Raw genomic sequence first — 56,973 nt, 5'->3', positions numbered from 1 at the left:
TATGACGAGCCGCTGCTCAAGGCCACTTCGCTGGCGGCCGTCGCGGAAGCGATCGCGGCCGCGAAGGCGGCAGGCGTCACCCTGTCGATGAACGATCCGGAGCAGGCGTGGTCGCTTGCCGCCGAGGGTTTGCCCGCGGCGTTCAAGACGTCGATGCTGCAAAGCCTCGAAAAAGGTTCCGTGACCGAAATCGACTTCATCAACGGCTCGGTCGTGCGCTGGGGCGCGCGTTTCGGTGTGCCGACGCCGGTCAACGCCACGCTGGTTGCGTGCATCAAGGGCATCGAGCGCGCGATGGCCGACCGCCGGAAAGCGGAGGCGCAAGCATGAGCCAACCGAAAGCCTATCTCGAACACGTCGCCGTCTTCGTGCGCGACATCCACTGGCACATCCGTTTTTTCGAGGAAGTGTTCGGCATGACGATGCGCGAGGTCGACGGCACGACCGAAGCGCCGCGTCAGTACTGGACCCTCGGCGGCATGCAGTTCATCCACCAGCCGGATTTTTCGGGCCCAGAAGGAAGGCTTGGCCATCTCGGCATCATGTGCGAGGACGTCGAAGCGTCGCTCGCCGCCGCCCGCCGCCACGACGTGCAGCCCATGCCGCAAGGGGCGAACTGGCTGCGTTTGCCCGATGGTCTCGCCATCGAATTCATTCAGGCGAAACCCGCGCGCTGCGTGGGGCAGGCGCTCGCCATCAATCCGCGCGCGGAGGCATGACATGACCATCGTCGAAAAATACTGGGACGACGCACGCGAAGGCGACGAATGCGTGAGCCCGCACTACACCGTCACGAAGGAACGCATTCTCGCGTACGCCGATCTCACCGGCGATCACACCCCGGTGCACGTCGATGAAGCGTATGCGAACGCGAGCCACTTTGGCTGCCTCGTCGCGCATGGATTGTTTGGTCTTTCGATTGCCGACGGCCTGAAGACCCGGAGCGATTATCGCTTTGTGCCGGGCATGTCGCTGGGCTGGAGCTGGGACTTCGTTCTGCCGATCAAGGTCGATGACGTGTTGCACGTGAAGTTTCGCATCGGCGCGATGCGCCCGAGCAAGAGCCGCCCGGACTGGGGCATCGTGACGCTTCCTTCGGAGCTGATCAATCAGCACGGCGAAGTCGTGCAGCGAGGCGAGCATCGCCTGATGGTGCCGCGCCGGCCGGGAGCCGAACGATGAAACAGGCGCGTCCACTCGAAGGAATTCGTGTCGTCGACTACAGCCACTTTCTCGCGGGGCCGTACGTAGGGCGTTGCCTCGCGGCGCTGGGTGCGGAAGTGATCAAGGTCGAGCGACCCGGCAGCGGCGACGCGGGACGCCAGCACGCAACCGTGCTTGACGATCGCTCAAGCGGCTATTTTCTGCAGCTCAATATGGGCAAGCGCGGCGTCAGCGTGAACATGAAGGACCCGCGCGGAAAGGCCTTCATGGAGCGGCTCTGCGATTCGGCCGACGTATTCGTGGAGAATTATCGGCCCGGCGCGCTCGACAAACTCGGGCTCGGCTACGAAGCGCTTTCCGCGCGCAATCCGGGGCTGGTCTACTGCTCCATTTCCGCGTATGGACACACGGGGCCGGACGCCCATCGCGCGGGTTTCGGACTGATCGCCGAGGCCAAGAGCGGCATCATGCAGATGGTCGGCACACCGGGCGACCGTCCACCGCTGCTGCGTATTTCGCTCGGGGACATGTACACGGGCATTCACGCGGTCGCGGCCATCAATGCGGCACTGCTCGGCCGCGTGAAAAGCGGGCGAGGGCAGCATATCGACATGGCACTTTACGACACGCTCGTCTCGATGCACGAATATGCGGTCCAGTGCTACACGCTTGCCGATGTGCTTCCCGAACAGACGGGGCACGACATGCCCGGCTCGACGCTGTATGGGGTGTTTCGCGCGATCGATGGCGATCTGGTGATCGCCGCGCAGGTGGACGATGCGTGGAAGCGCTTCGCGTCGCTGATCGAAGCGAGCGGCGGGCCGCGCGGCTTCGGCACCGACGAGCGATTTCACCATAGCGTGGGTCGCAATACTCATCGGCTGGACATTCTCGGCGTGGTCGAGCCGTGGGTCGCCGCGCGCACGGTGACGCAGATTCTCGAACTGCTCGACGGCATCGATGTGCCTTGCGCGAAGGTGCAACGTATCGACGAAGTGATTGCCGATCCGCAAATCCAGGCCCGCGGCATGATCGTCGAACAGGAGCATCCGCGTTACGGCACGCTGCGCCTGCCGAATCTGCCGTTCCGGTTTTCCGAGTGCGATACCACGATCCGCGAGGTTGCCCCCGATCTGGGGCAGCACAATAGCGAAGTCGCGCAATCGCTGGGTTTCACGCCCGCCGAGATCGATGCGATGCAAACCGACGGCGTGCTGTTCGACAAGTGAGGCGACGATGAGCGATACCTATGCGGTGATCGGCAATCCGATCGGCCATACGAAATCCCCGCTGATTCATGGTCTTTTCGCCGAAGCGACGCAACAGGCGATACACTACACGGCCATCGAGGGGCCGCGCGAACCGGATGACGCGTTCGCGGGAGCGGTGCGGAAATTTATCGCGGCCGGCGGCAAGGGCATGAATATCACGGCGCCATTCAAGCTTGCGGCATTCGACATGGCCGATGAGCGCAGCGAGCGCGCGACGCTCGCAGGCGCGGCGAACGCGTTCAAGTTCGAAGGCGGCCGGATTCTCGCAGACAACTTCGACGGCATCGGCCTGCTGCGTGATATCGAGGTGAATCTTCACATGCCGTTCGCGGGCAAGCGTGTGTTGCTGCTCGGTGCCGGCGGCGCGGCCCGCGGTGCGTTGCTTCCCTTCCTGGGCGCGCGCCCCGCACAACTGGTGGTGGCGAATCGTCATGTCGAGAAAGCGCAAGCGCTGGCATCGCAATTGGCTTCGTATGGCCCGATAACGGCGTGCGCTTACGGGGAACTCGAGCGCATGGGGCGTTTCGATCTGGTGGTCAACGCGACGTCCGCGAGTCTGACAGGCGATTTGCCGCCCGTGCCGCCCGGCGTTTTCAGCGCGCACGGCACGGCTTATGAACTGGCCTATGGCAAGCGCCTCACGCCGTTCTTGCGACTGGCGCGCGATGCGGGGGTCGCCGGTGTCGCCGATGGCGTTGGCATGCTGGTGGAGCAGGCGGCGGAAGCCTTTGCGTGGTGGCGCGGCGTGCGCCCCGAGACGCAAGCCGTGATCGACCTGCTTACCGTTCCGCTGGATCGGGTGTGAACGGGAGACGGCATGAAAGCATGCTGATGTAGACGGCCTCGATCACGACACGTTCGGCGGCATGCGAAACGCTATGATGCGCTTTCCGGCGAAACGAGTCGGCGTCAATGGTGATCGTTGGACTGAGGTGAATATTCCCCGTCACTCGACGCGCGATTCTTTCCCCCGGCGATCATCGACGAGGCCACCCCATGCAACTTCAAACCGGCAATCTTTTCACCACCGACGGCCAGCGCGGTAAAGATGAACAAATCGACCGCCTCGTCACCGGGCAGCGTCTGAACGTAGAGCGAATCGTGTCGATGGGGCACGCGAGCCCCGATGGCTTTTGGTATGACGACTCGCGCGCCGAATGGGTCGTGTTGTTATCGGGCGCAGCCGTACTCGAATTCGAAGAAGGCCCGACGCGCCATGAAATGCATCCCGGCGACTACGTGCTGATCGAGCCGCATTGCCGACATCGCGTTGCGTGGACGCACGAAACAACGCAATCCGTCTGGCTTGCGATTTACTACGAACTTTGAATCAGGAAAGTTCGGGCGACACGAAATCCGGCGCGTAGCGTGCAACCACGCGCCGGATGGCGCAAATCTTCACCACACCGAAACGGCTTTTAAATGCCGCCGGTATCGATGCCTAAATAGCAGGGCGGCGCGCTAGCGCGCGCCGGTGCGCGTCGAGAATCCTATTCCTGGATCAGGAATCGATTGCGATTCTTCGCGTCCTTGATCCATGCGGGCGCGCGACCGCGGCCCGACCAGGTTGCCCCGGTCTTCGGGTCGCGATACTTTGCCTGCACGGGGGCGGCCGCTTGCTTGGCCGGTCGACCACGACGCGTACCGAAAATGTCTTTCTCGGTAATGCCGAATTCCGCAACCTTGGTGCGGATGTCGTCGACGATCGCCTGGAATTCCGCGGCACGTGCAGCTTCGGCTTTCTCGGCCAAAGCTTCCATTTGAGCTTTCAATTCCTTGTACGTTGCCATGTATCACTCTTCAGGTTGAGTACACATATGATAGCGGGTTCAGCGGAAAATTTTGAGCAAATTCTCTTCGACTACGAGATTTGTCATCGATAAAGCCATGCTGGACTGCTTCGAACACCTGAAAAGTGTGTCATGTATGAGAAAACATAGAGGATTACCCGGAAACTTTTAACGGCGGCGGCGCGCCGCTTTGATCGTTCACGGCGGCATTTCTTCCTCGAGACAAGTGAGCGAGAATTAATTATTCTTTACATTTTTCTGAAGTATCGGGGAATTCACCAATGAACAGAGACGATAAGCTGACGCAGGTCGCCGCCGAATTCGGCTTCAATCCGGACGAGGAAATCAGGATCGGCGGAAAGTACACGCCCATTCTGGTCGACGGGAACACGGCCTACATTGCCGGCCAGATTCCGCGGATCGGCGACGTGGTGCATTTCGTGGGCGTAGTGGGGGAATCCGTTTCGCTCGACGAAGGTCGCCGTGCCGCCGGCGTATCGGTGCTGCGTGCGCTGTCGCTGATCAGGAAGCACTGCGGCACGCTCGACGCGATAGCGACCGTGCCGCGCATCACCGTGTATGTGCGAAGCGCGCCCGGCTTCACGATGCAAAGCGAAGTCGCCGACGGCGCATCCGACATGCTGTACGCAGTGCTTGGCGACGCAGGCGTCCATACGCGTACGTCGGTCGGTGTGCTGCAATTGCCCAAAGGGGCTTCCGTGGAAGTGGATTTCATTTTCGGGTTGAAGCATCGCGATGTCGGTATCTGACGTCAGCGAAACCTGCCTTGCGAGTGTGTAGTTGCGCGAAACATTCCTATAGCCGATGCACGACATGCCTGCTGGTGAAAGCACGCGCCAGCAATACGGAAAGCAAAGCACGCAATTACCTCCAAAGGACTTCGACAGCCTGCTCGCCGATGAGGATCTCGCGAAGCTCAGGCGGCGTTCGATATCTGCGATTTGAAGGTGCGCGGCGAATTGGGCGAATGGGCTGTGTTGTCGCTCGACCCGTGTCCAGGGAATCTCGCACGCCGATTTGTTGAGCCGGGCGCGCAGGTCGCCCGCGGTCCACGGCGCAGCGCTGCATGCTCGCCTCGTGCCTGCCGGCTAGTCATGCGCCGGACGCGCGTCGTCGAGTTAGTCAACTGATCGCGATTTTGTCTTCGGCCGGCAACCGCATGCCTTCCGCGCACCGCCCGACGACCGGAAAATTCCGGAAACACCGCCCCGCCAATATCGCCCCGTATCTCCATTTTGGGAGATGTCATTGCCCAACAGTCAGCCTACGATTGACCACAGGGCATCGGGGCCGGAAGTCGTCGGAGCAATCGGACAGGCGCCCCATTCCGTATCGAAATCAGCAAATGCCCGTGCGGTTTACTGACACAGCTTCTGCGTACGATGGCGACTGACGTGTGCGGTGAATGCTTTACACCGCAACACGATGGCGCGTTGATGACGGAAGGCCTGCTGTCGTATTTCGGGGAATTTCAATCAATATGCTGGCACGAGACTATGCGGAACGAGAGCTCTCTCACATTCAGAGAATGGTGGCTCTCCTGGACAGCGAGACGAACGCTGACGATGTGTCGATGTCGGGTGCGGGGCGCGTGCGGCATCCGAGCTACTGGCGCGGGCGAATCGAGGAGCTGCTGTCGGCGCCCGACGTGCCGCGCCACGTCAGAACGCTCAGCGAAGCGGTGCTCGCGAAGATCAACGCGATGGAAATGCGGTTTTCGACGATGAAGTAAGCACATCGTCGGATACGGCGCGGGCATGCGCTTCATCGTGTCGTCGACCGAATGGCCGGTCGCTTATTCGAGCGCGATCACGTCGAGCAGCGCCGCACGAAATGCGGCCATCTCCGCGCCGGTGCCGATCGACACGCGAAGATACGCCGGCGGGCCGGACTCCCGAATCAGGACCCCGTGGCGCAGGAGGCCGCTCCAGATCCGGTGCCGATCCGCAAACTCGCCGAACATCACGAAGTTGGCATCGGAATCGGCCACCGTGAGGCCCAGGCCACGCAGCCACTCGACGGTCGAATCGCGCTCGGCCTTGATCGCGTCGACTTGCGACAGCATCTCGTCGCGCGCGACCAGCGCCGCGCGGGCCGCCGCCTGGGTGAACGCGGACAGGTGGTAGGGCAATCGAACCCGCTTCAGCGCGTCGACGATCGCCGGCGCGCACGCGCAATACCCGACGCGGCCGCCCGCGAACTTGAACGCCTTGCTCAGCGTGCGGGTGACGATGAGCCGGGGATGCTCCGGCAGCAGCGTCACCGCGCTGGGGACGCCGTGACGCCGGAATTCTGCATAGGCTTCGTCGACGACGACCATGCCCGGCGCGACGTCGAGTATCGCGCGGATATCGTCGACCGGCAGCGCGGTGCCGGTCGGGTTGTTCGGCGACGTCAGCAGGATGACGCTCGGCTGGTTCGCGCGAATGCTGTCGAGGGCCTGATCCCGATCCAGCGCGAAATCCCGGGTGCGCGGCAAGGTATGCAGGCGCGTGAAAGTCGTGCGGCAGTATTCGTCATACATAGGGTACGCGGGCGTGAAGGCCAGCGCCGATCGGCCGGGGCCGCCGAATGCCTGCAGGATCTGCTGGATCACTTCGTTCGAACCGTTGGCCGCCCAGACGCTCGATGCGTCGACCGTCACGCCGGTGTCGTGCGTCAGATACGCCGCCAGATGCGCGCGCAGCTCGGCGAAGTCGCGGTCGGGATAGCGGTTCGCCGCGCGCGCGGCGTCGGCCACCGCGGTCGCGATGCGCGCGACGAGCGCGGCCGACGGCGGATAGGGGTTCTCGTTGACGTTCAGGCAGACCGGCACATCGAGCTGCGGCGCCCCGTACGCATGCTGCAACTTGAGATCCTCGCGGAGCGGTAAATCCGACAAGGCGATGTCTTTCCAGGGCTGTTGCATTGAAAACACTCCGTACGGGTTCGATTGATCGGCGCGGCCCGTTTTCAAGGCCGCAAAAAACAAAAAAGGCGCCGGAGGCGCCTTGGTCGTCGTCTTGATCGGGCATTCACCCGATGCAATTACTAGATGCGAAACGAGCCACGGCGCAACAGCGGGCGTCCGTGGTGATGGTGCAGCGAGAGCGTGGTGTGTCGAGTCGTCATGCGCTGCATCATGGCATACCGTGATCCGGATGAAAAGCCGGTGGCACCGTGCATGCCGGAATAACGGCCATTACGTCTGACGATAAACGCTAACAAACGTGGTATTTCGATCAAACGCGAACGAGTGATTTAAACGTGGGCGCCGATTGACTAAGATGCGCAGAAGACGTTCGACAAAAACGCACGGCGCGGGGTGGCCAGATGCCAATGAACGGGTTGATTCCATCCGCATGGATCGATGACGTCTACGCTGCGGCGCTGGGCGATCAACGATGGGAAACGGTGCTGGACGGGCTGCGATCGTGCGTCGGCGTGCGCATGGTCACGCTGCTGTCTTTCGACGACGCGGCGCGGGTGCCGGCGATCGAGCAGGCGGCGGGTGACGACGCGTCATGGGTCGCCGCGTGTCATCACACCTACAACACCGAGTTCTATCGGTACGACCCGGTCGTGCCGGTCGCCGCCGACTGGCCGGCGGGCCGCTGGTTCGAGGACGTCAAGCACCTTTCCGCGCATCAGCGCGCGCACAGCGCGTTCTATCAGGAATTCCTTCACCCTTTCGGGCTCGGCAGCATCTCGGGCCTGTACATCCATCGCAGCGAGGGCTCCGGCGCATTCCTCAGCGTCCAGGGCGGCCTCGAATCGCAGGGGCTGTCCGACGATCAGCGCCACGCGATCGAAAACATGGGGATGCACATCAGCCGCGCGCTGCAGATCCAGGCGCGGATCGGCGAGCTCGAGGCGCGCGTGGCCGCCGCCGAATCGGCGCTCGATGCGCTTCCGGTGCCGGTGTTCCTGCTCGGCACGCAGCGTGAGTTGCGCTACACGAATCGCGCGGCCGATCAGCTGATCGCGGCGGAACCGGCGCTCCGGGTCGTGAACGGGCGATTCGCGCCGGAAGGCTGCGTCGACGATGCGCAATGGCGGCAAGCGCACGCGCGCGGTGGGCTGTTGTTACGGCGCACAACGGGCGAACCGTTGCCGCTGGCGCTGATGCCGGTGCCCGAGCAATCGCGCCTGATGCGCGAGCGGCCGGGCGTCGCGACGCTGATGACGGCCGCCGACCTGCGTTCGCCGTCGGCCCGTGCGCAGCGGCTGCGCGTGTTTTACGGGCTGTCGTCGGCCGAGGCTGATCTTGCGGTGCTGCTGTGTTGCGATGGGCTGTCGCCGCAGGAATGCGCCGGGTTGCGCGGCGTGTCGATCGGGACGATCCGCACGCAGATCAAATCGATCTACGCGAAGACGGCGGTGGCGCGGGCGGCGCAGTTGACGTCGCTGGTTATGCAGACGTGAGGGGGAGGGCGTCGGATTTCGTGCGATCGGTTTGCTACGGCGCCAACGTAGTGGCATTTCGTTGTACGCGGTTGACTGCAGCCGACCCCCTTGCGGTCGTCGGTTTCTTGCGAAGCGGCCATGCATCGGCGAAAACTCCAGGGGCAGCGCAGCGTGTACCATGCACGTTCGTGGACACAGGACGGGTCGCGATGGAAAGCCTTATAACGAGTTCAGGCCTTGCCACGCTGTCGACGCAAGTCATCGGTAGCGGAGAACCGATTGTGTTTTTGCACGCTCGCGTCGCGGATCGCCGGATGTGGGCCCACCAGATGCGCGAAATTGGCGCTAGCCACCAAGCTATCGCCTATGATCGACGCGGATTTGGAGAAACAGTTGCCGAAGCAGAGGACCACTCTGCTGTTGGAGATTTGATCGCGGTTCTGGAGTCGGTCGCACGCGGGTTCCCTGCGATACTTGTTGCCTGTTCTCAAGGCGGAGGCATTGCGCTCGATGCGGCGCTTCGGTATCCGTCGCATGTCCGCGGTCTCGTTCTTATCGCACCGAACGTCACCGGTGCGCCGAAAATCACTCATGCAGCGCGGGTTGAAGAGTTGGTCACGCGTCTCGCGGCGGCTGAAGCGAAGCATGATATTAAAGAGGCCATCGCGATTCGCCGGACGCTCTGGCTTGATGGTCCACTTCAACCTGAGGGGCGCGTGACGGGTGAAGCTCGCAAATTGTTTGATGAGATGAACGTTGTTGCGCTCGGTTTGCCGCCAACGGGTACGAACACCGATGTACCGATCGCTTACGGGCGGTTAGGCGAAATATCAGTGCCGACGTTGGTGGCGTGTGGGGATCTGGACCTGGTCGGTATTCAGGAAAGAAGTCGTTACGTCGCGGCTAACGTAGCCTGCGGGACGTTCCACCAAATATCAGGGACCGCGCATTTGCCGTCCCTCGAATGGCCACAGGAAGTCACGAGCATGATCGCGGGTTTCATCGATCAATTGTAGAGGCCGGCAAGAGCGGGGGCAGCGAAAACGCCAACGAAGAATTTCCGGAGGCGTATGAAGCGATTTTCGATGAGCTAGATAGTTTTATCGATTGACTGTTGATGGCCCACAAGCGCCCCCTCGTCGGGCCGCTTACACACCGAAGAGCGCCAACCCTGTCAGTACGACGCCGATCGCGGCAGCCCCCATCGACAGGTGTTGCATCCATTTCCGCCGCGTGAGAATCGTAATCGCAGCAAGCGCGATCGAGATCTGGATGATGGTAGTGGCCTGCGCCCAACGATGATGCCGGTGGAGCCGCTCCTCGCTCGCAGCATTGCTCTTCACGACTTCTTGCTCGAGCGCTTCGGCGCGCTTGCGGATCGGCTCCTTCTCTTCGCGATACCGCGCCGCGTCTGCTTCGAAACGCTTTCGTTGCGGCGACGCTTCCTGGCTCAACGCCGCACCGAGTTCGGCTAGATTCTGCTTCTCGCCCTTTGCCTGGTAATAGGCCCACAGGTTGGCTGCCTCGGTTTTCTGGATCGCGGCTTCGTTCTTGTGCAGCAACGCTAAATTTTCGTCCGCACCGCTCTGGTACGCGGAAATCGCGCCGAAGCAGGCGAGGACAGCAGTCATCACGGCGATGCGCGCCGCTCCGTGGCTTTCTTCATGCGCCGCAGGGTGCTCTACTGCATGATCGTGCGGGCCGTGAACTTCGAAGTCTTCTGGCATGACAAGTACGTTCGCATGAGTTGAAGGGCGTGTACGCGGTTCCCACGCACGTGAGGAGTATGCAGCACAATTGGTGGCCCTATCGCTGGGTCGCAGCTCAACTGGGGCAGTCCGTTCGTGCGAAAGTGCGAACGAACGGACCATGGTCTGCGGAACCTCACGCGATTTGAACGCCGACTCCCGCCAAAAGGCTACGGTTCGACATTGTGCATGAATTGCCACTTCCCCAGTATGGGTCGACAGCAGTCGACCCAGAGCAGCCGTTGGTTGCCTCCACTCTCGATGTCCGTTTCCAGAGGCTACCCGCCAACGGAACCCAAAGGGCGCCACAGGGCCAAGTTGCCGACTCAACGCCGGCGATATCTCCGCGAGATGTAACGTGCCGGCGGCAGGCATCCGGCCGGAGCGAGTCATCGCACCTACAGAATGCGTCCACGATGAAGCCGTGACACCCCGCCTCAGAGGGACTTGCTCGCGCCGGGGCCGAGGAAGGGGAACGCGGGTGCGCGTTGAAAATCCTTCGAGACTTCGCCGCCGAATGAATTGCGCTGATCCTTGCCGAGGTCGAGACGTTTGACGGGTGCGCCGGCGGAGAAGTCGACCTTGTTGAGATCAACCCAGAAAGTACTCGGCGTGACGGCCGATTCGAAGAAGTAAAGCATGCGCTTGTGATCGGCAACAGTGCGCCAGCGTGTGGACGATATATTCGGCTCGCCCGGGGTGGTGATCCCGAACGGCACCGACACGTTACGGATCACGCTGAAAACGCTGGCAAGTGCAATGGCGGGGTCTTCACTCTTGGGGATAGCGTTGACGTAGAACGAGGCGCGCGCGAACCGGTCGGCAGAGCGATTGGTGCCGGGCAGCCAGACGGTGCCGCCTATCCGCTTCCAATATTCATTCAGTGCAAGCTGCTCGTCGAAGGTCGGTGAGTTGGTCATGACCTGATACTGACGACCATGATGGATGATCTGTTTTCCGCCGATGTACTCGACGATGGCGCTGTCGCCCGTCGCGTCCGACATGGCGAGATGCAATGTGGTGAGGCGCTGTTCTCCGGGGACGTTGTCGGTCACGATTGTGAACGGCTCTTTCTCGAGCGCAGCGACGGCTTCCGCGACGGTCGCAAAATTGTCCAGCACGTACTGCGCCCATGCGGCGATAGTGAGTCCCGGTTTCGAGTTTTTGTCGAACGGGGGATATTGCGACTCGACAAGCCAGAGCAGTTCAGCGGCTAGCCCCTTTTCGTTCATGCCATCGGTGGTGGAGACGTCATAACCCGTCGCCACGACGCTACCGTATTTGGCGGTCCATTTAATGGAGTTAGGACCGGATTCACCGGTGCGAGCGATGCCACGCGGCAGGATGTAAAGATTGGTGGCGACGTCGAGTTTCCAGTCCATCGATCGGGCGGTGATGACGTCGTCGTTGTTGCCGAGATAGACGACGCGTGTGCAGGCTAGCGATTCGGCCGGATCGACAAGGAGCGTCGATGCTGCTGCGAGACAGGTCAGAACGACGCAAATGAGGCGGCGCATGGCAATTCCTCGCGCTGTATTGGTGATTGGAGATCGCTCGACGCGGACGCTCGCTGCGAAGGCGACTCGCGTACGCCTGCTGCACATTGATTACCCGGCAATATCGCGTCGACAACGTCTGAGGAAAGGGAAGTATTGGATTTCGGTAATGCAGTTGTCAACTGGGCCGTTGCAGTCAAGTGTGAGATCGGAGCGCACGCTGGGTTGTCCATTCTCTCCTTGCGGTGCAATTTCGTTATCGCTTTCAGCGGAGTGCGATCGGCTCCTCAGCGCCGACTAACGGCCATTCTGGATCGCGCAGTGAATGTCGCTTCCCGGCCGTGCGCCGCCCCCGGCGTTGCGAGCCACGCCGGCTACATCGACTGGGTCGAAAGTCGCAAAAGCATGGTGTTGGCCGTGCGCCCTACGCGAACATGCGACCTATTAGGTACGACTCCGGACGTCGACATCGCGAGGTGTTGTCGGCAATGCGTAGGGCAGTCGCAGTAACTTGGGCACGCAGAGTCGCGAACCCGGGGCGCAAGTCACGCGTACTACGGCGCCCTACGGCGGGGGAGACGAGGGCGCCCGCCGCTGCCCGGATTCCTTTTCGTTTCTTCCGGTCGTGCCGCTCGCGGCGGCGCATGGCCGGCGTGCGCTCCTGACATCGCGTCGACCTGCGAATTTCGTGATCAGTCATCCTACGACAACTGGAAGCGAAGCGAAAGTTTGGTTTCCTGTGCCGATGGAAACCGCTAGCCGACCATCCAGCTCGAACACGCCCCCCTTCCCAGAAAACGTTTCGCCCAAACTCATCTAAACAGAGAAAACGATTCCCTGAAACATACCCAAAACCCGCCACGACAGCCGCTCTACGGGTATGCACCAAGTGAGTTAAACGATTAACCGACGTACATTCGCGTCAACACGTCATACGACATATGACTCAGCGGTCAGCGAGCACGGCGCCGAAGCATGCGCATGCCGACGGATCGTCGCGCCACAAAGAGCACAACCATCAAGGAGACTGACGATGAAGCACCGATTCAACCGCTCCCGTATCGCCCTGGCCGTCGCGCTGATGGCCGGCTTCGCGATGTCCGCCCAGGCGCGCGTATTCCGCTCGGCGGACGTGCACGGCGACAACTTCCCGACCAACATGGCCGTGAAGTTCATGGGCGACGAGCTGTCGAAGCAGACGGGCGGCAAGGATTCGATCAAGGTGTTCGGCAACAGCGCGCTCGGCTCGGAGAAGGACACGGTCGACCAGGTGCGGATCGGCGCGATCGATATGGCGCGCGTGAACGGCGCGTCGTTCAACGAGATCGTGCCGGAATCGCTGATCCCTTCGTTCCCGTTCCTGTTCCGCGACGTCGATCATTTCCGCAAGGCGATGTACGGCCCGGCCGGCCAGAAGATCCTCGACGCGTTCACCGCGAAGGGGATGATCGCGCTGACGTTCTACGAGAGCGGCGCGCGCTCGATCTACGCGAAGCGTCCGGTGCGCTCGCCGGCGGACATGAAGGGGCTGAAGGTGCGCGTGCAACCGTCGGACCTGATGGTCGACGAAATCAAGGCGATGGGCGGCACGCCGACGCCGATGCCGTTCGCCGAGGTGTACACGGGCCTGAAGACGGGCCTCGTCGATGCAGCCGAAAACAACATGCCGTCGTACGAGGAAACCAAGCACTACGAAGTGGCGCCCGACTACTCGGAGACGCAGCACGCGATGACGCCGGAAGTGCTGGTGTTCTCGAAGAAGGTTTGGGACACGCTGTCGCCGCAGGAGCAGGTGGCGATCAGGAAAGCGGCGGCCGATTCGGTGCCGTACTACCAGAAGCTGTGGACCGCGCGCGAGGCGTCCGCGCAGCAGCTGGTGACGAAGGGTGGCGCGAAGATCCTGCCGGCCGCGCAGATCGACCGCGCGGCGTTCGTGAAGGCGATGCAGCCGCTGTGGACCAAGTATGAAAAGACGCCGCAGATGAAGCAGATCGTCGACGAGATCGAGGCCACCAAGTGACACGCCGCACTTCCCTGAACGGCGCAACCGCCGCGGGCGGCGGGGCCGCCGCCCCGGACGGCGCAACAGCACCACGCGCGCATGCCGCGCCGCTGTTGCGCTGCGTGAACGACGTGCTGTTTCGCGTACTGGCCGTGATCGCGTCGGCGTGTCTCGCGGTGCTGACGGTGCTGGTGTTCTACGCGGTCGTGATGCGCTACGTGTTCGAGAACGCGCCGGATTTCGTGGAGCCGATCGCGCTGCTGCTCGTGATCGTGATCGCGATGTTCGGGGCGGCGATGAAGGTACGCGACGGCGGCCATATCGGCCTCGATTCGCTGGTGCGCCGGCTGTCGCCGAAGGCGCGCACGGTCGTCATCGCGATCCAGCACCTGAGCCTGATCGCGTTCGCGATCATGATCATGATCGGCTGCGGCAGCATGGCCGCCGAGACGATGGGCGACCGCATCCCGATCATCGGGCTACCCGAAGGCGTGCGCTACCTGATCGCGATGCCCGCGGCGATCGCCATCATCCTCTTCTCGCTCGAGCACCTGCTCGCGCTTCGTCGTTCTACGCCGGGACAATAACGCCATGGAACTCGCGATCCTGTCCGTCAGTTTTCTGATTTTCCTCGTGCTCGGCGTGCCCGTGTCGTTCGCGCTCGGCATCGCCTGCGTGCTGACCTATATGGTCGAGGGCTTGCCGATCGCGACCGCGATGCAGGCGATGATCTCGGGGATGAATGCGTTCTCGTTTCTCGCGGTGCCGTTCTTCATCTTCTCCGGCGAACTGATGCTGCATGGCGGCATCGCGGACCGGATCCTGCGCTTCGCGCAGGCGACCGTCGGCCACTTCCGCGGCGGTCTCGGGATGGCGAACGTCGTCGCCTGTACGCTGTTCGGCGGCGTGTCGGGCTCGCCGACCGCCGATACGTCGGCGATGGGCGGCGTGGTGATTCCGCTGATGAAGCGCGAAGGCTACAGCGCCGCGTACGCGGTCAACGTGACGACGCATGCGTCGCTCGCCGGCGCGCTGATGCCGACGTCGACCAACATGATCATCTACGCGTTCGCCGCGCAGGGCATCACCGGGATGCTGCACGGCCAGCCGGTGAGCGGCGTGTCGATCGGCGACCTGCTGTTCTCGGGGCTGCTGCCGGTGTTGTGGGTGATGGGCTTCGTGCTGGCCGCCGCGTACTGGCAGGCCGTGCGTCACGGCTATCCGCGCCGTGACGACGGTTCGTCCGCGCTGCCCGCGTTCCCCGGCTGGTATGCGGTGCTGCGCAGCTTCGTCGGCGCGGTGCCCGGGCTGATGGTGATCGCGATCATCCTCGTGTGCGTCGCGAAGGGGATTGCGACCGCGACCGAAGCGGCCGCGATCGCCGTCGTGTACTCGCTCGTGCTGACCGCGGTGGTCTACCGGACGCTGACGGCCGAGAAGCTGCGCCGCGCGCTGTCGCATGCGGCGCGCACGACGGGCGTCGTGCTGCTGCTGATCGCGGTGTCCAACATGCTGCGCTTCCAGATGTCGTACCTGGAGATCCCGGATGCGATCGAAGGGCTGCTGAAGCAGTCGACCGCCGCGCCGTGGCTGATGCTGCTGTACATCAACATCATCCAGGTGTTCCTCGGCACGTTCGTCGACATGGCCGCGCACATCCTGATCACGACGCCGCTGTTCCTGCCGATCGCGATGGCGTGCGGCGTCGGGCCGGTGCAGTTCGGGATCATGCTGCTGCTGAACTGCTCGCTCGGCCTCGTGCATCCGCCGATCGGCTCGGTGCAGTTCGTCGGCTGCGCGATCGGCAACGTGTCGATCGGCGAGACCACTAAGATGGCGTGGCCGTATTACCTCGCGATCTTCAGTGCGATCAACATCGTCACGTACCTGCCGTTCTTCTCGACGTGGCTGCCGAGCTTGATCAGCGGGCACGCGGTGTTCTGATTCTCCGATTGCGAGCTTCGCCCGACGCGGCGCCGGACGACCGAGGGGGTCCGGCGCCGTGGTCGTTTCCGCGGTGGCCTTTCAAGGCACCCGAGCGCACATCGACGTTCAATCCTGCCGAGCATCCGGCTCGCCGTTGCCGCCCGCCGACCGGTCGTCACGCCAATCCTCAAGCTCGCGCCACAGCGCCGGGCGCGCATGATCGCGCGGCGGCAGCTGGATGACGTACGCCACGCCTCGCACGTTGACCACGACCCCCGAGTCGGGCAGCGTGGCCGGAATGCCGGACAAAGGCGGTTCGTCATCCGGTTCGGAAACGGTACCCAGGCCGGGCGGATGTCGAAGGATCATGCGAATTCTCCGTGGCGCCGCGTGACGGCGCATCAATAGCGGACACGCCCGATCAGACCTAGCGGGTCGACGGCGTGCTGAATGGCGGCGGCGACCTGCCGGTGTGCGGCCGGCACATGCTTGCGGTAATACGCGACGTTGACCGGCCCGACGCCATGCTCGGCGCTGAAGCAGCCACCGGCCCGCACGACGCGCTCGTACAGCGCGCCGCGCAGCGCCACCTGTTGCAGCGGCCCGTAGCGTTCCGCGCAGGCGTGCGGGATCGACACGACGAGATGGCAGCCGCCGTCGCCGAAATGCCCGAATGTGTGACAGCGCAGCGACGGATGCACGGCCGCGATCCACTGCTCGGCGTCGGTGACGAAAGCGGCCAGCGCGCCGCGCGGAAACGACACGTCGAACGAGAGCGGGATGCCGTCCTGCGCCACCGCGGCCGGCAGCGCATCGCGGATCCGCCAGAACCGTTCGGCCGGCGCGCAGGCCGCATCGAGCACCCCGTGCTCGCCCGCCAGCGTGTCGAGCGCCGCGATCGTGCGTTCCTCGAGCAGTGCATCGAGCCCCGGCATGCCGGTCGCGATCTCGACGAGCGCATAGCACGAGGCAGCGTCGGCTTCGAACGGAACACGCGACGCCGGATACGCGTTCGCGACACAGGCGACGGCGGCAGCCGACATGAATTCGAATGCCGACAGCATCTCGCCGAACGCGCGCTCGAACGCGAGCAGACCCGCGAGCGCCGCGTCGTACGATGCGAACGCGACGAACGCCGCGCACGACGACCGTTCGACAGGCGCGAGCGCGAACGACACGGCCGTCACGAGCCCGTTGGCGCCGTTCGCGCCGATGAAGCATTGCGTGACGTCGAAGCCCGCGTTGCGCTTGCGCAGCGGCGCGAGCGCGTCGATCACGGTGCCCGCCGCGTCGGCGAGCACGACTTCGACGCCGAGCACGTTGCGGCGCACGTCGCCGTACTTGATCAGGCGGCTGCCGCCCGCGTTCGCGCCGACGAGGCCGCCGGCCGTGGGATCGCTGCCGAGATCGATCGGCAGGCAGAGGCCGGCTTCGGCCGCCACGCGGTTGATGTCGGACAGCCGCGCGCCGGCCTCGACCGTGATGCTGCGATTCGCCATGTCGAACGCGCGCACCGCGCGCATCCGGTCGAACGACACCACGCATTGCGTGCCGCTGCGATCGGGCACGGCCGCGCCGACGAGTCCGGTGCGCGCGCCCTGCGCGACCAGCGTGATGCGGTGCGCGACAGCGACTCGGGCGAATGCGCTCGTGTCGGCGGTCGACGCGGGCCGAGCGACGCCGAGCGCGATGCCGCCGTGGAGCGTCACATCCGTTACATACGATGCGCACTCGTCGGAAGACGCCCCGTCGAGCCAGCCGTCACCGAGCGTCGCGGCGAGTGCGTGCCGCTGCGCGGCGCGGTCGGGCAGCGCGCTCATCGTCAGCCGGCCCGCACGAGCTGCTTGCGCAGGCGGCCGCGCACGACGACCAGCGCGATCAGCGGCACGACGCCGCCCCACAGCGGGCTGTGGCGCATCGTGATCGACACCGCGAGCGCGACGACGGTCACTGCGAGCAGCACGATCGACAGCGAACGTGCGCGCGCATGGTCGACGAACGTGCCGTCGACGAACCCGCCGTCCGACCACGCGGTATGCACGATGCCGACGACCAGCACGCAGACGAGCATCGCGGCCGGCCCGAGTTCCTCGCCCCACAAACGGCTACCTGTCGGCGACACGAGCGCGAGCACCGCGCCGATCACGAGGAACAGGTCGACGCCGATCGCGATGCTGTTGCGGTCCGCGCGGCGGATCAGCCACGCGCCGTGCACGAGCGCGAGCACGCCGCCGATCAGGAACGCGTGCGTCCAGCGCACGTCCGGCTGCTCGGGGCCGAGCCGGCCGTAGAACAGGAACACGATCGCCGGCAGGAAGTTGCTCGCGTGCAGCAGGTAGTCGGTGATGGGATTGCTCGATTTCATCGGGGGATTCTCCTTCGTCGAAACGTCGAAACAGTGAAACAGCGGGCGACGCGTCAAGCGTCGTGCCAGCGAAACAGCCGCGCGGCGGCGAACAGGAACAGCGCCGTGCTCACGGTCATGCCGAGCAGTTGCGGCGCGAGCTGCGCATACGGGGCGCCGTCGACCAGCGCGCCGCGCAGCGCGACCGCGAACTGGTTGGTCGGCAGGAACGCGAGCACCGCCTTCAGCCAGGCCGGCGCGTCGTGCATCGGGATCGTCAGGTCGCTGAAGAACAGCAGCGGGTAGTAGGTGACGTTGCACGCGAGTTCGGCGGCGGCGAGCGATTTGGCGCGGCTCGCGAGCAGCACGCCGATGCTGAGCACCATCGCCGCGCCGAGCAGCACGATCGGCAATGCGCGCAGCCCGTCGGGCGTGGCGATCGGCAGCGCGATGCCGAACGCGACGCGTGCGACGGTCAGCAGCACGAGCGCCGACAGCGCCATCATGATCATCCGCGCGACGATCAGCGCGGCGAGGAACACGCCGCGCGAGACCGGGAAGCACACGTACAGCTTGAACGTATTGCGTTCGCGCAGCGACGCGATCGCGGTCGTCGTCGAGTTGAGGCCGATCGCCATGAACGCCATCACGAGAATGCCGGTCGCGAAGAATGCGCCATAGTCGAACGGGCGGCGTGCGGGCGCCGCGTTCTCGAAGCGCGCTTGCGCGGCGGGCAGCCCGAGCCGCTGCGCGGCGCAGCGCGCGAGCGCGATCTCGACGACGCGCGATGCGGCCTTGACCGCGAGCGAGCCGTTGAAGTCGTAGCGGATCGTGGCCGGCGTGCGCTCGTCGTTGCCGAGTACGACGGTCACGCGATCGGCTACCGCGCCGCGGCCGTCGAAGGTCGCCTTCACCGTGTCGCTGTGCGTGAGGCTGTCGACGATCTGCGCTTCGCAGGCGCGGCTGTACGGGGTCGCGCCACCGGGGACGGCGAACGCGATGTCCGCGGTGCCGAGCGACCCCGAGCCGCCGAATGCGAACAGCATCACGCTCAGCAGGAACACGGGGAACACGAGTGTCCAGAACAGCGACGAGCGGCTGCGCAGATAGCCGAGCAGCTCGTTGCGCACGAGAATCAGGAACACCTTAGTCATGGGTGGGGCCCTCGGTACAGAGGCGCAGCAGGTCGCCCGGCGTGCTCGGCGCGAGCGCGAGATGCTGGATGCCCTGTTCGCCGACGATGCGGTGCACGTTCGGATGCAGCGTCGCATCGCCGAACACCTCGACGACGTGTGCAGCCGACACGCGCACGCCGGTCACGCCGGGCAGCGCCGCGAGCCGCTTGCGCAGCGCGCGTGCGTCGGCTTCGTCGCGACAATGCAGGACAGCGCGCGCCTCGCCGACGAGCTCGGCGCGCAGCGCGTCCTTGTCGCCCTGGTATCGCACGCCGCCATCGCGCACCCACACGAGATCGTCGACGACGGCCAGCTCTTCCTCGGCGTGGCAGATCATCGCGATGCTCGTGCCGCGCGCGCGGTGGCGCAGCAGGTCGATCACGACGCCCGCGTAGCGGCGGTCGAGGCCGGTGAACGGCTCGTCGAGTACGGCGAGTTCGGGCCGGTGCGCGAGCGCGACGTAGAGATCGATGCGCTGGCGCTGCCCCTTCGACAGCGCGCGGCACGGCTTGTCGAGCAGTTCGGCGATGCCGAGCGCATCCGTAACCGCCGCATCCGCACGCACGTACATCGCGCGGTGCAGCGCGACGATCTCCGACACGCGGAGATGGTCGGGATATTCGACCTTCTGCAATTGCGCGCCGATGCGCCGCAGCGATGGCGTATCGCGCATGAAGCGCGCGGCCGGCACGTCGAGCACGCGCACGTCGGTGCCGCCGCGGCGGAAGCCGAGCAGCGTTTCGAGCAGCGTGGTCTTGCCGGAACCGTTCGGCCCGACGATCGCGGTGACGGCACCGAGCCGGAACCGCACCTGCCGCGCGGAGAAATGAAAATCGCCGGCCGCGACGTCGATCGCGCGCGCGCCGAGCGCAGCACTCGGCGCGTGGGCATCGGGCAGCGGCTGCGTGCCGGCACGCAGCGGCCGGTCGAACGCGGTGTGCGGGCCGAACAGCGCGCGCACGGAGGCGAGGAACGAATCGCTCATCGTCGGCTTCCTGTCAGTCGAACAGCATGACCTGCGTGTCGCGCGCGCCCCGGTACGGGTTGCGGCCGTGCGCGACCAGCATGTTGTCGACGACGAGCACGTCGCCGGCCTGCCACGGGAACGCGCGCTCCTCGTCGTCGAACGCGTCGTAGATCGCAACGAGATCGTCGAACGGCATCGGCGACCCGTCGCCATAGCGGATCTCGTACGGGAACGCCGCGCGCCCGGCGTACATGCGCTGCAGGTAGCGGTAGCTGAGCTCGCCCATCGAACGCGGATTCGGGTGCTGCGCGGTTGCCTGGTTGAACCACACGGTTTCGCCGGTGCGCGGATGCGTGCGCAGCGCGCTGCCGACGTGCGACACCGTCACGCTGCCGTCGTCGAGCCAGCGGCAGCCGACGCCGCGCTCCACGCACAGCCGCTCGACCTCGTCGCGCTCGGTCGTGCCGAAGGCGTCGTCCCACGGCCGGTGGTATTCGGCGAACGGCATGCCCGGATGGGCGGCGAGGCTGTCCGCGCGCGCGCCGGGCGCCGCGAAATTGCGCAGGTACATCACGCCGCGTTCGGCGAACCGTTCGCGCAGCGCGGCCGGCACGCGCGCCGTCACGCGGCGCATGTCGCAGATCGGCGTCTCGCCGCCCGCGTCGGCCGGCTGCCGGCAATAGAACGCGACGAGGCGCGGGAACGCAGGCATGTAGGCCATCTCCTGATGCAGCCCGATCTTGAACGGCGGCGGCATGCGGGTCGACTCGTACACCTGGCCGTCGATCTGCTTGCGCGGCGCGGCGCCCGCCGTGTAGCCGTTCGCGTGCGGCGGATACAGCGCGCCGAGCTGGCCGAACGCGGCGGTGTCGGGCACCGCGAAGCCGCGCCACAGCAGCGCGCCGCATGCGTCGAGCAGCGTGTCGATCGTGTCGAGCCGCGAGCGGTACCACGCGACGAACATCTCCGGCGAGGTCGCGAGTTCGGCGCTGCGCGGCGTCACGCACAGCGGCAGCGTCGCGCCGGGCGCGACCGCCGCGCAGTGCACGTCGTCGGCGCCGAGCCGCGCGGCGGCGTGCGCGGCGAGGAAGGCGAGGTCGGTCATCACTCAGGCCAGCGCCGGTTTCTTCAGCAGGATCTCGAAGCCGAGCGCGCCGAGCCCGGCGCTCGGGCTGTAGATCGACGCGACTGCCGCGAGACCGGCTTCGGCGACGAGCGCATGCGCTTCGTCGAGCGTGATCTTTTCCTCGACATGGGTCGGCGGATAGTCGGCGGCGGCGCGCATCTCGGTGAAGCGGTCGAGCAGGTGCTGCGGCGCGTCGCGGCGCATGTCGTGCACGAGCGCGATGCCGCCCGGCTCCAGCACGCGATACATCTCGGTGAGGCTCAATGCCTTGTCCGGCAGGTGGTGCAGCGTCGCGCGGCCGACGGCCATCGTCAGCGTGCCGTCGTCGAACGGCAGCGCGAGCGCATCGCCGACGCGCATCTCGATCGTGTCGTCGAGGTCGAGTTCGTGGATACGCGGGCGGCCTTCGTTGAGCATCGCCGGATCGAGGTCGATGCCGACGTAGCGCCAGCCGCGCATCGCCGGGTCGGTGGCGAGCCGCACCGGCACGACGCCGGTGGCCGTGCCGATGTCGGCGATAACGCCGGGCGTCATCCCGCGTGCGAGCTGGCGGATGCGGCTGATGAACAGCAGGTCCCACGGTTCGAGCGTTTCGGTGGCGAAGCGATCGTAGTCGTTCGCCGGGCGCAGGTTCTTGAGCAGCATGACGTTCCTTTTGCAGAAGGGTGCCGAAGGGATAAAGGGTTCACAGCCAGCCGACCGGCACGGCGGCCAGCAGCCGTCGCGCGGTCGCGCTGTTGACACCGAAAGCCGGGCGGCGGCGCCGCTCGACCGCATGCGCGGCCATCGCCGCGATGCGCGCGCCGAGCCCGACGCCGACGCCCCACGACGGCGCGGCGACACCGAGTTCGAGCAACGTCGCGGCCGTCAGGAAATCGATGTTCGGGCGCAACGCGCGGCGGGCGTCGGCTTGCGCGCAGCACGCGTCGAACAGCGTCACGTACGCGCCGTCGAAGCCTTGCGCCGCGAATTGCGCGCGCATGTGCGGCGGACGCGGATCCGCGACGAACAGCGGATGGCCGAAGCCGTACAGCGTGCGTTTCGCGTCGAGCGTGGCGTCGATCGCCGCGCGCCCGGTTGCGTCGAGCGCGGCAGTCGGTGCGCCGGTGCCGCCCGGCACCGACTGCACGAGCGCGGCGAGCCACTGCATCGCTTCGAGCGCCGCGCCGACGTGCGACGGCCCGCTCGCGAGGAAACCGGACGCAATCGCCTGCGTGAGCGTGACGCCGGTGCCGATCGCGACCCGCGGCGCGAGCACGGTCGGCGTGATGTAGCCGAAGCCCGCGTGCCACGCGACGAGCAGCATGTCCATTGCCGCTTGGGCCGCTGCGTCGTTACGCGTCGCGCCGGTCAGCACGAGCATGCGTTGCGTCTGGCTCGACGTGCCGGCGAGCGATGCATCGATCGCGTCGTGGCGTGCGGCGAACGGGCGGCCTTCGATCGCTGCGTGCAGCAGGAACGGCGCGGCCGCCGCGCACAGCAGCATCGTGTCGAGATCGGCGTCGTCCGGCGCGTCGCCGTGCACACGGGCCGCCACGTCGTCGAAGCCGCGCAGCAGGCCGGACGCCGCGGCAAACACCGGCGCGACACCCGCCGCGCCGAGATCCGCGGCGACGGACTGCGCGGCGGAGCCGGGCGCCAGAGCATCGGCGAACGCCGCGAGCCGTGCGCCGATTGCCGCTTCGTGTGCGCGATGCTCGGCGCTGCCGGGCGCGACGTCGAACCACAGGTGCGCGAGCGCGCCTTCGAACGTCGTCGCGCCGATCAGCGCGTTCAGGTCGAGATCGCGCACGCGCAGCGCTTCGGGTTCGAGCGTTGCGCCGTCGATGTCGGTGCCGCGATGGCGGGTCGCCGGGCGGCCGAGCAGGTTGCGCGGCGCGTCGCCGGCCGGGGTGGGCATGGCGGTCGAAGCGGTCGTGCCGGAATCGAGCGTCGTATCCATGTCATTCCACCTGCGCGAGTTCGTCGCTGCTGACGCTGATCGCCGCATGCGCCATCGCGGCGATCACGGCCGCGTGCTGATCGACCACGGGCAGCACGTTCGCGAAGTAGTAGCGCGCGCTTTTCAGCTTGCCGCGATAGAACGCGAGTTCGGCCGGCGTGTCGGCGGTGTCCGGCGCGTCGAGCCGGCGCGCGGCGATCGTCGCCGATTCGAGCAGCACCCACGCCGACGTGACGACGCCGAACATCTCGAGAAAGCGCGTGTAGAACTGGCTGCTGCGATGCGTGTGACCGTCCTGCACGTCGCGCGCGATGTCGTCGAGCGCGGCGGCGATCCGGTCGGCGCCCGTGCGCAGCGCGTCGAACAGCGGGCGCAGCTCCGCATGCGTGCCGGTGTGATGCTGGCGCGCGAGGAACACGTCGAGTTCGTCGCGGTAGTACTGGATCAGCCGCGAATGGCGGCCGAAGCCGAGCTTGTCGCGCACGAGGTCCTGCGCCTGGATGTAGTTCGTCCCTTCCCAGATCGACAGGATCTTCACGTCGCGCGCGTTCTGTTCGACGGGGCTCGCATCGGTATAGCCGAGCCCGCCGTGCACCTGGATCGCGGTTTCGCAGATCCGCCATGCCTGGTCGGAGATGAACGCCTTGCAGATCGGCGTCAGCAGCAGCTGCAGCTTGCGGTGGCGCTCGATCTCGGCCGGGTCGGCGTCGGGCGTCGCTTCGAGCATCGCCGCGCGCGTGGCGGTCGCGGCGAGCTTGCCGAGCAGGCCGCGGCAGCCGTCGACGCGGCTCTTCATGTCGACCAGCATGCGCTGCACGTCCGCGTGCTCGACGATCGCGACTCGCGCTGCGTTCGTGTTCGACGCGCGTTCGATCGGCCGGCCCTGCAGCCGGCGGCCCGCATATTCGACCGCATGCAGGTATGCGCTCGACGCGACGCCGACACCGAACATCCCGGTGCTCATCCGTGCCTGGTTCATCAGCGGCATCAGCTGCAGCAGGCCGACGTTGCGCCGGCCGCCGAGCAGCCAGCCTTTGGTCGTGCCGTTCGAACCGAACACGAGGTGCGTGTTCGCGCAGCCCTTGAGCCCCATCTTGCGCGGCAGCCCGATGCAGTCGACATGGTTCGACTGCAGCTCGCCGGTTTCCTCGTCCGGCCAGAAGCGCGGCACGACGAGGCACGACAGCGAGAACGAGTCCGGCGACGCGGTGTCGATGCGGCCGAGCACGAAATACAGCGTGTTCTCGGTCAGCTCGTGCATGCCGGCCGAGATGTAGACCTTCTCGCCGTCGATCGCGTAAATGTCGCGTTCGAGCGGCGTCGCGCGCAGCGCAACCGCGGTGAGGTCGGTGCCGGCCTGCGGTTCGGTCGCGCAGAAGCAGGCATCCCAGCGGTACGCCTCGAGTGGCGCGATCAGCGCCTTCTGATGCGGCGTGCCGTGCATCTGCAACAGCTTGATCGCAGGGCGCGTGAAGCCGCCGTACGTCATGAACGACGGGTTCGCGCCCATGAACATCTCGTAGATCATCTGCGTGACGATCGGCGGCAGCCCGTGCGCGGTGCCGAACAGCGTGTTCGACCATTCGTCGCGAAAGCGCGCCCACAGCGCGTGGAAATGCGACGGAATGCGCACCTGGCCGTCGTCGAGCAGCGTGCAGCCCTCGACGTCCGCCTGCTGGTAGCTGCGCCCGAGGTCGAGCGCGAAATCGCGTGCGCGTTCGAGCAGCGCATCGATCGACGCGCGGTCGTGCGTGCCGTACAGGCCGTGTTCCGCGAGGAACCGCTTGTCGGCCTCGAACAGTTCCCACAGAAAGAAGCGCAGCTCGCGCAGGCTCACCTTGTAGGCGCTCATCACGCGTCTCCTTCGATATCGAGCGCGGCATCGAGGCCGCCGGCGAGGTCGACGACGGCCGCCGCCGCCGCGCCATGCAGTGCCGCATCCCACACGAGCACCGTGCGACGTTCGCCTTCGTCGAGCGCGCCGGCGAGCCGGATCAGCGCAGCGGCCGATTCGGCCGACGACAGGTGGCCGGCCGCTTCGTGCTGGATGCGGGCGGCGACCGGGATCGACGCGGCGTCGGCCACGCGCGCCGCGAAGCCGGGATCGAAGCCGGGCGGCACGCACCAGTCGACCTGGCCGGCACGCAGCCCGGCCAGGTCGAGCGCGCGGCGGATCGCACGCGCGGCGACCGGCGCGAGCGTGTCGCGCAACGTGCCGGGCGCGTCGGCCCACGGATCGGCGATCGACGGCCCGAATTCCATCGCGACGGACCGCACGCCGCCCCAGTCGGCCGGCTCGGGCGCCGGGCCGGCGCGCGACACGAGCAGCGCGGCGGCCGCGTCGCCGTAGCCGACCAGGTCGCCGAACTGGCGGAAGAACGGGTAGAGCCACTTGTCGCTGAGGATCACGAGCGCCTGGTCACCCTCGTCGAGGAGCCCGTCGAGCAGCATCAGCGCCGAATACCAGCCGAGCGTGCCGTTCTGGCCGAGCGCGAACGGCGTCACGCGCTGCAGCCCGAGCTCGTACTGCATGCGGCCGACGACCGAATCGCCGATCCCTTCGTTGAGCGCGCAGCTCGCGACGATCACGTGGGTCGTGCGGGCCAGTTGCCCGGAGCCGAGCTGGTCGCGCAGGTCGAGCGCCGCGTCGGCGGCGAGATCGGCGAGGCTGCGCCCGGGCGGCGCGACCCGGAGCGTGGGCCGGCCGCCCGGCGCGAGGCGTGTGCCTTCGTCGGGCGTCAGTGCGCCCATTCCGCGCGGCCGCGCGAAGCGCGCCTGCGGCAGCAGCAGGTGCCGGTAGCCGGGATGGCGTTCCTGCGCCTGGATCGCGCTGAACACGACGGCGGGCGGCAGTACCACGACGCCGCCTGACAGGGCCAGCGTGCCGGGCTCGGCGATGCGGCGCGCGCCGAGGCAGGTTTCATCGAGCGTCGACAGGGTCATGCGGCGGTCTCCTCGTTCGTGGGCGCGAACGCGTCGCGATACTGGTTTTTTAGCGCGGGCCGGTCGATCTTGCCGTTCGGGTTGCGCGGCAACGCCGGCAGCGGCTCGACGACGAGCGGGCTCATGTAGGTCGGCAACGCGTCGCGGCACGCGCGTGCGATGTCGGCGCGGCAGGCGTTGGCGTCGAGCGTCGACACGACACACGCGGCGATCGCCTCGCCGAGCGACGCATGCGGCACACCGAACACGGCGGCTTCGCGGATATGAGGCAGTGCGAACAGCACGTCTTCGACCTCGGTCGGGCTCACGCGATAGCCGGACGTCTTGATCATGTCGTCGCCGCGCGCGACGAAATACAGGTAGCCGTCCGCGTCGCGGCGCACGATGTCGCCGGACCACACGGCGACGTCGGGGCGCGGGATCTCGCCGTGCCGGCGCGGCAGCGGACGAAAGCGCTGCGCGGTCAGCTCGGGCCGGTTCCAGTAGCCGAGCGTGACGAAGGCGCCGCGATGCACGAGTTCGCCGGGTTCGTCGGCCGCGCATTCGCTGCCGTCCGCGCGCAGCACGAGGATCTCGGCGTTCGGCACCGCCTTGCCGATCGACGTCGGCCGCAGGGCCGCGTCGGCCGGCGGCAGGTAGGTCGAGCGGAATGCTTCGGTCAGCCCGTACATCAGGTACGGCGACGCGTTCGTGAACACCGCCTGCAGGCGGTGCAGCAGCGGCGTCGCCAGATGGCCGCCGGTGTTCGCGAAGCGGCGGATCCGCGTGCGCGCCGTGTCGCTCCAGCCGGCGGACGCGAGCTGCATCCACAACGGCGGCACGCCGGTGATCGACGTCACGCCGAACGCGTCGCAATGGCGCGGCACTTCGGCCGGCTGCAGGAAGTCGAGCGGCGCATAGCACGCGCCGGCGGCCAGCGCGGTCGTGAGCTGGCTCAGGCCCGCGTCGAAGCTGAGCGGCAGCACGCCGAGCACGACGTCGTCGTCGGCCAGCCCCTGGTACGCGGCGACGCTGAACGCGCCCGACACGAGGTTGCGATGCGACACGACCACGCCTTTCGGCTTGCCGGTCGAGCCGGACGTGTAGAGCAGGGCGGCCGGATCGTCGTCCACCGGCCGGCCGGCGGGGGCCGGTGCCGGCGTGTCGGTGCCGGGCGCGTGGATCGCGTCGGCCAGTTCCTCGATCAGCATCGCGCGTGCGCCGACGAGCGCGGCGAGCGCCGGCAGGCGTTTCAACCGCTGCGCGCCGGTCATGAACAGCGCCGCGCCGCTGTCGGCGACGATGTGTTCGATCTGCGCTTCCTTCAACTGCGGATTGACCGGCACGAAGATCGCGCCGAGCGCGTTGGCCGCGAGCATCGCGACCACGGTTTCGATGCGCTTCGGCGCGTAGATGGCGACGCGCTCGCCGGGCTGCACACCGCGCGACGCGAGCGCGGCGGCCGCGCGGCGGACCGCGCGTGCGAGCTGTTCGTAGGTCATCGTGCCGCCGCCGTCGGCATACGCGGGATGCTGCGGCCAGCGTGCGGCGCCGTGTTCGAGCAGGTCGGCGACGCTGATCAGGGCGTTCATGATCGGCTTCTCTCTCAGGTGGGTCTAGGCAGGCCGCACGTAGACGTGCGCGGCTTCGTGGGACAGGAAATGCGCCATCGAGTACGTGCGGTGATACGCGCCGCAGCGCGCGAACACGGCGATGTCGCCGACCTGCGGCGGCGCGCCCGTGTCGTCGCGGCCGATCACGTCCGCGCGGCTGCAGGTGCTGCCGACATAGATCGTCGGCACGCCGCGCGCCGGCGGGGCGGGCTTGCGGCGCACGAGCGACGGCGCGGCCAGCCGGCGCATCACCGATTCGGTCTGCGCGAGCAGGAACGCATGCGACAGCCCGCCGTCGCAGACGGCGATCGTGCGGTCCTGCCATGTCTTGACCGCGACGACGCGCGTCGCGAACACGCCCGCATCGGCGAAGATCGCGCGGCCCGATTCATGTGCGAGCGAGTACTGGCCGGCCAGCGGCGCGAGCGCAGTCGCATAGCGTTCGAACGCGGCATCGCCCGGGTGATCGTCGGCAAAACCGCCGCCGAGGCTCAGCGACGCGAGCGGCGCGCCGTTGGCGGGCGCGAGATCGCGGGCGAGCGCCGCGAGCCGCTCGGGCAGCACGAGTGTGTCGGGTTGCGTCGCGTCCTGGCGGATGAACGAATGCGGGCCGGAGAACACGTGCAGCCCGGCCACCGGCAAACCGGCGGCGACGAGCGTGCGCACCGCGTCGTGCGCCTCGTTCGGCGTCATCCCGAAGTGGTCGTGCCACAGCGCGCGTGCATCGTCGCCGGCCAGCGCTCCGGCATTCACGCGCAGCAGCACGGCGCCCGGCGTGCTGCCGCCGGCCGCCGCCTCGCGCGCCAGCGGCACGAAGCGTGCGACCGCGTCCGGGTTGTCGAGCACGAAACGGCAGCGCGACGCGAGCCCGGCGCGCATGAACATCTCGTCCATCGACGGGTTGTTCAGGTAGCGCGGCGTCTTGATCCGGCCGATCACCGCGTCGAGTTCGCCGCGGCTCGCGAGTTCGACGCCATCCTCGTACGCATGCGCGCAGCGCGCGAGCATGTCCTGGTTCGGGTTCGCCTTCAGCGACACGATCAGCCGCGTGCCGAGTCGCGCCTTCAGCGACCGGTAGCGCGCGATCGCGACTTCCGGCTCGTACACGTAGCACGGCGTGCGCAGGTCGGCGATCCACGCGTGGTCGCCGGCGGGTGGAAGCGGGCGCTCAGGCGTCATGGCGGCCCACCGGATGGAGCGTGGCGGCCGCGTACGCGCCGCAGTTCGACTGCATCACGCCGAGCACGCGCTGGCCGCGCGCGACCGCGTCGAGCCCGACGTCGGCCAGGTTGATCGGAAAATCCGAACAGCACGCGTGGCCGCGCGCGTGGATGTTTTCCGCATAGAGCCGCTCGGCCGGCACGCGCATCGCGCGGCACAGCGCGTTCCAGCCCGGCAGGTCGGCGTTGTGCGGGAGCACGAGTTCGTACGCGTCGAGCGCGTACGGCTCGAGCGCGACGGCCGCGTCGATCGCCTTGCGGGTGTACGGCCACTCCATCATGATCAGGTCGGCCTCGTTCGCGGCGACGGTGTCCGAGCCGCGATGCCATTTCGCATGCGTCTCGATCGCGACGCCGCCGAGCCGGTTCTTCGTGCTGTTGCGCGCGATCAGCATCGCGGCCGCGCCGTCGCACTGCACGCCCGTCATCTGGCGCATCCGGTAATCCTCGCCGTACACGCGGTCGGACGACACGACGAGCGCCGCGTCGAGCTGCGGATAGCGGCGCATCAGCGCGCGCACCGTCTCGATGCCGGCCGCGACCGACACGCAGTTCAGCTGCGCGACCGAGCCGAGCCACAACGGCTCGATGCCGAGCTGCGCGGCCAGCTCGTGCGGCAGGCTGCGCGGCGCGGGCGGCACGCTGAACTGCTGCGTGTGCACGTGCACGATCGCGCCGATGTCGGACGGATGCACGCGCGCGGTGTCGAGCAGGCGGCCGGCCGCCGCGATCGCGAGATCGGTCTCGCTCGTGTCGAGCGCCATGTGGAAATAGCGGCTGCCCGACTGCGCGATCGCCGCGGCCCGCTGCGCCGGGTAGTCGCGCTCGGCGGCCCAGGCCTCGATGTCGACGGGCAGGCCCGGCAGCTCGTAGGCCACCGCGTCGATGCCGATCCAGAAATCGCGTGACGCTTGGGAGGAGGTCGTCGTCATGGTTCAGTTGAGCGGCATCGCCGCGTAGTCGAGGACGTCGAGTTTTTCGAAGGTCGCCTGCACCGTCGGCGTGAGCAGGCCCATCTCGCGGATCGTCGGCACCAGGCGGCGGAAGATCGAGCGGCGGATCGAGCTGGAGACCGGCGACTCGCGCACCATCGCGCTGCATTCGCGCTTCGACAGCCCCATCGGTTCCCAGATGTCGTCCGCGCACAGGTGCTCGTACAGCACGGCCGCGCCTTCGCAGACGAACTCCTCGCGCTCGCGCAGCTCGACCGCGCTCATCTCCGCATACACGCGGCACAGCGTGATCCGGCCGACCGCGAAGTGGCGCGATTCGTCGCGCTGGATCCGCACGAACAGGTCCTTGATGAACGGATCGGTGCTGTACGCGACCACGCTCTGGAAGATCGACAGCGCGATGCCCTCGACGAGCACCTGCATCCCGAGGTTCGTCATGTCGAGCGCGCTGCTCGTGATCGTGTCGTGCAGCAGCCCCTTCAGCGAACGGCTCATCGGGTAGCTGACGTCGAGCTTCTCGTTGACGAGCTTCGCGTACGCCTCGACGTGCCGCGCTTCGTCCATCATCTGCGCGGCCGCGCACAGCCGCGCGCTCAGGCCGTTCTCGGCCGACGCGAGCTTCGATGCGCAGATCAGCGCGGCCTGCTCGCCGTGCAGGATCTGCGACAGCAGCCAGCCCTGCGCGTGATGGCGCACTTCGCGCTTGTCGGTGTCCGAAAGCTTGCCCCACAGCTCGGTGCCGTAGATCAGCAGCGTCGGGTCGGGCATGCCGAGCGGGTTTGCCGGATCGAGATCGTGACTCCAGTCGACGTCGGTCGCGACGTCCCACTGCGCGGCCTTCGCCTTTTCGTACAACCGGTTCAGCGCCTCTTCGCGCAGTGCGTAGTCGTTCGACATCAGGGCGTCGACGGGCATCGACCAGCGGATGTCGGCCGTGTCCTGCATTACGGTGAGCGTGTCAGTCATTTCAAGGTCTCCCCGGCCGCGCGGCGGCGCCGGAATGATGGGCGGAATCGGTAAGCGTCATGGCGGCGGCGCGCGGGGCGGCCGGGTGCGGGTCGAGGCGGATCGCATACGACGGCCACGGGCCGCGCAGCTGCGCGTCGAACGCGTCGGCGAGCCGCGCCGGCCAGATCGCGCAGCACACGCGGTTGTCGCCGGCGAACTCCGCATCGCGCAGGATCCGGTCGCCGATCCACACGACCGGGGCGCCGCGCGCGGCATCGCGCAATGCTTCGTCGTACAGGTGCACGCCGAGCAGCACGTGCGGCGCGAGCAGTTCGGCCGGCAGCGCGCCGAAGTACGGCGCGCAGACTTCGATGAACACGCGGGCGTCCGGGTGCACGTCGGTGCGGATGCGTGCCGTGATTTCGGCAAGGAATGCGAAGTACTGGACGTGATCGATCAGCACGCGGCGATCGCCGCCGAGTGCATCGCCAGCGTCATAGACGTCGCCGGCCGATTCCGCGAGCGCGGCACGCGCATAGTCGGCCGGCGTGTCGAGCGGCATCCGGTACGCGCTCGCGGCAACCGCGACCGGCTGCCGCGCGTCGCGCTCGATCCGGTAGGTGAAGTGAACGGGTCGCACCATGTCAAACCTCGTCGTCATCGAGAGAGAACGTCGCGTCCGGCGCGAACGCGACGTCGGCGATCGCGTAATAGCCGTTCAGCGCGAGCGAGCAGACGGCCGCGCGGCGCGGCGTGTCGCCGTCGCGATGCGCGAGCAGCACCGACAGCCACGGATCGCTGCCGAACGCATGCCCGAACAGCCCGTGACCGTCCGGCAGCAGCGGCGTCTTGCCGACCGACGCGAGCAGCGCCCGGCGCGACGTCGCCGGAAAGAACGGCAGCGCCGCGTGCAAGCCGGGGCGGGCCGCGCAGAAGGTGCGGATGTCGCGGCCCAGCCGCACGACCGCGCTGGCCGGCGGCGCGGCCTCGGCCAGCACCGATGGCGCCGACGATGCCGCTTCGCGGCCGACATCGACGAGTAGCGAGCACACGCCGAAGCCCGAGCGTCCCCAGGCGGGGTTGCCGTGCCAGTACGTGAAGCCATGCACGTCGATGTCGACGATCTGCAGCAGCAGCGTGCGCGGCCCGGTCTCGGCCGCGGTGGCGAGCGAGCGGCGCAAGACGTAGCCCCAGCCCGCGCATTCGTACGAGCAGGTCATCCAGTCGGGCGTGTAGTCGTTCGCGCCGGCCAGTGCCTGCGCGAACACGCGATGCTGCGGCGAATCGTTCATCAGCAGCATCGACAGGATCGTCGAGCTGACCACGTAGTCGTCCGCGCCGACCGCGCCGCACAGCCGCTCGCGTTCGGCGCACGCGAGCGTGCCGATCGCGCGGGCCGTGTCGTCGAGCGGCACGGCCGCGCCGTCGCGCGACGGCGCGACACGCCGGTACGCGAGCGCCTGCACGGTCAGCGCAGTGGCCGGGGCCGGCTGGGCGGCGGGGGCCGCCACGGTCGCAAGGGGCGCGAGCATCGTCGTGTCAGGCAGCGTGCTGCTGGCGGCGCAGCTGCGCGTCGAGCTGCTGCAGCGTCGTGTACTGCGTGATGTTCAGCGCTTCCGGGTCGATCGAACCGTAGAGCTGTTCGCAGAACACGATCAGCTCGACGATGTTCAGCGAATCGATGCCGAGTTCGCCGATGCCGGCGTCGGTGTCGACGGTCTCGACGTTGAGGATCTTCGCGACTTCGCGGGACAGGATGTCGAGCGCGTCGGCCGGAACGTTCTGGGTCGTCATGAGAGGAGCTCCTGATAATGAAGTGGGTTGATCGGGATCGATCGGCCTGTCGCGTGGGTCAACTGCCGGCTTCGCAGCGCAGGCTCTTGCGAAGCTCGTGATAACAACGGTACGAACTGCCTTCCATCTTCGAAAACGCCAGCAGGTCGCGCTGGTCGTCGAAAGTCGCCACCCTGCCGTCGCGCACGAGTGCGGTCAGGAATTCGTTCGACAGCAGCTTGATCGCGAGCACGCGCTGCACCTTGCCGAAGCTGTAGTGCGCGTCGTCGGTCTGGCTGCGTGCGGCGTCCGCGATGAACCGGTGGACGGCGCGTGCGTCGGCGTCGAGCTCGACGCGGCCCGTTTGCGCTAGCCAGCCGACGTGCGCCATCAGCGCGCGGACGAAGTAGGGGCGCACGACGGTCAGGTACTTGTTGAACACGGTCGGGCCGCCGATGCGCAGGCGGTCTTCGGCATGCGCGCGCACCTGGCCCCCGACGTTCGCGAGCTGCAGGTTGCCGGCGAGGAACGGCGCACCGCAGGTCGTGCGCTTCAGCTTGCGGTATTCGTCGGGCCATACGAGGTAGGCGGCCGGGAACATCACGCCCGGCAAGCGCGCGGCGACCACGGCCATGCAGTCGCGATGCGCTTCGATGCCCCACACCTTGTCGACGGTGAGCGCGAGGCCGTTGTCGTCGCTGCGCACGGCCGTGCGCCATGCGGCGAGCGTCGGGCCGCCGCCGTCGCTCATCAGGAATGCAAAGTTGTGGCCGCTGTCGATGCAGTCGCACGCACGACGGTTCTGGTCGTCCGAAAAGAACAGACCGAACATGATGCGGATGAACGCGCGCATGAACGGCTTGAACAGGTGATGAAACCCTTCGCTGCTGATCTGTTCGAGCAGCGCTTCGGTGAGCGGCGCTTCCTCGTGCCGCAGCGGCGTCGACGCGGACGAGTCGGGCAGCACGTCCGGCATGGCGGCCTGCAGCGCGATCACCATCTCGCTGTCGAGCAGCCGCACGGCAGCCGCTTCGACGAGCCGGGCCGCCGCGCGCGGCGGCGTGCCGAGCGACGCGATCGTGTCGAAGTGGCGCAGCACCGGATACGCGGCCTGGTCGGCCACGCGCAGCAGCAGCGGCGCGGGCGCGAGCGGGGCGGCGGACGAAGCGGGAGCGGAAAGCGTGGACATGGGGCTGGGTTCCTGTCAGAAGCGCACGCGCACGGCGGCGTCGATACGGGTGCCGAGACCGACCATCCGGTACTCGGAGTTGCTGTCGGAGAACGCGCGGGTGACCGCGACATCGACGCTCACGCGCTTGTTCACGTCGGCGACGACCTGCGCGATCGCGAGCAGGCCCTTGTCCTGCGGCGAATAGACGCCGCGCAGCGAATACTCGACGCGGCCGATCTTCTTGCCGAGCCGCGCGAACAGGTAGTCGCGCAGGTTGCCGTCGACGCTCACGAAATCGGCCGTGCCGCCGAGGCCGGCCAGCGCCGCGCCGGGCGCGACAGGCAGCAGCGCGTTGTTCACGCGCGCCGCGCCGACCATCTGGCGCCACTGGTTCGCGTCGTACCGAGCCTCGTCGTGCGACCACTCGACGATCAGCGAGAAGTTGCCGGGCAGTGCGCTCTGCATGCCGACCGCACTGCGCCACATGATCTGGCGATCGTTGCGGCGATCGACCGCGTCGTACGCGGCCGGGGAATCGAGCGGCGTGCCGTTTGCGATGAAGGCGGGCAGCGGACGCGTCGTGCCGCGCTCGAGCCATGCGCTTGCATAGACGGTGTTCGAGCGCGCGACGTCGAACGACAGCGTCGCGCCGGCGCCCCCGTGGCCTGCGTGCCGGCCCGCGAGCAACGCGGCCGATCCGCCCGACCAGTTGTACGCGCCGCGCACGAGCTGCGTCGCGCCCTGCACGTCGCGGTTGTCGACGTCGCTGCGCAGCGTGCGGTTCTCGCCGGCGATGAACTGCAGCGTGGTCTGTTCGCCGGCCCATTTCGCTTCGACGAGCGGCGTGCCTTCGACATCGCCGTAGCGGTCGTAGATGTCGGCTGTCGCGGCCCGCTTCTGGAAGAAGCCGAGCGGGAAGAACGCCTGCGACGTATCGAGCGGATCGATCCGCTTGCCGGCGGTGAGCGTGATGCCGTTGTCGAATGCGTAGCGCACACCGGCCTCGTTGAAACGGGAGGACTGCGCGCCGAGCGAGTGATTGCCGGCCACGGCACGGGCGTTCATGAACAGGTTCTCGCCGTCGATGCGAGCGAGCAGGCCGGCTTCCTGCAGGTTGCGCGGCTGGTCGCCGATCAGGTTCCCCAGCAGCGCGTGTCCGTCCATGCTGTCGACGGTGCGTGCGTACGCGATGCCGTTCAGTGTGCTCAACTGTTCCATCAGCGATTCTCCGTGCGCGAGCGTGCAGCCGAGCGCAAGCGGAACGGCGAGCGCGGCGGCGGGCCAGATGCGGCCGGATGATGGACGGAGGCGGTCACGATGGGCGTCGACATGGGCGTTGTTGTCACTGGCCATCGGCAAGCGTGTCGGGGTTGAACCAGCCCGACGGAATCTTGCGCGGCTGGCCGTCGAGGATGTCGACGACGCTCGCGCGCTGCTTTTCGATCTCGTTGCGATACGTGATCTTGCGGATCACCTTGCGCCCGTTGGCATCGACCGGTGTCGAGAAGTCTGCACTGCGAAACAGCAGACCGCTGGCAAGAAAGAACTGCGCACGCACCGGCACGTCGGTGTCGGGCGTGACCCACAGCTTGATCGTCGGGTAGACGTTGTCGGGATCGGTCGCGGTCAGGTCGAGCTCGGTGGCCGGCTTGCCGGCGATCGTCGTCGCGCCCGGCGCGGCCGATGCGCGATAGCTGTCCGCCCAGTGCGTGCGCGTGATGTCGCTGATCACGACCTCGCCCTGCAGCCGCTGCATCCCGTTGATGCGCACCGCGCTGCGCGTGTTCGGCACGTAGAACCAGTGGCCGCGCGTCGTCGCGAGGTATTTCTGGCCGTCGTTCTCGCCGCTGCGCGTCAGCGCGAGCGTGTCGCCGTTGCCGCGCGTGTAGACGAGGTAGCGCGTCGCGTCGCCGGACTGGCCGCCCACTTCGTTCGTGATCTGGATGTTCGTCTGCGTATCGGCGGCCGTGCTGCGGTATGCGTCGGCACGGGCGAGCATGGTCTGGGCCGTCGGGGCATCGGCGGCGTGCACGAGCGGCGCGCACGCGACGAGCGCGGCGGCCAGGTGGCGAATGCGAATCATGGGGCGAGTCCTTCGAGGATGTTGCGTTTGGCGAGGCCGAGCGTCGCGAGCAGCGCGGCGGCCACCCCGAGCACGACGAACGCGCCTTCGACGGCGGCCACGGCGGCCGGCGAGACCGTGAATTCGAGCAGGATCGACTTCACGCGGCCCGGCGGCGGCGGCAGGTGGATCTGCGCGTGATTGAGCGCGAGCATCGTCAGCAGCGCCACCGCGATGCCGGCGGCGGCGCCGAGCAGGCCGAGGAAGGCGGTCTCCTGGATCAGCACGCCGCGCACCGTTGCAGCCGGCACGCCAAGCGCACGCAGCGTCGAGATCTCGCGGCGGCGCTCGACGATGCTCATCAGGATCCAGTTGCTCATCGACAGCAGGATCGTCAGGCAGAGAATCGCGCCGAACACCGAGAACTGGTTCTTGTACAGCGCGACGACCTGGTGATAGAGCGACACGAGCTGGTCCCAGGTCTTCACGTCGAGCGCAGGCAGCGCGGCGCGCAGCGTCGCCGCGGCGGCCGGCGTGTGCGCGGTGTCCGACAGGAACACCGCGAGGCGCGACGCGCGGTCGGTGCGCAGCAGCGCCTGTGCGGCCGTGAACGTCACGTTGACGATCCGCTCGTCGACGTCCTTGTTGCCGGTGCTCATCACGCCGACGATCTGCGCATCGGTCGCGTTGATGCCGCCGTGCGCGGTCGACGCCATCAACTGCACGACCGAGCCGACGTGCACGCCGAGCTTGCGCGCGAGTTCCGCGCCGACGACCACTTCGGTGCCGGCATTCGTCGGCGACAGGTAGCGGCCCGACAGCACCGTGTGATAGTCGAAGAAGCCGGGCGGCTCGCGGTTCGGCTCGATGCCTTCGCCGACGAAGCCGTAGCTGAGATCGCCGTTCGAGATCAGCCCGTCGAAGTCGATGCCGCGCGCGGTGGTCGCGACACCGGGCAGCGCCGCGATCGTGTGCGTGGCGGTGGCCTGCTCGTCGGCGGTCAGCCCGTACTGCAGCGGCCGCTCGCCGATCAGGTCGAGATAGCCGTGGTGCAGCACCTGCACGTGGCCGACGCCGCTGTCGATCGACCCTTCGCGCACCGCGTCGAAGGTCGCGATCACGTAGCCGAGCGCAAGGCTCGACGCGAACGCGGCGACGCCGATCATCGCCATCGTCAGCACGGTGCGGCGCTTGTTGCGCCAGAGGTTACGCCACGCAAACGTCGACCAGTTCACGATTCACTCCCGGTACGCCGTCGCGCATCTCGATGCGGCGCGGCAGGTGCGCGCACAGACGATCGTCGTGCGACGCAATCAGAAAGGCGGTGCCCAGTGTGCGGTTGGTGTCGAGGATCAGCTCGGCCACCGCCCGTGCATTGGTGCTGTCGAGGCTGGCGGTCGGCTCGTCCGCGATCACGATCGCCGGCTCCTTGGCGAGCGCGCGGGCCAGCGCGACCCGTTGCTGTTCGCCGCCGGACAACTCGCCGGGGCGATGGCGTTCGCGCGCGGCGAGTCCCACCGCGTCGAGCATCGCGCGGGCGCGCTCGCGCCGTGTGCGCGGCGTGCCCCACGCGAAGCAGCCGAGTTCGACGTTCTCGAGCGCGGACATCACCGGAATCAGGTTGAACTGCTGGAACACGAAGCCGATGCGCTCGCGGCGAATCCGTTCGAGCGTGTCCGGCGCATCGTCGATCCGGCGGCCTTCGAGCCAGCGTTCGCCGCTGCTCGGCACGTCGAGAAAGCCGGCGAGGTTGAGCAGCGTGCTCTTGCCGCTGCCCGACGGGCCGACGAGCGCGACGACGTCGCGCCGGCCGATCGAGATCGTCGCGCCGCGCACCGCGACGACGCGGCCCGCGCCCTCGTACACGCGCGAGACGTCGCGCAGTTCGAGCACCGGCGTGAGCGTCGCGGGCGTCATGCGTACGCTCCCTGGCCGGCTTCGGCGGCGGCCGTCGCGTGAATCACGGACAGCGCGCCGCTCGCATAGAGGTCGCGGCACTTCAGGCGCTGCAGCTTGCCGCTCGTCGTGCGCGGCAGCGAGCCGGGTTCGACGAAGCACAGATCCTGCGCGGCGAAGCCGATCCGCGATGCGAGCAGCTGCTGGCACTCGGCGCGCGTCTGCGGCGTCGCGTCGACGGGCCGCGCCTCGATCGCGACGACCAGCCGCTCGGTGCCCGTCTCGGGATCGGGCAGCCCGAACGCGATGCAGGTGCTCTTGCGCAGCGTGCGATGGGCGGCCAGCGCTTCCTCGATTTCATGCGGGAAGTAGTTGCTGCCGCGAATGATGATGACTTCCTTCTTGCGCCCGAGGATATGCAGCTGGCCGTCCGCGACGTAGCCGATGTCGCCGGTGCGGAACCAGCCGTCGGCCGTCAACGGCGCGGCGATCGAGCCGTCGTCGGGATTCAGGTAGCCGAGCATCAACGACGTGCCGCGGATCGCGACTTCGCCGACCGCGCGGTTCGCCAGCGCGTGGTCGCCGTCGTCGAGGATCCGGAACGCCATGCCCTCGATCGGCGTACCCATCGCGAGCACGGTTTCGGTGTCGGCGTCGGCGTCGGCGTCCGCGCCATCGTTCGCGGCGGCCGGTTGCGCGTCGCGGCGCTCGATCAGCGCGCGCCGGTCGAGCGTGTCGGCGATCACGTACGGCGCGCCGTCAACGGTGCCGTCGTGCCACGCACGATGCATCGATACCGCGAGCGTCGATTCGGCCATCCCGTAGCACGGCTGCAGTGCCGATGCCGCGAGGCCGTACGGCGCGAACGTCGCGGCGAAGTCGCGCAGCGTCGCGTCGTCAACGCGTTCGCCGCCGATGAAGATGTTGCGGCACGCGGAAAGATCGACGCCTTCCATCGCGGCGGCGTTGAAACGGCGTACGCAGTAGCGCAATGCGAAGGTCGGCACCGACGTCGTCGTCGCGCGCGCCGACGCGATGCGCTTCAACCAGCCGAGCGGATTCCGGATGAAGCTGTTCGGCTGCATCATCAGCAGCGGCGCACGGTAATGCAGGTTCGACAGTAGCGTGAGCAGCCCCATGTCGTGATAGAGCGGCAGCCATGACGCGGTGCCGTCGCCGGCCGCGACGTCGAAACGCACCGACCCGCCGATGCCGAGCACGTTCGCGATCACGTTCTCGTGGCTGAGCACCGCGGCTTTCGGATGCGACGTCGAGCCGGACGTGAGCTGGACATGATGCGGATCGCGGCCATGCTTCGCGCTGATCAGCGCTCGCGCGCCGGCATCCGCGACGAGCGACAGCGTGTCGAGATCGACGACGCGCGTGGACGCAGCGGGAAACGCGTCGTCGCGCCAGGCGGCCGACTGCGCATCCGCGGCGATGACGAGGCGCGGCCGGTACAGCTCGCAGGCGACGTCGATCACCTGCCGCCCGGCGGTGGCGCGGCGCGCGGGAACGGGCACGGTGCAGGGCAGTGCGCCCGTCATCACGCAGGCCATCATCGCGGCCGCGTGCTCGACCGATGCGGGCAACGCCAGCATCACCATGTCGTTCTCGCGCACGTCGAGTTCGCGCAGTGCGCCGGCCTGGCGAAACACTTCTTCCGCGAAGCGCCGGTACGTGATGCTCGCCTCGTTGCCGGCGTCGTCGACGAACGTCATGCGATGCATGGCGCCCGGGACGTCCTCGAGCGATTCGATGAGGCGATGAATGGTGGATGCGCACTTCGTCACGAGGATTCTCCCCTTGAGGAACACGGCCGCTCGCGCCACGGTGCCGGCGGCGCCGTTCGTCGAGTGAGGGGGATTCTTGCCGGATCGACATGGCACGACAAACGGAATATTTGCAGGCTATGCATGAGCGGCACGCATCCACTCGGCACGGCCATGGGTATCCGCGCGAGCCCGTGCGAGGTGAATGGTCGGTACGCATTCGACCGGTCGTCTAGTTCACGATGTGGTGCGCTCATGCGCGGGCGTCATGCAATGCGTTCGGAAAATTCGTTTGTCCGAAGCATCGACTCACAGAAGAATTGCAACCCGGCAGCGCGCCAGTGTCGCCGCGTCATCGTGCCGGGCAGGGTCCGGCCAAGGAGAGCATTTTGTCCGTCACCTCATCGCTTCTCGCTCGTCAGAAACCGGTTGCAGACATGAAGAGCCGCCCGAGCGGCGTCGTCTTCTCGCTGAAGCTCGCGGTCTACGTCGCACTCATCGCGCACGGCATGCTGTTCGCGCTGTCGACGGTGGTGGTCCTGAAGATCGTCGGCATCCTGCTGATCGGCGCGATGTACGCGCACGGGGTCGAGCTGCAGCACCAGGCGCTGCATTACCAGGGATTCAGGAGCAAGCGGCTCAACATGGTGTTCGGCGTGCTGCTCGGCATGCCGATGCTCGTGTCGTTCCATGCGTACCAGGATAGCCACCTGCGCCATCACCGGCTGCTCGGCACGCCCGAGAACAAGGAGTTCTTCGACTACGGCGACCAGTACGGCGCGAGCCCCGTCGTCAATCTCGGCCTGTGGGCGTGGCGGCTGTCGATGGCCGCGCACTATATCCAGTTCGCGAAGAACGTCGCGAAGCTCGTCGTGCCGGGCGCAAGCTTCGGCGACAACCCGCTCGTGTCGCGCGCGATCCGCCGCGATCACCTGCTGATGGTCGCAGCGATCGCGCTGCTGGCCGGCGTGTCGTTCGCGCTGCACACGTGGTTCGCCGTGTGGGTGTGGGTCGTGCCGCTCGTGTTCGTGGCCGCGCCCGTGCATGCGCTGGTCGAGATGCCCGAGCATTACCGCTGCGACCTGACGAGCACCGATCCGTTCCGCAACACGCGGACGATCGAGAGCAACGCATTCATGACGTGGTTCACGAACGGCAACAACTATCACGTCGAGCATCACATGATGCCGAACCTGCCGATCGAGCGGCTGCACGATCTGCATGGCGCGATCGGGCCGCGCATCCGCTACTACCACCGCACCTATCGGCAGTTCTATTACGCGCTGCTGCGCGGCAGGCTGTCGCCGCGCACGGTGGACGACGACGCGGACGACCATGCTTCCGACGCCGAAGCGACGGCGCCGGCGTCCACGCAATCGGCATGACCGGGCCGGTGCCGGGCCCGAATGCCTTTCAACGACGGTGACGACGATGCTCTATCCGGAACTTTTCAGGTCGCTGGAAGCGGTGCGCTGGGACATGGAGAAGGACATTCCGTGGGACCGCTTCGACGCGTCGCTGCTCACCGACGAGCAGGCCGAGACGATCAGGATGAACGCGATCACCGAATGGTCGGCGCTGCCCGCGACGGAAATGTTCCTGCGCGACAACCGGCACGACAGCGACTTTTCCGCGTTCATGAGCGTGTGGTTCTTCGAAGAGCAGAAGCATTCGCTCGTGCTGATGGAATACCTGCGCCGCTTCAAGCCGGAAATGGTGCCGACCGAAGAGGAACTGCACGCGGTGCGCTTCCAGTTCGACCCGGCGCCGCCGCTCGAGACGCTGATGCTGCACTTCTGCGGCGAGATCCGCCTGAACCACTGGTACCGTTGCGCGGCCGACTGGCACACCGAGCCGGTCATCAGGCAGATCTACGAAACGATCTCGCGCGACGAAGCGCGCCATGGCGGCGCATACCTGCGCTATATGAAGAAGGCGCTGAACGATTGCGGCGACGTCGCGCGTGCGGCATTCGCGAAGATCGGCGTGCTGATGGCGTCGGCGCGACGCACCGAAAAGCCGCTGCACCCGACCAACCTGCACGTGAACCAGGCGCTGTTCCCGCGCGACACCGTGCAGTCGCGCCTGCCGGATCCGGCGTGGCTCGAGCGCTGGCTCGACGAGCAGATCCGCTTCGACGGCGAATGGGAAAAGAAGGTCGTCGAGCGGATCCTGCACAACCTGTCGATCCTGTTCGAGCGCCCGTTCGCGACCGCGCAGGAACTGAACCGCTATCGCCGCGAAGTGACCGGGAGAACGCAACGCGTGACGGACGGCGTGGCGGACACCGTATAGCGACGCGCATCCCTTCCGGTAAAGGGCGGAACCGATTCCGGACGACAAGATGGCGTCATCCACGCGGGTTGCCGTTTCCGGGCGGCGGAATATTCATTACCGGACATAATTGGTTCATCAATTTACGGCAATTGAATGGCGCAATTCAATTTCATGCGTTTAGTATGTTTTTATAAACATGAAATCACGGATTTAAATGGTATTCCGTGTGTACGTTGAGGTGCGGTTTCTTTTCGTAATACGGTAAATGAATAAAATCGTTTGGTGAGTGAAATGTAATTGTAGGAATACGGAGGCACGTCTGCCAAAACGTCCGTATGGTTGTCAGAACGTCGGTTTGCGCCCGTAATATGCTGTTTTTATGCGACTTTGTAGGACATCCTTCGCGCCATTTCGGTCGGTTGGTGATTTACAAAATCACTACTTTATAATGGTAATGTAAGGCTATTTGGCCGATGAAAATCGATAGATAAATACGAGTGTCACGATTGAAAATAAGAATGATCCGCATCCATGCTTCAATATAAAATCGTTTCCGAATCCAAAAAGGAGAAACGAGTCAGGGAGACGAACGGCGACTTGCCTGTCGGTGGGTGCAACTTTGAGGCGGCGGTATGGCTAATGTGAGATTGGCAAAGCGATTGAGAAGTATGCCTTCGCTGGATTTCCTGAGAGGCTTCGAATGCGCGGCGCGTCATTTGAGCTTTACGCGTGCCGGGCAGGAACTGAACGTCACGCAATCCGCCGTGAGCCGGCAGGTCAAGGCGCTCGAGGAGCAGCTCCGGATCGAGCTCTTTCACCGGCACATTCGTTCCCTGACGCTGACCGACAAGGGGCGCGAGCTGTACGACGCGATCTCGTTCGCGTTGTCCGACCTGGAATCGGTGATCGGCAAGCTGTCGTCGAGCGTGGGCCAGCGCGCGATCTCGTTGTCGACCACCGTCTCGTTCGCGGCGCTGTGGCTGATTCCGCGCCTCGGTTCGTTCCGCGCCAGCTACCCCGACATCGACGTACGCGTCTCGGCCACGAGCGAAATTGAAGATCTTAAACGCAAACGTTTGCACCTCGCCGTGCGATATGCAGGGCCGTATACGTCGACGGACGAGACGGACGTGCTGTTTCGCGAGCGGGTCGTGGCGGTCTGCAGCCCGAGCCTGATGCCGGCGGCGGGCGACGCCGCGTCGATGAAGCCGGAGGATCTCGACAAGCACGTGCTGCTGCATCTCGACGATCCGCGCGGCGAGTGGCCGTGGCACGGATGGAGCCATCTGCTGAAGGAGCTGGGCGTGCCGCGCCTGCGGCCCGCCGGTGCGCTGCATTTCAGCCAGTACGACCAGCTGGTGCAGGCCGCGGTCGACGGGCACGGCATCGCGATCGGGCGGCGGCCGCTGGTCGACGGGCTGCTGAAGCAGGGCCGGCTCGTCGAGCTGTTCCCGCACTGCACGGTCGCATCGGGCAGCTACGTGCTGGTGCAGAACCCGGATGCATGCAACGAGTTCGATATCGCGGTGCTGACCAACTGGCTGCTCGAACAGGCGAGTCATCCGCTCGCATCGGACCAGGAAACGGCCGGCAGCAACGTGGTACCGATGTATCGCGTCGGATAGTACGGTCGCGTCACGCTGGCGCGCATGCGTGTCGAAGGGGCACGCGGCAGGGTCGACGCGCACGCAGGTGCGAACCGTCATGCGCCGCGCCTGCAACCTGTGCGATAATGCGCCGCTTCGCCTTCGTTGCAGCACGCCGCCGAGCGCGGCGCCCGGTTCCGGGCCGCTGCCGATCGCACCGACACCGGAGACGACATGCCCGCAGTGAACATTCATGGCAGCACCCTGCATTACCAGGATCACGGTACCGGCTTCCCGGTGCTGCTCGGGCACAGCTATCTGTGGGATGCGGCGATGTGGGCGCCGCAGATCGACGCGCTGTCGCGCCGGTATCGCGTCATCGTGCCGGACCTGTGGGGGCACGGTGCATCGGGCGTACTGCCGGAAGGCACGCTGACGCTCGACGATCTCGCCGCGCAGGCGAGTGCGCTGCTCGACGCGCTGGCGATCGAACAGTGCGCGCTCGTCGGGCTCAGTGTCGGCGGCATGTGGGGCGCGCGGCTCGCATTGCGCGAACCGCAGCGCGTGCGCTCGCTCGTGCTGATGGATGCGTCGCTCGAGGCCGAGCCCGAGGCGACGCGGCTGCGCTACTTCGGAATGCTTGACGCCATCGCCGCCGCGGGCCGTATCGCGCCGCCGCTGCTCGATGCGATCGTGCCGCTGTTCTTCCGGCCGGATGTCAATCTGGCGGGCCCGGTGCCATCCGCGTTTCGCGACGCGCTGGCGAACCTGCCGGCCGACCGGTTGCGGCAATCGATCGTTCCGCTCGGCCGGCTGATCTTCGGCCGGCCCGACACGCTGCCGGCACTCGCCGAACTGGACGCGGAACGCACGCTGCTGATGTGCGGCGCGGGCGACATGGCGCGCCCGCCGTCGGAAACCGTGAAGATGGCGAGCGTGATCGGCTGCACCCATGCGCTGGTGCCGGACGCCGGCCACATTTCGAATCTGGAAAATCCCGCGTTCGTCACGCGCATGCTGCTCGACTGGTTCGACGCGCAGCGGCTGTCGGCAGGCTGACGCGCAGCGCGCTGCCACCGTGCGAACCTGTTGTATCAACGAGTTCAAGGAAACGGGCGCAACCCGTTATCGGTCATGCGCTCCGCACCCAATTGAAAACGACACGGGTTCCGGGCAGTGCCGGTCGTACCGAAACGGGCGTCGGCACGATGTGAGCAGTCATCTCCCCGCGCGCCGACGTGCGCTGCCGAGCAACGCCACGAACGCCGCTTCATCCACGCGCAAGCCGCGCGGCGTCCGCCGGACCGCGAGCGCGGCGAGCGTGCCCGCCTCGAACGCGTCGAGCACCACCGGATGGATATAGCAGCGCCGGCACACGGCCGGCGTGTTGCGCAATAGCTCGGCCACCGCGCGCACGGTCTCGACGATCTGCTTGCGCGCGTGCGTGACGCCGCGATGCTCGATGCGCCGCAACAACCCGAGCGCATGCACGCTGCCGGCCCAGGTCCGGTAGTCTTTCGCGGTGAAATCCGCGCCGCCGGCCTCGCGCAGGTAGTCGTTCACGTCGGACGACCCGACCGGACGGTGTACGCCGTCGTCGTCCACATACTGGAACAGCTCGTGCCCGGGCAGCTCCGCGCAGCGCCGCACGATCCGGGCGACCCGCGCGTCGTCGACCGTCACGTCGTGTTCGATCCCGCTCTTGCCGGCGAAGCGCAGCCGCACCTGGCCGGGCTGAATTTTCACATGTCGCTTGCGCAGCGTCGTCAGCCCGTACGAGCCGTTTTCGCGCGCGTATTCCGCGTTGCCGATCCGCGCGAGCGTCGTGTCGAGCAAGCGGACGATCGTCGCCACGATCTTGTCGCGCGGCATGCCCGGCAACGCCAGATCGCGCGTGACGCGCGCGCGGATGCGCGGCAGCGCACGCGCGAACGCGGCCATCCGCGCGTACTTGTTCGCGTCTCGCGTCTCGCGCCACAGCGGGTGATAGCGATACTGCTTGCGCCCGCGTGCATCGCGGCCGGTTGCCTGAAGATGACCGCGCGGGTCCATGCAGATCCACACGTCGGTGTACGCGGGTGGAATCGCCAGCGCGTTGATACGGGCGATTTCGTCGGCATCGCGCACTCGCACACCGTCCGGCCCGTAATACGCGAAGCCGTTGCGGAGCGGCCGGCGCGTATAGCCGGGGCGACGGTCGTCGACATGACGCAGCGGCCCGGCGGGCATGCGTGCATTCGGCTGCGACGGGGCGCGCTGCTTCATGCTGCGCCGCGTCGATCGACGTCGGTGCCCATCCGCGTATCGTCGGGCTGCGTTCCGCTCGGACATCCTGCGCGCACGGTTTTCTCCTGTTTATGCGTACGTTCCGGCGTCGCGCAGCAAGAACCGTGCGCCATTCCTTGCACGCGCGAGGAGGCCCGGCGCAAGCGCGCGCCGGACGGGCGTTCGGGCGTTTGTTACCGCTGCATGGACGAAATGACGCAACGGCTTCGCCCGGGCAAGACGACTGCGGCCCGGTGCCGGCATCGGGCGGATCGTGTCGATGCCGTGTCGCGTTCAACGAACCTCGACGCTCCCGCGCAGATCGTCGATGTCGGCTGGAACGAGCGTTTGACGATGCCGCGAGGCCACGCGCCGGTGGTGCGCGTGGCGCGTGCAAAGGCCGTGCAAAGGCCGTGCAAAACGCGGCCAAGGCCGGCTAGAACGGACCTGCCCACCTGCTTAGGTGTTTATACGTATGCCGAATCCGATATCGCCCCAATCCAATATTTCATTAGAAGGTTATCGGACTTGTTTCTAGACTGATGCGGGGCATGCAGACCGGGCCGGCGCGAAGCCCCCGGCCGGCTTACAACCCCGATCCGCGCCTGCGCCACGCAGAAACAGAACAGCGCAGCGGCACACAACGACATCATCGGAGACGAACCATGACATTCATCAGGAAGCTGGCGGCGGGCGCGATCGTTGCCGCGGCGACGGTGCTGGCCGGCGGCGCGCACGCGCAGCAGAAACCGATCACGCTCGGCTTCTCGCAGGTCGGCGCGGAAAGCGCGTGGCGTACCGCGAACACCGTGTCGGTGAAGGGCGCGGCAAAGGACGCCGGCATCAACCTGAAATTCTCCGACGCGCAACAGAAGCAGGAGAACCAGATTCGCGCGATCCGCTCGTTCATCGCGCAGAAGGTCGACGTGATCGCGTTCTCGCCCGTCGTCGAATCGGGCTGGGAGCCCGTGCTGACAGAAGCGAAAGCCGCACACATCCCGGTGATCCTGACCGACCGCGGGGTCGACGTGAAGGACCCGTCGCTGTACGTGACGATGATCGGCTCGGACTTCCTCGAGGAAGGGCGGCGCGCCGGCCACTGGATGGAAGAGCGCTACAAGAACGACCCCGGTCCGATCAATATCGTCGAGCTGCAGGGCACGGTCGGCTCGGCGCCGGCCAACGACCGGCGGGCCGGCCTGCTCGAAGTGATCAAGAGCAATCCTAAGTTCAAGGTGATCGCGTCGCAAAGCGGCGACTTCACGCTGGCGGGCGGCAAGCAGGTGATGGAAGCGTTCGCGAAGACCTACGGCAAGCAGATCAACGTCGTCTACGCGCACAACGACGACATGGCGCTCGGCGCGATCCAGGCGATGGAAGAGGCGGGGATCAAGCCCGGCAAGGACGTGAGCGTCGTGTCGTTCGACGCGACGAAGGGCGGCTTCCAGGCGATGGTGGCCGGCAAGATCAACGTCGACGTCGAATGCAGCCCGCTGCTCGGCCCGCAGTTGATGACCGCGGTGAAGGACGTGGTCGCCGGCAAGCAACTGCCCAAGCGCATCGTGACGAACGAGACCGTGTTCCCGATGAACGTCGCGGCCCAGGTGCTGCCGACCCGCAAGTACTGAGCCACATACGACGATCCGGCGCGGGCGGCGGCGTGGCGGCCGCCCGGGCGCCAACCGCTTCGAGGGAGGATGCATGGAGAGTGCGCCGGTGGTCGAGATGATCGGCATCGACAAGTCGTTTCCGGGCGTGAACGCGCTGCAGCGCGTGAACTTCCGGTTGTTTCCGGGCGAGATCCACGCGCTGATGGGCCAGAACGGCGCGGGCAAGTCGACGCTGATCAACGTGCTCACCGGCGTGCATGCGCACGATGCGGGCGAGATTCGCGTCGGCGGCGCGCCGGTGAATTTCGCCGCGCCGCGCGAAGCCGAGGCGGCCGGCATCCAGACGCTCTACCAGGAAGTGAACCTGTGCGCGAACCTGTCGGTCGCGGAGAACATCTTCGCGGGCCGGCAGCCGATGCGGCGCGGCGCGATCGACTGGAACACGATTCATGCACGCGCGCGTGCGGCGCTGGCCGAACTCGACCTGGCGCTCGACGTCACGCGCTCGCTCGACGCGTATCCGATCGCCGTGCAGCAGATGGTCGCGATCGCACGGGCAGTATCGGTCGACGCGCGCGTGCTGATCCTCGACGAGCCGACGTCGAGCCTCGATGACGGCGAGGTCGCGCGGCTGTTCGACGTGCTGCGCCGGCTGAAGGCATCGGGCATCGCGATCCTGTTCGTCACGCACTTTCTCGAGCAGACCTACGCGGTGTCCGACCGGATCACCGTGATGCGCAACGGCGAGCGCGAAGGCGAGTATCTCGCGCGCGACCTGCCGGTCGACGTGCTAGTCGCGAAGATGACCGGACGCGAACGGATGTCCGACACGCTGCAGGCGGGCGCGGCGGCGGTCGAACGCACCGCCGGCGACGCGGAACCGTTCCTGGCGATGCAGCAGGTCGGCCGGCGCGGGATGATGAGCCCGCTCGACCTCGACGTGCGGCCCGGCGAGATCGTCGGGCTGGCCGGGCTGCTCGGCTCGGGGCGCACCGAAACCGCGCAACTGGCATTCGCCGCGGAACGTGCGGACACCGGCGCGATCGAGATCGACGGCGCGCGCACGCGGCTCGCGTCGCCGCACGACGCGGTCCGGCATGGCATCGCGTATTGCCCGGAGGATCGCAAGAAGGAGGGGATCGTCGCCGCGCTGTCGATCCGCGAGAACATCATTCTCGCGCTGCAGGCGCGGCGCGGCTGGTGGCGGCTGATCGGGCGCGCGCGGCAGCGCGAGCTCGCCGAAACGTACATCGCGCGCCTCGGCATCAAGGCGCGCGATGCGGAGCAGCCGATCGGGCTGCTGTCGGGCGGCAACCAGCAGAAGGTGCTGCTCGCGCGCTGGCTCGCGACGGAACCGAAGCTGCTGATCCTCGACGAGCCGACGCGCGGCATCGACGTCGCCGCGAAATTCGACATCATGGAGCGCGTGCTCGCGCTGTGCGCGCAAGGGCTCGCGATCCTGTTCATTTCGTCGGAGATCAGCGAAGTCGTGCGTGTCAGCCACCGGATCGCGGTGCTGCGCGACCGGCGCAAGGTCGCCGAACTGACCGGCGCCGACGCATCCGAGGAGCAGGTGTACCGGCTGATCGCGGGAGGCCAGTCATGACGCGGCTGCGCACATTGTTCCGTCATTCGCTTGTATGGCCGGTGCTGACGCTCGCGCTGCTGTTCGCGCTCGACGTCGCGTATCGCCCGGGCTTCCTGTCGATCACGCTGCTCGATGGTCACCTGTTCGGCGCGCCGATCGACATCCTGAACCGCGCGGCGCCGCTCGTGATCGTGTCGCTCGGGATGACGCTCGTGATTGCGACCCGCGGGATCGACATCTCGGTCGGCGCGATCGTCGCGATCGCGGGGGCGGCCGCGGCGATCGTGCTCGACGCGGACCCGTCGCGAATCGGCGTGGCGCTGGCCGCCGCGCTCGGCGTCGGGCTGCTGGCCGGCGCATGGAACGGGCTGCTGGTGGCGTTCGTCGGGATGCAGCCGATCATCGCGACGCTGATCCTGATGGTGGCCGGCCGCGGTGTCGCGCAACTGCTGACGGGCGGCCAGATCATCCCGATCGGCGCGCCCGGCTACCTCGCGCTCGGCGGCGGCTATCTCGCGGCCGTGCCGTGCGCGGTGTGGATCGCGCTGGCGACGATCGCCGCGACCGCGCTGCTGGTGAACCGCACGGCGCTCGGGCTGTTCATCGGTGCGATCGGCGTGAACCCGGTCGCGACGCGGCTCGTCGGGCTGCGCGCGGGGGCGATCGTGTTCGGCGTGTATCTGTTTTCAGGCGTGATGTCGGCGCTCGCGGGCATCCTGGCCAGCTCGAACGTGCGCAGCGCCGACGGCAACAACGCGGGGCTGCTGCTCGAGCTCGACGCGATCCTCGCGGTGACGCTCGGCGGCACGTCGCTGCTCGGCGGCCGCTTCAGCCTCGCCGGCTCGGTGCTCGGCGCGCTGATCATCCAGACGCTCACCTACACGACCTATTCGATCGGCGTGCCGCCGGAGGCGACGCTCGTCGTCAAGGCGATCGTCGTGATCGTCGTGACGCTGATCCAGTCGGAGGCCGCCCGTGCGTCGGTCGTCCGGCACGCGTCGCGGCTGCTGCCTTCCGCGCGTTCGCGCGCCACTTCCGGAGCGACGCCGCGATGACCCGATTCCTTGGCCGGCTCGCCGACCCGCGCACGCTGCCGATCGTCGTGACGATCGTGCTGTTCGCCGCGCTGTTCGGCTTCGGGTCCGTGACCTACACGGGCTTCTTCTCGATGCAGGTGCTGACCGGGCTGCTCGTCGACAACGCGTTCCTGTTGATCGTCGCGCTCGGGATGACGTTCGTGATCGTGTCGGGCGGGATCGACCTGTCGGTCGGCTCGGTCGTCGCGCTGACGACGATCTTCTGCGCGGTCGGCGCCGAGCGGCTGCACTGGCCCGTGTGGGTGATCGTGCCGCTGGTGCTCGCGTTCGGCGCGCTGTACGGCGCGGCGATGGGGGCGCTGATCCATTATTTCCGGCTGCAGCCGTTCATCGTCACGCTGGCCGGGATGTTTCTCGCGCGCGGCGCGTGCTTCCTGATCACGACGCAGTCGATCACGATCAACGAGCCGGTGTTTCATGCGATCGCGGGCTTCAGCGTGCCGGTGGGCGGCGGCACGCTGAGCGCGGGCGCGTTGATCGCGCTCGCGACGCTGGCCGGCGCGATCTACGTCGCGCATTTCACGCGCTTCGGCCGCAACGTCTACGCGATCGGCGGCAACGAGCGTTCGGCGCTGCTGATGGGGCTGCCGGTCGCGCGCACGAAGGTCGGCGTGTACGCGCTGAGCGGCTTCTGTTCGGCGCTCGGCGGCGTCGTGTTCACGCTGTACGTGCTGTCGGGTTACGGGTTGCAGGCCCAGGGGATGGAGCTCGACGCGATCGCCGCGACCGTGATCGGCGGCACGCTGCTCACCGGCGGGGTGGGCTATGTGCTCGGCTCGGTGTTCGGTGTCGGCATCCTCGGCACGATCCAGGTGCTGATCACGTTCGACGGCACGTTGAGTTCGTGGTGGACGCGGATCGTGATCGGCGCGCTGCTGTGCGTGTTCTGCGTGCTGCAACGGGTGATCGAACGGCACGCCGCGCGGCGGCGCACGGGCGGCACGGGGCTTGGGGCGCCGCGGCCGAAACGCAGCCCCGCACCGGCGCGGCCGGCATCGCCCGACGAGGATGCCGCACTGGTTTCGACGATGCGGCGGCTGTAGCGCACGCATCGGCCGGCAGGGGGCGGCAGCGGCACGCAGCAACCTGGCGCGACGGTAGGCGGTGCCGATGCGCGGGCGGTCGCATCCGGCGGCCGGCCGGTGCCCGATCGGCGCGTGCGCGCCGCGGCGGCCCGTACCGTCAGGCCGGGCCGGCCGCGTCGGCTTCGGCGTCGAACGCCGTCGCGGCGCGGCGCGCCTGTTTCAGCGAGCCGGCCAGTGTCCCGATCGCGTCCAGGTCCAGTGCATCGAGGTGTTCGCGCACGTCCCGCACGAAGGCCGCGTAATCCGGCTCGTCCGCATACGGGCCGAGCCATGCCTCGATATCGGTCAGCTGCCCGTTGCCGGCCAGCAGGATCAGCTGGTCGAGCGCATCGTCGGGCGGGCACGGCATCGTGGGCGTGGTGTCATCCGGCTCGGCCTCGCCGTCCGGATGAAACCGCCTGACGAGCTCCGACACCGGCACGAGCGCATGCCCGACGGCCGGCGCGACGATCGCGAACGAGAATGCCGTGCCGACGCCCGGCTGGCTGGCGACGGCCAGCTCGCCCCCCATCGCGCCGACGATGCGCTGCGCGATGAACAGGCCGAGCCCGGTGCCGCCGTTTACGGCCTGCACCTGCTGGTACGCGCGGAAGATGTCGCGGTTGCCGCTGATGTCGATCCCGATGCCCGTATCGGCCACTTCGAACAGCAGGCGCCAGGTATCGCCTTCGCGCGCGGCATGAATCGACAGCGTGACCGTGCCGTCGCGCGTGAACTTCGATGCGTTGGACAGCAGGTTGAGCAGCACCTGCTGCAGCCGCATGCCGTCGATCGACACCGTGCGCGGCAGCGGCGTGGCCGGCCGGTAGACGAACCGGTTGTCCTGCTGCGCGCACAGCGCGAGCGCATAGTGGCCGATGTCGTCGAGCAGGCCGGGCAGGTCGGTCGTGTCGGGCGTCACGCCGAGCGGCTGCAGCTCGGCCTTCGTGAACGCGAGCAGCTCGTCGATCAGCGTGAGCTGGTAGCGGATGCTGCGGTCGATCGACCGGATCAGCCGCGCCTGGCCGCGCGTCGCGCCTTGCAGCAGCAGCTTCGCGTAGCCGTTGATCGTGGACAGCGGCGCGCGCAGGTCGTGGCTGACGTAGCCGAGCGTCTCGATCTTCTGCTGCATGTGGGTCGTCACCTGTTGCAGCGCGTCGTTGAGCGCGAGCGTGCGGCGTGCGACTTCGTCGCGCAGGCGATCCTGTTCGGTGAGCTGCCAGTGTTCGAGCCGCTTCCTCGCCTCGGTACGCTGGCGACCGACGTGATGAATCCATGCGGCCAGCACCAGCAGGTGCGTGGCGAGCCCGACGACCGCGGTGACGGGGTTCGGGAAGATGTCGGATTTCAGCCAGGCAAGCACCGGCGGCAGCGTGTTCATGCCGTCGAGCACGCGAATCAGCATGTTGAAGGTGGCGATCGCGATGGCGATCAGCATCACACGGCCGGTGGGCGTCCGGCGGATCGCGAGCAGCAACGCGAGGCTGATGTTGACGATCGCGAGCACGGCGTTCAGCCGCAGGCAGAACCACGTGAACGTCAGCAGGTCGCCGCACGCGGCGCCGATCATGCCGACCCCTTCGAGCGCGAGGAACGCCATGTAGATCGCGCGCATCGGCAGCTTCGCCTGCTCGCGCCGGGCGACCATCAGGATGAAGACGACGAAGCACGACACGGCCAGGTACGCGAAGATCACTTCGCCGCGCGCCGACCATTCACGCAGCGCAGGCGGCAACGCCATCGCCAGATAGCCGCGGTACGCCGCTTCGAACAGCGTCGTGCCCAGCGCCACCGCGGCCAGCACGTGAAACACGCCGCTGCGCGAAAAGAACCCGATCAGCAGCGCGCACCACATCAGCGCGAGCAGCCCGCCGAAGAAGCCGAAGTCCCACATCGTCGCGCGCCGTTCCAGCGCATCCCACGCCGCACGCGTGAACGCCGCCGGCGCGAGCCGCATTTCCTTGCGCGACGTGACGCGGATCAGCACGGGGACGCTTTCGCCGGCACGTAACGTGACGTCGAGCGCCGGGTAGCGCGATGACGGTCGGGCGTCACTACCGGCGCCGGCTGCCGGGAAGCGGCTGTCGAGCGTCCACCCGCCGTTCCGGCCGAGATAGAAGTCCGCCTGGTCGACGCGGGCGTCGCGAATCACCAGCACCAGCGGGCGCGCGGCGCTGTCGCGGTTGGTCAGCGTGGCGCGAATCCACCACGCCGATCGCGAGAACTCGACGTTGAAGGACGACGTGCCGGCCACCGGCGCGCCATGCGCCGGATCGGCGAGCCGTGCGGCGACCTGAGCGGCGGACATCGTCGTGCTCGCGTCCTCGAAGACCGACACGGCGTCCAGTTGCGCGGGATTCGGCGTCGACGCGGCGTGCGCTGCCGCGCAGGTGACGGCCATTGCGAGCAGGAGCAGCAGCACCGCGCGACATCCGGCTGCCCATGCCGCGTGGCGCCTACCCATCGTGATGGTGCGCCCCGGGTGCGGCGGGCGGGGCATTGACCGCATGGCGCTGGCGCCGCCAGTCGGACGGCGTGATGCCGAAGCGTTCGCGGAAGGCGGTGGCGAAGTTGCCGGGCGTCGAAAAGCCGATTTCCTCGGCGATGTCGCCGATCCCCATCGACGTCTCCGCGAGAAAGTGCATCGCGGCGCGCAGGCGCGTGTCGCGCAGATATTCGAACACGGTCTGGCCGAGATGATCGCGGAACACGCGGGACAGGCGCTTCTCGTGCGTGCCGACCTGTCTGGCGAGATCCTCGAGCGCCGGCGGATGGCGCAGGTCGCGCAGCAGGACTTCGGACGCCGCGCGCACGAGGGCCGTCTCCGGGTTGTCGGGCAGCTCGGGCAGATGTGCGAACGGCTGGCTGCGCCGCGCGCGTTTCAGGTGATTGCGGATCCGGGCCAGCACTTCCGTCGGCTCGAACGGCTTGATGATGTAGTCGATCGCACCGGTTTCGAGCCCCGCGATGCGATCCTCGAGATCGCCCGCTGCCGTCAGGATGATGACCGGGATCGATTGCGTCGACGGCGTCGACGCCAGCAGCCGGCACGCCGCGAAGCCGTCCATGCGCGGCATGCGGACATCCATCAGGATCAGGTCGGGCGCGATCGCCTGCGCACGGTGATACGCCTGTAGCCCGTCGAACGCGACGCTGATCCGGCACCGGGCGGCACGCAGGATTTCCGTGAGGAGCCGCAGGTCGTTCGGGCGATCGTCGACGACAAGAATATGTGCGTCAGCAAGATCCGGCGTGGGACGAGGCGACGCCGGACTGGACGAGCGGGATGGCATGGTTGCGGAGGCGGTGGAAGGGTGGCCGGTCAGATGACGTGCATCGCGGTCTGCACGATTGTTGCGAAAAATTATATGCCGACAACAGGTCACATTGTGAGGATTCCGTGTGGTCCGTGGGGGCTTGTGCGGCGGGGTGTTGCGTGTTTGCCGCCACCGCGTCCGGCCGGAAGAAACGGAAGTGGAAAAACATGCCGAATCGGCTTTTAATAATCGGTCTTTATTGCCGGATAAATTTGGAATAATTGGAATGGGATGGCGCGGGTGAATCAGTTTGACATGCGTTCAGAAGTCGATGCCTTCCATGTGAAAAGAATGAAGAAATTGTGGGTTGCGCGATTAATTTTTTCTGATGTTTGGTCGGAATCGTGTTAGTCGAGAAAGCACATTTTGCGTCGGAATGTATGAATGTAAATGCTGTCTGCTCGGGAAAAGGATTTTTCCGCTCGGGAAAAGGTTCGTTCTGAAGGATGCCAGCAAACTAGCCCCGGCGCGGCTGGAATCGGTTCTTTCAAACGGTCGGAATCGCGCGGATCGCACGCCGAAATTCTATTCCGAGGCATGCGATACCAATGAGACATTGATCGATGTCAGATCCTATGATGTGGGGCTGCATCGGCGAACGAATAACTGGCACGAGGGTAATGCAGATTCCGTCCTTCACCGAATACGTTGCTATATAAGAGAAATCGGTGAGTTCTGGAATGCGGTTGGGAATGACGCACCGGTCGAGACGAAATCGTCAAGGAAATTCGATCGATTAATTCGGTGCAGGGGTCGTCCGGCAAGTCGTCGATGCCGTTCCGGGATTCCGGAAATGCGTTTGAATGCGGGACGAAAAAGGGTGAGTGGCTGCGCGTGGGCCGTCCGAGGGTTCGATCCATCGGGGGACGGTCGCGCGCGGCGCGCTCTCGAACCAGGCGGGTACGAAAACGATGAACACAACAGGCATGACAGGCCAACGCACCGGTTCGCATGAGCCGGCGGCGCATGCTTCAGTCCCGGGGATCGCACGTCGCCATCCTCCTCCTGAATGAAACAGGGCGGGCCGCCCCGGGGTGCGGGCCGGCTTCCACCCATCCGGCGTCTGAATGACGCTTTCCCATGAGATTCGAGGTCGTCGCGGGTTCGGCGCGATGGCGCGCGCGTGCGCGGATGAACCGCACGCCCAGCGTCGCGCCGCCGGGCTTGCCGTGTCGGCTTCCATGATTCGATAACCGGCGATCGTCGCCTCGCCTCGTGTCGACCGGCACGGGCGGCGCGCGATTGCGTGATCGCGATACCCATCGCGCGTGGCGTGCAGCGTTACCCGGCTGTTTAGTTAGTGATCCAAAGTGAGTGGCGGGACATCGCGAGGCGGACGGGAACGTGCAGAGGACGTTCTCGCCGGCTGCCGTGTTCGCCGTTGCGTCATCCAGCACATGAGAACCGAGGGAAGACAAGATGAACAAGACGTTCAAGTCGATCTGGAACGAAGCATTGGGAGCCTGGGTTGCGGCTTCGGAGCTTGATCGCGCGCGCGGCAAGCGCGTTGCGTCGTCGCGGGGCACGCCGGAGCGCGACATCGAAGGAGCGGCCGCGGTTCGCGCAGGCGCGACCTCGGCCCCGTCGGTCAGGCGGCTCACCATGCTGATGGCGTCCGCGTATCTCGCGCTGTTCCATGCCGGTGCGCATGCGCAGTACAACCCGGATGGCGGGACGGCCACCGGCGGCGTCTCGTCGATCGCGATCGGCGTCGGGTCGAGCGCCGCGCAGACGAACTCCACCGCGTTGGGCAACCTGTCGACGGCGCAGGGCGTGTCGGCCACGGCGCTTGGCCCGGGGGCGCATGCGATGGGCGACGCTTCGACGGCCGTCGGCATCAATGCGCAGGCGACCGGCGTCAACAGCACGTCGATGGGCGTGCAGGCGATCGGTTCGGGCGATTACTCGGTTGCCATCGGCAACCTGTCGAGCGCGACGCAAAGCGGGTCGGTGGCGATGGGCAGCGGGGCGGCCGCAACCGGCGTGTCGGCCATCGGGCTCGGCAACAATGCGCTGGCTTCCGGCCAGTACGCGGCCGCGCTCGGCCTCGGGGCGAGCGCCGCCGGCGCGCAAAGCGTCGCGCTGGGCTATGCATCGCATGCGGACCAGACGGGCTCGGTGTCCCTCGGCAACCAGTCGACCAGCTCCGGCGCGGCCGCCGTTGCCGTGGGCAGCGGCGCGCTGGCTTCCGGCAATTCGGGCGTGGCGATGGGGGTGAACAGCGGTGCGAAGGGCACGTCGTCGATCGCGATCGGCTGGGGCGGGACGGCCGGCGTACCGGGCTCGGGCACGCAGTCGCTCGGCACCAGTTCGATCGCATTGGGTTCGGCCACGACGGCCGGCGCCGACAGCGCGATGGCGCTCGGCCTGAACGCGAATGCGTCGGGGGTCAGCTCGATCGCGATGGGCGTGCAGTCGACCGCGACGCAGCAGTTCGCGACCGCGGTCGGTAATCTGGCGCGTGCGACCGGCGTGTCGGCG

The 56,973-nt window shown here is 67.0% G+C and carries 52 protein-coding genes (2 of these 52 running past the window's edge); 22 read left to right on the top strand and 30 right to left on the bottom strand.

Annotated elements, in window-relative coordinates; all coding sequences use genetic code 11:
- The 6 genes from CFB41_RS33375 to CFB41_RS33350 all read left to right on the top strand — a co-directional run.
- On the top strand, window positions 1-330 hold the 3' portion of the coding sequence (locus tag CFB41_RS33375) for a ketopantoate reductase family protein (protein WP_089459545.1). The gene continues 621 nt to the left of window position 1, outside the view; 330 of the gene's 951 nt are visible here — the last part of the coding sequence; its start codon lies off the left edge, out of view; it ends in the stop codon at window positions 328-330.
- Complete coding sequence (locus CFB41_RS33370) at window positions 327-719, top strand: VOC family protein (protein ID WP_089459544.1); 393 nt, start codon at window positions 327-329, stop codon at window positions 717-719. The genes CFB41_RS33375 and CFB41_RS33370 overlap by 4 nt, the downstream gene beginning before the upstream one ends.
- Before the next feature lies 1 nt (window position 720).
- Complete coding sequence (locus CFB41_RS33365; RefSeq protein WP_089444447.1) at window positions 721-1,182, top strand: MaoC family dehydratase; 462 nt, start codon at window positions 721-723, stop codon at window positions 1,180-1,182.
- Complete coding sequence (locus CFB41_RS33360) at window positions 1,179-2,393, top strand: CaiB/BaiF CoA-transferase family protein (RefSeq protein ID WP_089459543.1); 1,215 nt, start codon at window positions 1,179-1,181, stop codon at window positions 2,391-2,393. The genes CFB41_RS33365 and CFB41_RS33360 overlap by 4 nt, the downstream gene beginning before the upstream one ends.
- Before the next feature lie 7 nt (window positions 2,394-2,400).
- Window positions 2,401-3,240, top strand: coding sequence for a shikimate dehydrogenase (aroE, locus tag CFB41_RS33355; protein ID WP_089459542.1), 840 nt, complete (start codon window positions 2,401-2,403; stop codon window positions 3,238-3,240).
- Window positions 3,241-3,431: 191 nt separating this feature from the next.
- A complete protein-coding gene (locus CFB41_RS33350) occupies window positions 3,432-3,764 on the top strand; it encodes a cupin domain-containing protein (protein ID WP_089459541.1) in 333 nt (110 codons plus the stop codon).
- Window positions 3,765-3,925: 161 nt separating this feature from the next.
- Here CFB41_RS33350 and CFB41_RS33345 read toward each other — a convergent pair whose 3' ends face one another.
- Window positions 3,926-4,225, bottom strand: coding sequence for an H-NS family nucleoid-associated regulatory protein (locus CFB41_RS33345; protein ID WP_011350136.1), 300 nt, complete (start codon window positions 4,223-4,225; stop codon window positions 3,926-3,928).
- A 281-nt stretch (window positions 4,226-4,506) separates the two neighbouring features.
- Here CFB41_RS33345 and CFB41_RS33340 point away from each other — a divergent pair, with 281 nt between their 5' ends.
- The gene (locus tag CFB41_RS33340) at window positions 4,507-4,995 is read left to right on the top strand and encodes a RidA family protein (protein WP_089459540.1); all 489 of its coding nucleotides are present in this window, start codon (window positions 4,507-4,509) and stop codon (window positions 4,993-4,995) included.
- Between the two features lie 731 nt (window positions 4,996-5,726).
- Entirely contained in the window at window positions 5,727-5,978 is a 252-nt protein-coding gene (locus tag CFB41_RS33335; protein WP_089444442.1) for a hypothetical protein, read from the top strand.
- A gap of 63 nt (window positions 5,979-6,041) precedes the next feature.
- On the opposite strand, the gene CFB41_RS33330 is transcribed toward CFB41_RS33335, so the two are convergent.
- On the bottom strand, window positions 6,042-7,154 hold the full coding sequence (locus tag CFB41_RS33330; RefSeq protein WP_089459539.1) for a histidinol-phosphate transaminase: 1,113 nt from the start codon (window positions 7,152-7,154) through the stop codon (window positions 6,042-6,044).
- Window positions 7,155-7,564: 410 nt separating this feature from the next.
- On the opposite strand from CFB41_RS33330, the gene CFB41_RS33325 reads away from it, so the two are divergent.
- Window positions 7,565-8,650 (top strand): helix-turn-helix transcriptional regulator, encoded by a 1,086-nt coding sequence (locus tag CFB41_RS33325; protein WP_256941339.1) that lies wholly within the window; start codon window positions 7,565-7,567, stop codon window positions 8,648-8,650.
- Window positions 8,651-8,841: 191 nt separating this feature from the next.
- Window positions 8,842-9,648, top strand: a complete 807-nt coding sequence (locus CFB41_RS33320) for an alpha/beta fold hydrolase (RefSeq protein ID WP_089459537.1) — start codon at window positions 8,842-8,844, stop codon at window positions 9,646-9,648.
- A 132-nt stretch (window positions 9,649-9,780) separates the two neighbouring features.
- Here CFB41_RS33320 and CFB41_RS33315 read toward each other — a convergent pair whose 3' ends face one another.
- Window positions 9,781-10,359, bottom strand: coding sequence for a DUF4337 domain-containing protein (locus CFB41_RS33315; RefSeq protein WP_089444437.1), 579 nt, complete (start codon window positions 10,357-10,359; stop codon window positions 9,781-9,783).
- Between the two features lie 458 nt (window positions 10,360-10,817).
- Window positions 10,818-11,897 (bottom strand): linear amide C-N hydrolase, encoded by a 1,080-nt coding sequence (locus tag CFB41_RS33310; protein WP_089459536.1) that lies wholly within the window; start codon window positions 11,895-11,897, stop codon window positions 10,818-10,820.
- Window positions 11,898-12,909: 1,012 nt separating this feature from the next.
- Here CFB41_RS33310 and CFB41_RS33305 point away from each other — a divergent pair.
- The 3 genes from CFB41_RS33305 to CFB41_RS33295 are packed head-to-tail and all read left to right on the top strand — an operon-like array spanning window position 12,910 to window position 15,822.
- A complete protein-coding gene (locus tag CFB41_RS33305; protein ID WP_089459535.1) occupies window positions 12,910-13,896 on the top strand; it encodes a TRAP transporter substrate-binding protein in 987 nt (328 codons plus the stop codon).
- Window positions 13,893-14,465, top strand: coding sequence for a TRAP transporter small permease (locus CFB41_RS33300; protein ID WP_089459534.1), 573 nt, complete (start codon window positions 13,893-13,895; stop codon window positions 14,463-14,465). Before CFB41_RS33305 ends, CFB41_RS33300 begins: the two co-directional genes overlap by 4 nt.
- Before the next feature lie 4 nt (window positions 14,466-14,469).
- Window positions 14,470-15,822, top strand: coding sequence for a TRAP transporter large permease (locus CFB41_RS33295; protein ID WP_089459533.1), 1,353 nt, complete (start codon window positions 14,470-14,472; stop codon window positions 15,820-15,822).
- Between the two features lie 108 nt (window positions 15,823-15,930).
- On the opposite strand, the gene CFB41_RS33290 is transcribed toward CFB41_RS33295, so the two are convergent.
- The 23 genes from CFB41_RS33290 to CFB41_RS33180 are packed head-to-tail and all read right to left on the bottom strand — an operon-like array spanning window position 15,931 to window position 39,709.
- Window positions 15,931-16,173 (bottom strand): hypothetical protein, encoded by a 243-nt coding sequence (locus CFB41_RS33290; RefSeq protein WP_089459532.1) that lies wholly within the window; start codon window positions 16,171-16,173, stop codon window positions 15,931-15,933.
- Between the two features lie 32 nt (window positions 16,174-16,205).
- Window positions 16,206-17,624: an FAD-binding oxidoreductase gene (locus CFB41_RS33285; protein WP_089459531.1), complete on the bottom strand. Its 1,419-nt coding sequence runs from the start codon at window positions 17,622-17,624 to the stop codon at window positions 16,206-16,208.
- A 2-nt stretch (window positions 17,625-17,626) separates the two neighbouring features.
- Window positions 17,627-18,169: a permease gene (locus CFB41_RS33280; protein WP_089448834.1), complete on the bottom strand. Its 543-nt coding sequence runs from the start codon at window positions 18,167-18,169 to the stop codon at window positions 17,627-17,629.
- Between the two features lie 53 nt (window positions 18,170-18,222).
- Complete coding sequence (locus tag CFB41_RS33275) at window positions 18,223-19,302, bottom strand: ABC transporter permease (RefSeq protein ID WP_089459530.1); 1,080 nt, start codon at window positions 19,300-19,302, stop codon at window positions 18,223-18,225.
- Window positions 19,295-20,308 (bottom strand): ATP-binding cassette domain-containing protein, encoded by a 1,014-nt coding sequence (locus tag CFB41_RS33270; protein ID WP_089459529.1) that lies wholly within the window; start codon window positions 20,306-20,308, stop codon window positions 19,295-19,297. The genes CFB41_RS33275 and CFB41_RS33270 overlap by 8 nt, the downstream gene beginning before the upstream one ends.
- Window positions 20,309-20,321: 13 nt before the next feature.
- A complete protein-coding gene (locus tag CFB41_RS33265) occupies window positions 20,322-21,395 on the bottom strand; it encodes a TauD/TfdA family dioxygenase (RefSeq protein WP_089459753.1) in 1,074 nt (357 codons plus the stop codon).
- 3 nt (window positions 21,396-21,398) lie between these two features.
- Window positions 21,399-22,061, bottom strand: coding sequence for a class I SAM-dependent methyltransferase (locus CFB41_RS33260; protein ID WP_089459528.1), 663 nt, complete (start codon window positions 22,059-22,061; stop codon window positions 21,399-21,401).
- Window positions 22,062-22,101: 40 nt separating this feature from the next.
- A complete protein-coding gene (locus tag CFB41_RS33255) occupies window positions 22,102-23,358 on the bottom strand; it encodes a citrate/2-methylcitrate synthase (RefSeq protein WP_089459527.1) in 1,257 nt (418 codons plus the stop codon).
- A gap of 1 nt (window position 23,359) precedes the next feature.
- Window positions 23,360-25,210, bottom strand: a complete 1,851-nt coding sequence (locus CFB41_RS33250) for an acyl-CoA dehydrogenase (protein WP_179250269.1) — start codon at window positions 25,208-25,210, stop codon at window positions 23,360-23,362.
- Window positions 25,210-26,301: a hypothetical protein gene (locus CFB41_RS33245; RefSeq protein ID WP_089459525.1), complete on the bottom strand. Its 1,092-nt coding sequence runs from the start codon at window positions 26,299-26,301 to the stop codon at window positions 25,210-25,212. Before CFB41_RS33245 ends, CFB41_RS33250 begins: the two co-directional genes overlap by 1 nt.
- A complete protein-coding gene (locus CFB41_RS33240; protein WP_089459524.1) occupies window positions 26,298-27,872 on the bottom strand; it encodes an acyl-CoA ligase (AMP-forming), exosortase A system-associated in 1,575 nt (524 codons plus the stop codon). The genes CFB41_RS33245 and CFB41_RS33240 overlap by 4 nt, the downstream gene beginning before the upstream one ends.
- A gap of 24 nt (window positions 27,873-27,896) precedes the next feature.
- The gene (locus tag CFB41_RS33235; RefSeq protein WP_089459523.1) at window positions 27,897-29,072 is read right to left on the bottom strand and encodes a PLP-dependent decarboxylase; all 1,176 of its coding nucleotides are present in this window, start codon (window positions 29,070-29,072) and stop codon (window positions 27,897-27,899) included.
- Window positions 29,062-30,045 carry a ketoacyl-ACP synthase III family protein gene (locus tag CFB41_RS33230; protein ID WP_089444421.1) on the bottom strand — a complete coding sequence of 328 codons (984 nt, stop codon included), beginning with the start codon at window positions 30,043-30,045 and terminating at the stop codon, window positions 29,062-29,064. Before CFB41_RS33230 ends, CFB41_RS33235 begins: the two co-directional genes overlap by 11 nt.
- Before the next feature lie 3 nt (window positions 30,046-30,048).
- Window positions 30,049-31,032: a ferritin-like domain-containing protein gene (locus CFB41_RS33225; protein ID WP_046547055.1), complete on the bottom strand. Its 984-nt coding sequence runs from the start codon at window positions 31,030-31,032 to the stop codon at window positions 30,049-30,051.
- Between the two features lies 1 nt (window position 31,033).
- Window positions 31,034-31,657 carry a hypothetical protein gene (locus tag CFB41_RS33220; protein ID WP_089459522.1) on the bottom strand — a complete coding sequence of 208 codons (624 nt, stop codon included), beginning with the start codon at window positions 31,655-31,657 and terminating at the stop codon, window positions 31,034-31,036.
- A gap of 1 nt (window position 31,658) precedes the next feature.
- Window positions 31,659-32,546, bottom strand: coding sequence for a hypothetical protein (locus CFB41_RS33215; protein WP_089459521.1), 888 nt, complete (start codon window positions 32,544-32,546; stop codon window positions 31,659-31,661).
- A gap of 7 nt (window positions 32,547-32,553) precedes the next feature.
- Window positions 32,554-32,808 (bottom strand): acyl carrier protein, encoded by a 255-nt coding sequence (locus CFB41_RS33210; protein WP_011350104.1) that lies wholly within the window; start codon window positions 32,806-32,808, stop codon window positions 32,554-32,556.
- Window positions 32,809-32,866: 58 nt separating this feature from the next.
- Window positions 32,867-33,976 (bottom strand): hypothetical protein, encoded by a 1,110-nt coding sequence (locus CFB41_RS33205; RefSeq protein WP_089459520.1) that lies wholly within the window; start codon window positions 33,974-33,976, stop codon window positions 32,867-32,869.
- Between the two features lie 15 nt (window positions 33,977-33,991).
- Window positions 33,992-35,311: a hypothetical protein gene (locus tag CFB41_RS33200; protein WP_089459519.1), complete on the bottom strand. Its 1,320-nt coding sequence runs from the start codon at window positions 35,309-35,311 to the stop codon at window positions 33,992-33,994.
- Window positions 35,301-36,041, bottom strand: coding sequence for an outer membrane lipoprotein-sorting protein (locus CFB41_RS33195; protein ID WP_089459518.1), 741 nt, complete (start codon window positions 36,039-36,041; stop codon window positions 35,301-35,303). The genes CFB41_RS33200 and CFB41_RS33195 overlap by 11 nt, the downstream gene beginning before the upstream one ends.
- On the bottom strand, window positions 36,038-37,255 hold the full coding sequence (locus tag CFB41_RS33190; RefSeq protein WP_089459517.1) for an FtsX-like permease family protein: 1,218 nt from the start codon (window positions 37,253-37,255) through the stop codon (window positions 36,038-36,040). The genes CFB41_RS33195 and CFB41_RS33190 overlap by 4 nt, the downstream gene beginning before the upstream one ends.
- A complete protein-coding gene (locus tag CFB41_RS33185) occupies window positions 37,227-37,937 on the bottom strand; it encodes an ABC transporter ATP-binding protein (RefSeq protein WP_089459516.1) in 711 nt (236 codons plus the stop codon). Before CFB41_RS33185 ends, CFB41_RS33190 begins: the two co-directional genes overlap by 29 nt.
- The gene (locus CFB41_RS33180) at window positions 37,934-39,709 is read right to left on the bottom strand and encodes a fatty acyl-AMP ligase (RefSeq protein ID WP_256941338.1); all 1,776 of its coding nucleotides are present in this window, start codon (window positions 39,707-39,709) and stop codon (window positions 37,934-37,936) included. The genes CFB41_RS33185 and CFB41_RS33180 overlap by 4 nt, the downstream gene beginning before the upstream one ends.
- Before the next feature lie 416 nt (window positions 39,710-40,125).
- On the opposite strand from CFB41_RS33180, the gene CFB41_RS33170 reads away from it, so the two are divergent.
- From CFB41_RS33170 to CFB41_RS33155, 4 genes are all read left to right on the top strand, one after another.
- Window positions 40,126-41,073, top strand: coding sequence for a fatty acid desaturase (locus tag CFB41_RS33170; RefSeq protein WP_089459514.1), 948 nt, complete (start codon window positions 40,126-40,128; stop codon window positions 41,071-41,073).
- Window positions 41,074-41,110: 37 nt separating this feature from the next.
- Entirely contained in the window at window positions 41,111-41,983 is an 873-nt protein-coding gene (locus CFB41_RS33165; protein ID WP_089459513.1) for a diiron oxygenase, read from the top strand.
- Window positions 41,984-42,597: 614 nt separating this feature from the next.
- Entirely contained in the window at window positions 42,598-43,590 is a 993-nt protein-coding gene (locus CFB41_RS33160) for a LysR substrate-binding domain-containing protein (protein ID WP_089459512.1), read from the top strand.
- A 195-nt stretch (window positions 43,591-43,785) separates the two neighbouring features.
- Window positions 43,786-44,610, top strand: coding sequence for an alpha/beta fold hydrolase (locus CFB41_RS33155; RefSeq protein ID WP_089459752.1), 825 nt, complete (start codon window positions 43,786-43,788; stop codon window positions 44,608-44,610).
- A 159-nt stretch (window positions 44,611-44,769) separates the two neighbouring features.
- Here the strand turns inward: CFB41_RS33155 and CFB41_RS33150 are convergent, their stop codons facing one another.
- Complete coding sequence (locus CFB41_RS33150; protein ID WP_089459511.1) at window positions 44,770-45,816, bottom strand: DNA topoisomerase IB; 1,047 nt, start codon at window positions 45,814-45,816, stop codon at window positions 44,770-44,772.
- 665 nt (window positions 45,817-46,481) lie between these two features.
- On the opposite strand from CFB41_RS33150, the gene CFB41_RS33145 reads away from it, so the two are divergent.
- From CFB41_RS33145 to yjfF, 4 genes are all read left to right on the top strand, one after another.
- Window positions 46,482-47,444: an ABC transporter substrate-binding protein gene (locus CFB41_RS33145; RefSeq protein WP_089429808.1), complete on the top strand. Its 963-nt coding sequence runs from the start codon at window positions 46,482-46,484 to the stop codon at window positions 47,442-47,444.
- A 73-nt stretch (window positions 47,445-47,517) separates the two neighbouring features.
- A complete protein-coding gene (locus CFB41_RS33140) occupies window positions 47,518-49,032 on the top strand; it encodes a sugar ABC transporter ATP-binding protein (protein WP_089459510.1) in 1,515 nt (504 codons plus the stop codon).
- Window positions 49,029-50,069, top strand: coding sequence for an ABC transporter permease (locus tag CFB41_RS33135; protein ID WP_089459509.1), 1,041 nt, complete (start codon window positions 49,029-49,031; stop codon window positions 50,067-50,069). The genes CFB41_RS33140 and CFB41_RS33135 overlap by 4 nt, the downstream gene beginning before the upstream one ends.
- Window positions 50,066-51,154, top strand: a complete 1,089-nt coding sequence (gene yjfF / locus CFB41_RS33130; RefSeq protein ID WP_089459508.1) for a galactofuranose ABC transporter, permease protein YjfF — start codon at window positions 50,066-50,068, stop codon at window positions 51,152-51,154. Before CFB41_RS33135 ends, yjfF begins: the two co-directional genes overlap by 4 nt.
- 139 nt (window positions 51,155-51,293) lie before the next feature.
- On the opposite strand, the gene CFB41_RS33125 is transcribed toward yjfF, so the two are convergent.
- Both CFB41_RS33125 and CFB41_RS33120 read right to left on the bottom strand, forming a co-directional pair.
- Window positions 51,294-53,639 (bottom strand): sensor histidine kinase, encoded by a 2,346-nt coding sequence (locus CFB41_RS33125; RefSeq protein ID WP_089459507.1) that lies wholly within the window; start codon window positions 53,637-53,639, stop codon window positions 51,294-51,296.
- Window positions 53,632-54,468, bottom strand: a complete 837-nt coding sequence (locus CFB41_RS33120) for a response regulator (RefSeq protein WP_089459506.1) — start codon at window positions 54,466-54,468, stop codon at window positions 53,632-53,634. The genes CFB41_RS33125 and CFB41_RS33120 overlap by 8 nt, the downstream gene beginning before the upstream one ends.
- A gap of 1,443 nt (window positions 54,469-55,911) precedes the next feature.
- On the opposite strand from CFB41_RS33120, the gene CFB41_RS39025 reads away from it, so the two are divergent.
- Window positions 55,912-56,973 carry the 5' portion of a YadA-like family protein gene (locus tag CFB41_RS39025; RefSeq protein ID WP_105771225.1) on the top strand. Its footprint extends 3,816 nt past the window's final position, so 1,062 of the gene's 4,878 nt are visible here — the first part of the coding sequence; the start codon lies at window positions 55,912-55,914; the stop codon falls past the right edge of the window.

It is taken from the genome of Burkholderia sp. AU33803 (assembly GCF_002223095.1).
Classification (GTDB): domain Bacteria; phylum Pseudomonadota; class Gammaproteobacteria; order Burkholderiales; family Burkholderiaceae; genus Burkholderia.
Note: the sequence above shows the minus strand (reverse complement) of the source record. Positions and strands in the feature narration are given on the sequence as shown.

Excerpts from the sequence above, each read along its gene's own strand:
- CFB41_RS33370 (WP_089459544.1), top strand. The coding sequence starts at position 327 with ATGAGCCAACCGAAAGCCTATCTCGAACACGTCGCCGTCTTCGTGCGC.
- CFB41_RS33365 (WP_089444447.1), top strand. The coding sequence starts at position 721 with ATGACCATCGTCGAAAAATACTGGGACGACGCACGCGAAGGCGACGAA.
- CFB41_RS33360 (WP_089459543.1), top strand. The coding sequence starts at position 1,179 with ATGAAACAGGCGCGTCCACTCGAAGGAATTCGTGTCGTCGACTACAGC.
- aroE (WP_089459542.1), top strand. The coding sequence starts at position 2,401 with ATGAGCGATACCTATGCGGTGATCGGCAATCCGATCGGCCATACGAAA.
- CFB41_RS33350 (WP_089459541.1), top strand. The coding sequence starts at position 3,432 with ATGCAACTTCAAACCGGCAATCTTTTCACCACCGACGGCCAGCGCGGT.
- CFB41_RS33345 (WP_011350136.1), bottom strand. The coding sequence starts at position 4,225 with ATGGCAACGTACAAGGAATTGAAAGCTCAAATGGAAGCTTTGGCCGAG.
- CFB41_RS33340 (WP_089459540.1), top strand. The coding sequence starts at position 4,507 with ATGAACAGAGACGATAAGCTGACGCAGGTCGCCGCCGAATTCGGCTTC.
- CFB41_RS33335 (WP_089444442.1), top strand. The coding sequence starts at position 5,727 with ATGCTGGCACGAGACTATGCGGAACGAGAGCTCTCTCACATTCAGAGA.
- CFB41_RS33330 (WP_089459539.1), bottom strand. The coding sequence starts at position 7,154 with ATGCAACAGCCCTGGAAAGACATCGCCTTGTCGGATTTACCGCTCCGC.
- CFB41_RS33325 (WP_256941339.1), top strand. The coding sequence starts at position 7,565 with ATGAACGGGTTGATTCCATCCGCATGGATCGATGACGTCTACGCTGCG.
- CFB41_RS33320 (WP_089459537.1), top strand. The coding sequence starts at position 8,842 with ATGGAAAGCCTTATAACGAGTTCAGGCCTTGCCACGCTGTCGACGCAA.
- CFB41_RS33315 (WP_089444437.1), bottom strand. The coding sequence starts at position 10,359 with ATGCCAGAAGACTTCGAAGTTCACGGCCCGCACGATCATGCAGTAGAG.
- CFB41_RS33310 (WP_089459536.1), bottom strand. The coding sequence starts at position 11,897 with ATGCGCCGCCTCATTTGCGTCGTTCTGACCTGTCTCGCAGCAGCATCG.
- CFB41_RS33305 (WP_089459535.1), top strand. The coding sequence starts at position 12,910 with ATGAAGCACCGATTCAACCGCTCCCGTATCGCCCTGGCCGTCGCGCTG.
- CFB41_RS33295 (WP_089459533.1), top strand. The coding sequence starts at position 14,470 with ATGGAACTCGCGATCCTGTCCGTCAGTTTTCTGATTTTCCTCGTGCTC.
- CFB41_RS33290 (WP_089459532.1), bottom strand. The coding sequence starts at position 16,173 with ATGATCCTTCGACATCCGCCCGGCCTGGGTACCGTTTCCGAACCGGAT.
- CFB41_RS33285 (WP_089459531.1), bottom strand. The coding sequence starts at position 17,624 with ATGAGCGCGCTGCCCGACCGCGCCGCGCAGCGGCACGCACTCGCCGCG.
- CFB41_RS33280 (WP_089448834.1), bottom strand. The coding sequence starts at position 18,169 with ATGAAATCGAGCAATCCCATCACCGACTACCTGCTGCACGCGAGCAAC.
- CFB41_RS33275 (WP_089459530.1), bottom strand. The coding sequence starts at position 19,302 with ATGACTAAGGTGTTCCTGATTCTCGTGCGCAACGAGCTGCTCGGCTAT.
- CFB41_RS33270 (WP_089459529.1), bottom strand. The coding sequence starts at position 20,308 with ATGAGCGATTCGTTCCTCGCCTCCGTGCGCGCGCTGTTCGGCCCGCAC.
- CFB41_RS33265 (WP_089459753.1), bottom strand. The coding sequence starts at position 21,395 with ATGACCGACCTCGCCTTCCTCGCCGCGCACGCCGCCGCGCGGCTCGGC.
- CFB41_RS33260 (WP_089459528.1), bottom strand. The coding sequence starts at position 22,061 with ATGCTGCTCAAGAACCTGCGCCCGGCGAACGACTACGATCGCTTCGCC.
- CFB41_RS33255 (WP_089459527.1), bottom strand. The coding sequence starts at position 23,358 with ATGGATACGACGCTCGATTCCGGCACGACCGCTTCGACCGCCATGCCC.
- CFB41_RS33250 (WP_179250269.1), bottom strand. The coding sequence starts at position 25,210 with ATGAGCGCCTACAAGGTGAGCCTGCGCGAGCTGCGCTTCTTTCTGTGG.
- CFB41_RS33245 (WP_089459525.1), bottom strand. The coding sequence starts at position 26,301 with ATGACCCTGTCGACGCTCGATGAAACCTGCCTCGGCGCGCGCCGCATC.
- CFB41_RS33240 (WP_089459524.1), bottom strand. The coding sequence starts at position 27,872 with ATGAACGCCCTGATCAGCGTCGCCGACCTGCTCGAACACGGCGCCGCA.
- CFB41_RS33235 (WP_089459523.1), bottom strand. The coding sequence starts at position 29,072 with ATGACGCCTGAGCGCCCGCTTCCACCCGCCGGCGACCACGCGTGGATC.
- CFB41_RS33230 (WP_089444421.1), bottom strand. The coding sequence starts at position 30,045 with ATGACGACGACCTCCTCCCAAGCGTCACGCGATTTCTGGATCGGCATC.
- CFB41_RS33225 (WP_046547055.1), bottom strand. The coding sequence starts at position 31,032 with ATGACTGACACGCTCACCGTAATGCAGGACACGGCCGACATCCGCTGG.
- CFB41_RS33220 (WP_089459522.1), bottom strand. The coding sequence starts at position 31,657 with ATGGTGCGACCCGTTCACTTCACCTACCGGATCGAGCGCGACGCGCGG.
- CFB41_RS33215 (WP_089459521.1), bottom strand. The coding sequence starts at position 32,546 with ATGCTCGCGCCCCTTGCGACCGTGGCGGCCCCCGCCGCCCAGCCGGCC.
- CFB41_RS33210 (WP_011350104.1), bottom strand. The coding sequence starts at position 32,808 with ATGACGACCCAGAACGTTCCGGCCGACGCGCTCGACATCCTGTCCCGC.
- CFB41_RS33205 (WP_089459520.1), bottom strand. The coding sequence starts at position 33,976 with ATGTCCACGCTTTCCGCTCCCGCTTCGTCCGCCGCCCCGCTCGCGCCC.
- CFB41_RS33200 (WP_089459519.1), bottom strand. The coding sequence starts at position 35,311 with ATGGCCAGTGACAACAACGCCCATGTCGACGCCCATCGTGACCGCCTC.
- CFB41_RS33195 (WP_089459518.1), bottom strand. The coding sequence starts at position 36,041 with ATGATTCGCATTCGCCACCTGGCCGCCGCGCTCGTCGCGTGCGCGCCG.
- CFB41_RS33185 (WP_089459516.1), bottom strand. The coding sequence starts at position 37,937 with ATGACGCCCGCGACGCTCACGCCGGTGCTCGAACTGCGCGACGTCTCG.
- CFB41_RS33170 (WP_089459514.1), top strand. The coding sequence starts at position 40,126 with ATGAAGAGCCGCCCGAGCGGCGTCGTCTTCTCGCTGAAGCTCGCGGTC.
- CFB41_RS33160 (WP_089459512.1), top strand. The coding sequence starts at position 42,598 with ATGGCTAATGTGAGATTGGCAAAGCGATTGAGAAGTATGCCTTCGCTG.
- CFB41_RS33155 (WP_089459752.1), top strand. The coding sequence starts at position 43,786 with ATGCCCGCAGTGAACATTCATGGCAGCACCCTGCATTACCAGGATCAC.
- CFB41_RS33150 (WP_089459511.1), bottom strand. The coding sequence starts at position 45,816 with ATGAAGCAGCGCGCCCCGTCGCAGCCGAATGCACGCATGCCCGCCGGG.
- CFB41_RS33145 (WP_089429808.1), top strand. The coding sequence starts at position 46,482 with ATGACATTCATCAGGAAGCTGGCGGCGGGCGCGATCGTTGCCGCGGCG.
- CFB41_RS33140 (WP_089459510.1), top strand. The coding sequence starts at position 47,518 with ATGGAGAGTGCGCCGGTGGTCGAGATGATCGGCATCGACAAGTCGTTT.
- CFB41_RS33135 (WP_089459509.1), top strand. The coding sequence starts at position 49,029 with ATGACGCGGCTGCGCACATTGTTCCGTCATTCGCTTGTATGGCCGGTG.
- yjfF (WP_089459508.1), top strand. The coding sequence starts at position 50,066 with ATGACCCGATTCCTTGGCCGGCTCGCCGACCCGCGCACGCTGCCGATC.
- CFB41_RS33125 (WP_089459507.1), bottom strand. The coding sequence starts at position 53,639 with ATGGGTAGGCGCCACGCGGCATGGGCAGCCGGATGTCGCGCGGTGCTG.
- CFB41_RS33120 (WP_089459506.1), bottom strand. The coding sequence starts at position 54,468 with ATGCCATCCCGCTCGTCCAGTCCGGCGTCGCCTCGTCCCACGCCGGAT.